Raw genomic sequence first — 57,671 nt, forward strand, 5'->3', positions numbered from 1 at the left:
CCGCCGAACGCCGCGAGCAGGCCGCGCGGTCCGCGGCCGCCGACGCCGAGGGCACCGCCCGGCAGGCCACCGACCGCGCCAGCGGTGCCGGCGAGCGGGCCCGGCTGGCCGAGCGGGCCGCCGACGCCGACCGGCTGGCCCGCCAGAAGGCCGAGGCCGAGACCGAGCTGGCCGTGCAGAGCCTGCACCAGGCACGTGCCGACCACGCCGCGGCCGCCGCGCAGCTGCACACCGCCCGGCAGGAGGCCGACCAGCTGGACGCCCGCCTCGCCGAGCACGCCGAGCGGCTGCGGCAGACCACCGACCAGCTGGCGGCCGAGCGCCAGACGCACACCGAGACCCGGGCCCAGCTGCGCGAGGTCACCCAGCAGGCCGAGCAGTACGACCGCGAGCGCGAGGAGCGGGACCGCCGCGCCGCCGAGGAGGTCCGCGCCGCCCGGCGCAGCGCCGAGCAGCAGGTCCGCCAGGCTGGCGCGCAGCGGCAGAGCGCCGTCGAGGCCGCCGAGCAGATGCGCGCCGAACGCGACACCGCCCGCACCGACCTGATCGCCGCGCAGGCCGCGCACCGCGCCGAACTGCAGGTACTGCAGCGTGACCTGGACGCTGCCCGCATCGCCGAGGCCCAGCAGCGCGAACGCGCGGTGCGTGCCGAACAAGCCCCCCACAGCGTCACCGCCCGGCCCCCCAAGACCCGCGTGGAGACCGGATCGGACGCCCCGTCGGACGACCGTTCAACCGGCTTGCAGCAGCGGCCGGCACCGAGCAAGGGTGACCGTGCGGACCGGAGTGGTGGTTGAACTCGGCGGCCGGACTCGGATCGTGCCGCCCAGTCCTGATCACCGAGACCCTCCTCGGCTACTGCAGGTCTTGCCAGGACCAGGGGCCGGCGGCGCTTCCCTCGCGGTCGCGCCCGAAGTGAAATCTCCTCCCCCGGTCGCCGATCTCAACGAACTGAGAGAACAAACCGGCAGCCGGCAACCGCTCGGCCAGCACCGCAACCGCGTCGTCCGCCCTCACCTCCCGCAGCCCGTCCAGCAGGGCCGCCAGGCCCCTCGGGTGGTCGAGGGCGGCGTGCGCGGCGGCGCGTTCGGCCAGCACCGCGACCGCGTCGTCCGCCCCCACCCCGCACAGCCCGTCCAGCAGGTCCGCCAGGCCCCCCGGTTGGTCGAGGGCGACGTGCGCGGCGCGTTCGGCCAGCACCGCGACCGCGTCGTCCGCCCTCACCTCCCGCAGCCCGACCAGCAGGGCCGCCAGACCCCCCGGGTCGTCGAGGGCGACGTGCGCGGCGGCGCGTTCGGCCAGCACCGCGACCGCCTCGTCCGCCCCCACCCGGCACAGCCCGTCCAGCAGGGCCGCCAGGCCCCACGGGTGGTCGAGGGCGGCGTGCGCGGCGGCGCGTTCGGCCAGCACCGCGACCGCGTCGTCCGCCCTCACCTCCCGCAGCCCGTCCAGCAGGGCCGCCAGGCCCCTCGGGTGGTCGAGGGCGGCGTGCGCGGCGGCGCGTTCGGCCAGCACCGCGACCGCGTCGTCCGCCCTCACCTCCCGCAGCCCGTCCAGCAGGGCCGCCAGGCCCCCCGGTTGGTCGAGGGCGACGTGCGCGGCGCGTTCGGCCAGCACCGCGACCGCGTCGTCCGCCCTCACCTCCCGCAGCCCGACCAGCAGGGCCGCCAGACCCCCCGGGTCGTCGAGGGCGACGTGCGCGGCGGCGCGTTCGGCCAGCACCGCGACCGCCTCGTCCGCCCCCACCCGGCACAGCCCGTCCAGCAGGGCCGCCAGGCCCCTCGGGTGGTCGAGGGCGGCGTGCGCGGCGGCGCGTTCGGCCAGCACCGCGACCGCGTCGTCCGCCCTCACCTCCCGCAGCCCGTCCAGCAGGGCCGCCAGGTCCCTCGGGTGGTCGAGGGCGGCGTGCGCGGCGGCGCGTTCGGCCAGCACCGCGACCGCCTCGTCCGTCCCCACCCGGCACAGCCCGCGCAGCAGGGCCGCCAGGCCCCTCGGGTGGTCGAGGGCGACGTGCGCGGCGGCGCGTTCGGCCAGCACCGCGACCGCCTCGTCCGTCCCCACCCGGCACAGCCCGCGCAGCAGGGCGGCCAGGCCCCCGGGGTTGTCGAGGGCGGCGTGCGCGGCGCGTTCGGCCAGCACCGCGACCGCCTCGCCCGCCCCCACCTCCCGCAACAAGCGCAGCAGGTCCGCCACTCTCCCGGGGTTGTCGAGGGCGGCGTGCGCGGCGCGTTCGGCCAGCACCGCGACCGCCTCGTCCGCCGCCACCTCCCGCAGCCCGCGCAGCAGGTCCGCCACTCTCCCGGGGTTGTCGAGGGCGACGTGCGCGGCGGCGCGTTCGGCCAGCACCGCGACCGCCTCGTCCGCCCCCACCCCGTACAGCCCGTCCAGCAGGTCCGCCAGGTCCCACGGGTCGTCGAGGGCGGCGTGCGCGGCGCGTTCGGCCAGCACCGCGACCGCCTCGTCCGCCGCCACCTCCCGCAGCCCGCGCAGCAGGTCCGCCACTCTCACCGGGTGGTCGAGGGCGACGTGCGCGGCAGCGCGTTCGGCCAGCACCGCGACCGCATCGTCCGCCCCCACCCCGCACAGCCCGCGCAGCAGGTCCGCCAGGCCCCACGGGTCGTCGAGGGCGACGTGCGCGGCGCGTTCGGCCAGCACCGCGACCGCCTCGTCCGTCCCCACCCGGCACAGCCCGCGCAGCAGGGCGGCCAGGCCCCCGGGGTTGTCGAGGGCGACGTGCGCGGCGCGTTCGGCCAGCACCGCGACCGCCTCGTCCGCCCCCACCTCCCGCAACAAGCGCAGCAGGTCCGCCAGGCCCCCCGGGTCGTCGAGGACGACGTGCGCGGCGGTGTAGCGGGCGGGGCGGGGGTCGGTTGGGTGCAGGGTGTGCAGGCAGTTGACCAGGTTCGCGGCGGCGTAGGGGTGTCCGTGTGTGGTGGCGTTCTTCCACAGTTGAGCGGCGGTGCGGTACAGGCCGCGGTCCCAGGCCGCCTCGCCAAGGGCGTTGAGGTCGGCGGGTTGGGCGTGCGCGGCCGCGGCGGTCCAGAAGCTGTGCGGGGGAATCTGGTCGGCGCGGTCGGTGCGGGCGTGCTGGTCGAGGTAGTCGGCCAGGCGGTAGCCGGCCACGCCGATGCCGTGTTCGGGCGGGACCGGCTCCAGCGCCCGGACCGCGCCCTTGAGCTCGCGGGTGGCGTACGTCCATGCGCTGGACCACACCTGCTGCCATTGCGGCTCGGGCAGGGCCCGCGCCCGGTCGGGCAAATAGCCGACCGTCGCCTCCCGCAGCAGTTCGGGGTTGAGCAGGTGGCGGTGGCCGAGCCGGACCGCGTCCATCGCCGCGGTGATCACCGCCTGCCCGTAAGGGTCAGCGCCGGGCCCTTGGTAGTGGGCGAGCAGGGCGTGGACGCCGGCCAGGTACTGGGTCACCTGCCCGGGCGAGCCGCCGCGCTCGGCTGCGATGATCGCCTCGTCCAGCAGATGGTCTCCCTGGCGGCGGGCCCGGGCCAGGTCATCGCCGGTGAAGACCTCGGGCACATCGATGACCCCGCCCAGCGCGGCGTCGACCTTGCGGGGAGAAACTCCGTCCAGTACGGGCAGCGGGGTGAGCAGGGCCCGGGTCGCGTGCACCGGGTCCATCTCGCCGGGACCGGTGTGGTGGTCGGCGGTGTAGGCGGCCCAGTAGTCGGGCCACACGCTGGTGATGACCACCAGATGGTCCCGGCACTGCAGCAGTCCGGCCAATCGCGCCAGCACCGCCTGCCCGCCGGGAGCGTCGGCGTAGTGCCGCAGCTCGTTCAGCCACAGCACCGACCGGCGCGGCATACCTTGCTCCAGCAGCGCCTCCAGGGCGGCGGCGGACTGCGGGTACAGCACCGCCGCGCGCGGCAGCTGCACCCGGACCGCTTCGTAGGCGGCGCGGGACTTGCCGGTCGAGGACCCGCCGCGCAGCACCACCAGCCGGTTGCCGGCCACTCTCGGCTTCAGCAGCGCATACAGCAGATGATCATGCGTGCGGAGCACGTAGGGCGGCAGCGTGCCGCCGCCGATCGCCCGGTGCACGCCCAGCCGCGCCGGCCCCCACTCCTCGACGGACCACCCCTGGGGTACTCCCGGTTCGGCACTGGTATCGGCGGATTCGGGGGGTTCCGGTACAGGCCGGTCAGCGGGTCGGTCAGGACGATCCGGGGGGCGGTGCTGTTCTGCCTGGGTGTCGCGGGTCTGTTTGGCCTCGGCCAGCAACACAAGCCACCCGTCCACATCACCCGGCGCGCCCTGCAGGTCGGCACCGGGGCCGGCCCGCCCCAGGCACAACTCCACCACCTGCACCAGCGGGCCGGTGTCGCTGGGCAGATGCTGGCCGTTCTTCCAGTCGTACAACGTGCTGCGTCTCACTCCTCGCGGCAGTGCCCGTTCCACCCCGTCGGGGTTGGTTCCGGCCGCCGCCAGCAGCGTGGCGAACGCCGCCCCGAAGTCGGCCGGCCCTCTCGCCACCGCACCTCCCTCGCCCCGTCCGCGACTTGTCCGAACCCTTCGGATCCTGCCCTGTCCGGACACGCCCGGTGCTCACCTGGCCGGAAGCGGTATGAGTCCGACCTTGTCCAGACCCCCTCCCGGACCGGTCGCCGTGACCGGCAGCCTGCGGGTATGGCCAAGCACTCCAGCACCCGCCGACCGGCCCGCCCGAGCGTGGCCTGGACCACCGCCGGGCTCTTGCACACCGGCCTGTGGCTGACCGCCCCCGCCTTGGCCGTGGTGCTCATCGTGCTGGAGGCCGCGCTCACCATCACCATCATCGCGACCGCCCTGTACGCGCCCGATCCCATCAGCGCCCGCGCCTTCCGCATGCTGCCCTGGACCACCCCGCCCCCGGCCCAGCAGCCCCTCGCCCCGCAGCGCACCCCTCGGCCGGACAAGTGACCAGACCAAGCACCGATCACTCAATGCCCGCACGCTGCGCCGGAGTCCAGCAGGGCCGCCGTCGCAGCCATGGAATCTGGCAGAGGAGTTCGACGCGTCTATCCCTGGCCGCGCGCAGCGTGGCGGATCCGCTGGAACGCGGCCGGAGGCTCGGCGGGAAGCGCAGGAAGCTGCCGCCGACCGGCCAGCAGATCACCCAAGTACGGGTACAGATTGCGCAGCCGTCGCACATCGTCGCGTTCCTCGGCGAGGGCGTGCAGGACCTGCAGGCACGAATGGGCCAGAGCCAAGCTGCCGTACGGCAGGGCGTCGCCAAGCTCGCCTTGCAGCGCTGGCGCCAGCGCCCCGGTCCAGTCCGGGAACAGCATCCAGGAGATCAAGTACGGGCCCTTGGGTGCCGCCACCGCCGGCGTCGACAGCAGGTACTCGCGGCTGCGCAGCGGCAGGACCGTCGGCAAGGTGAATTTGACGTCGTCGCGGGCCGCCTTCACCAGCTGCGGCGCCTGCGCGATGGTCGGGTCCACCAGTCTGCTGAACGAGGCCGCCCACAGCACCGCGTGCCCGTCGGTGGTCCCGTCCGCCCGCACGATCGGGGGCCGCTCCCACACCCCCACGTCGGCGTACTTCACCTCCTGCCGGTCGCGGTCGTACACCGTGGCGCACGCCGCCATCACCTCGGCGTCGAATCCCAGGAGTTCCAGTGCGCCGGCCAACTGGTAGCAGATCGGCACGCATGCGTTAGCGGGCGCGCCGCTCATGTCGGCGTGCACCACCGCCAGCGCGGTGTACAACGGCACGACCTCCACCGCCACCTTCGCCAGCATCCCGTACATCACCGGCTCGAACTCCGGCATCCGCGATGGCCCGGGCTCGATGCCCCGCCGGGCCGCGGGGACCGGGCTGCTTGACCGCTCCGACGCGCGGACGACGATCGGACGCCGGACCGGCTCTCGCCGGTTCCGCCGAGAACTTCGCTTCCCCATCAGCGACCGCCCTCATCGGTGGAGCGGAGCCTGGAACGGCCCCGACCACGCCACCGTAATGCGCGGCACAGACAGTCCGGCGATCCAGGAGAGGTCCTCGCGACACGAATCACCGTGCTCCAAGATGTTGGGCACGGCCGCCGCGTGCCCCTATGCGCAGACAGCTCTTATCGATCCTGTTCGGGATTGGTGCCAAGTGCCGCTTCCCGTCACGGGCACCGGCTTTCGTCACGGCCGGTACCGTCCCTGTTCGGCGCGTTGGCCAGCTTGGGGTCCAGGCCCCCAGCAGCCGAGCTGTGGCGGCTCGGGTGCTGAACAGGCCGACTCGCTGCCACGCGCAAGGGGGGCGCCGTCGAGCACAACGAGCAGCCGAGAGGTTTGCAGCGAGCGACGCCCGGACGACGCTAGCCTCATGAGGAGATCGCAGGGTTCCGTCGTCGATTAGGAGAGGTTCCGTGAGTTGGCTGCCGCCCGAGCAGTACGTCCAAACGTTGCCGAACGCCACGATGTATGCAGCCCTCTACTTCACCGATGAAACCGGGAACCCTCTAGCCCTACGCTCTGCGGCGAAGGCGGAAGCGTGGCAACTGCCCGGCGGCAATGTTGAGCATGGTGACGGTACGCCGTTCGCCACGGCCGTCCGTGAGTGCCGCGAGGAGACAGGCCTGGAATTTCAGGGACCTCCTAGGCTGCTACTGACGCATTTTCTCGCGCCACAATCAGGGTGGCCTTGCGCGAAGATCGGGTTCGTCTTCGACGGGGGCGTGCTCACCCAAGCGGAGCTTGGGCAGATCGTCCTCGATCCCGGTGAGCATGTGAGTTGGCAAGTCCAGTCTCTGGAGTCTTGGCAACGGACGATGAGCACGCGCCTCTTCACCCGGGTCCGAGCGCTCTCGGAGGCGCGCCGGACCGGAACGGCAACCTTCCTTTGCGATGCACCAGCCGGCGCGGAGGGAGCAATCCCGTAGCCTCCGGCGATTTGGGACTGAACCGGGTACGGCCTGCCCTCATGCCAGCTAGCGCGTCCCCGAGAGCCAGAGGGGGGAACGGCAGGTGGTCGCTCATGGTCGGCTGCCTGTGTGGCGCTAACGCTTTCAGCCCGGTTCGGGGAGAGTGCCTCTTCATCGTCGACGTGCTCATGTTGGCGTTCGTCTGCTGGGCTTCCGACACCTCTCTTCAAGCTCTCAGCGAGGGGAGGGAGATGCTCCAGGAAGCATCGTCCGCGCCGGGCCGCTGCCTGACCTACTCCATACCCGGCGGATGCTTTCACTAGGGCGTTTCAGTAGTCGTTGCCGACGCTCGCTAGGGAGCTTGAACCTCATCGCATAGCCGTTTGTAGTTGATGCGGTGAGGGCGTGCCGGGCGCGCAGTAGAGCCCTCACCGAGTCGGTTCTGTTCTCGGTCGAACGCGGGATCGCTGTTGCCCATGGCGTTAATTTCATGTAGTATTTTAAATGTCGGAAGGGATGGCACCCGACCGACACCCACCACACGTTCCGTACGAAAGGGAGAGGACGCATGATCCTCACTCCGAACGAAGGATTCGAGGGAACCTTCGCCGATCAGCAGGAGGTTCGGGACCGGCTTGCCGCACTGCGAAGCGCGGCAGACCTCGGGGCCGAGCACCCGGGCGTCTCGTTCGTAACTCTGCCCGAGGCGGTCGGAAAGCTCGGGGGGCACGGTGTGATCGTCCGCGCGGGCCTGCGGCTCATCGCGGAGAAGTTCGCGGACTACGGCATCACGGACCTGCTCTCGCACACCCGCTTCTGGGTGGGCTGGAAGTCGGTCGTTCCGGGCGACTTCGGTGGCTTCCACCGGCCCTATCAGGGCTACCGGCACTGGCAGGCTGGAGCAGTGATCACCATGTACGGTGACCTGTCCGGTCGGCGGCCCGTCCCGGCCGAACTGAGGGCGCTGGACCTCATCCGGTCCTACGCTCACGACGGTGGAGGGCACTGGTCCTCTTACCGTCGCTACGTCCTGCACCCGAGTGCGCGAGTGGTCTACCGGACGCGGTACGGCTACAACTCGCGCGACCTGGACGGAACCTCCTACTCCAAGGCGGACGCGCCCACGCCGGAGGAGTCGCGCAACACCCGCCCGGCCCGCAATCTGGGCGTGATCATGGAGGGCGGAACGGACCTTACGGCTCGGCAGATCACCGCCCAGGTGGCCGAGATGTTCGGCATCACCGAGGCACAGTTCTCCGGCGTTGACCGCTTCGCCTTCCGGGACCTGGTCGGGTCCCTCGACCAGTCCGACCACGACGCGGAGTTGAGCGCTCTGCGCCGCAGGGACAAGGCCGAAGTGCTGTCCGGCACCGACCTCTACCTGGCGAGGATGGCGTTCTACGACAACCTCGTGTCCGCGCCCTACGCCGCCTTCCTGAATGAGGTCGGGCGGGACGAGGCGATGCACCTTCACGAGGTCCTCTACCGCGCGATGCTCACTGGGGAGCGCGGACCGGTGTCGCGATGGCTTCAGGATCACCACGGCCGAACCTTCGCTGAGATGTTCCAGCGGTAGAGCGCCGACGTTCAGCCGGTCCTGGCGGGAGCCATCGGCTTCCGCCAGGACCACCCCCCAGCAGTGACCCGGCCTGCGGTAGGCCGGGCGACCATGGCACAACCGAGGAGAGTTTCATGGCTCACGTCAGCGCGCGCCTGTGGCGCATGATGCGGGGTTCGCTTCAGTGGCGAGTCCTCTGGCTGGCACACGCGAAGTTCATGATCGGCGTTACCGGCGTGGTCCGAGACGGTGACCGCATCCTCCTTCTTCGCCACCGGCTCTGGCGCGAGGGACAGCAGTGGGGACTGCCCACCGGCTACGCCAACAAGTCGGAGACGTGGCAGGACACCATCGTCCGAGAGGTCAAAGAAGAGACCGGTCTCGACGTCACCGTTGGCCGACTGGTGAGCGTTACCTCGGGCTACAAACTTCGCGCCGAGGTGGCCTACGAGGCCCAGCTTCGGGGCGGCAGGCTGCGACTCGATGCGGCCGAGATCCTGGAGGCGGCATGGTTCTCAGTCGACGCCCTGCCGGACGGGCTGATGAAATCCCACAGAGCCCTCATTGAGGGACGGGTGTAGCCGCGCCAGCCCCCCTATTGGCGCCCCCTGAGCATGAAGGTGATGCTCAGGGGGCGCTGCGGCGTTCAGCGTCTCCGCATGAGGCGCCAGCGGCAAGGATGCCCTTCACGTAGAGCGCTCATAGCGCCCCGCCGACGAGCAAGCTGAGGGCACTGGTCTCATCACGTGAAGCTGGCCGGCCTTGGAGTCGCAGGAGGCCCAGCAGCGAGGTCCACAGCGGGCGGGGCAGAAGGCCCGCTGCCATCTACGGTCGGAGACGAAGCATCACCAGTACTCGAACGTGCTGCAGCGCCCCGGGCGCCTCTAGCCCTGCGCATGGGCTTCCCGGTGAGGTCCGGAGGAGTACGGAGCTTCAGCTTTCGAAGGTCCTGTTCTGACCAACCGAGCCGGAGTGCTTCCGCCCACTCGCCATGCCATTGCTGCCTGATCACAGCAAGTTGGTGGTCGAGCTGCTTCTCGGCTGCCTGGCTCTCGATCAGCCGATCGATGACCGCTAGACGGTCCTGCATCTGACGCTCCAGCAGTGCTCGCGCCGCATCCTGCACATCGCTGCTCTGTTCGGTGCTCATGCGGCCGAATCGTAGTGATCATCACCCCGTGAGTGAAAGGGAAACCGACAAGACGGCCGATCGTTTTCGCTCGATGAGTAACGGCCTCTGCAAAGTGAGCTGCGAACGTGAAGGATTCACTTGAAAGAGCAACTGGACACTAGTCCAGAGCGCCCCTGCCGCCCCACGCTCCAGGAGCAGGAGCAAGAGCAGGAGCAAGAGCAGGAGCAAGATAGGCGATCAGGTTACCTGATCGCGTTTTGGGGCTGGTGCCCAAAGGATCACCCTCCCTACCGTGTCGGGTGATGTCCCCATTGATCATGGGGTCGCTCCGCTGGGGAAGGGGGGACGATGGCCGCCGAATCGACGCCGAGCAGGCCACGCAAGGTCACTCGCCTCCAGCGCGCACCAGGCGGTCGGCAGAACGTAGTGAAAGTCTTGATGACCGACGAGGAGAAGGTGCAGATCGCCGCACGCGCCAAGGTCGCCGGCGTCTCGATGCAACGGCTCATGATCGAAGCTGCGCTGGCTGGCGACGAGCAGACAGCCAGCGAGCGACGCGGGCTGATCGCCGAGTTCGCGGGAGCCCGTCGTCTCGTTGCAGCGATCGGCCGCAACCTCAACCAGCTCACCCGCGCGGCGAATGCGTCCGGAGAAGTACCCCAAGAGGTGACGGCCACCATGCACGCGGCTGCGCGTGCACTGGGGCGGCTGAGCGAGGCGACCGACAAGCTGTCCGGGACGTCGCGATGATCGCCAAAGTGTCTCCGCAGCGCGGCGACAACACCGTCGGACTGCTCCTGTATCTGGCCGGGCCTGGCCGCCACAACGAGCACGTCAATCAGCGCGTGATAGCGGCCGCTGACACTCTCGGAGTGGATGACGGAACTCCGCTGGATCTCGCGACCAACCGCGCCGCCGTCGTGGAGTTGGGACAGGCGATGGACTCGCACCGGCGGGCGATGGGAGTCGAGATGCGCGGCGGGCACGTCTGGCATCTCTCGCTCTCCCTGTCCGCGAAGGAGTCCACCGACGAACGCAAGCTCAGCGACGAACAGTGGGCCCAGGCAGTGCGGTACGTGGTCGAGAAGATGGCTTTCGACGATGACTCCGGGCGGGCGCCGTGCCGATGGGTCGCCGTCCACCACGGCAAGTCCGTCAACGGCAACGAGCATGTGCACCTGGCGGTGAATCTGGTCCGCGAGGACGGTACGTTCGCCAGCATCTTCCGGGACCGGGTGCGGATGAGCACGATCGCCGCTGATCTCGAACGCCGCTTCGGCCTGCAGGCGGTCCCGGGCCGCAAGGGCGGAGGCATGCCGGGCCTGAGCCGGAGCGAGATCGAGCGCGTCAAACGCGACCCCACCAAGGCGGAGCCCGATCGGATCCGGCTGGCTCGTGCCGTCCGCGCAGCCGCCGGTGCGGCCTCCAGCGAGGCCGACTTCGTCCAGCGTCTCCGCGGTGTGGGCGTGATCCCACGGCCGCGCTACGAGAAGGGCGACCGGACCAAGGTCGTGGGGTACTCGGTCGCGCTGCATCCCGACAGCAAGCATCCCGTCAAGACGGCCCAGCAGGCAGGCCCCAAGGCTGGCAAGACCGAGCCGATGCTGTGGTTCGGTGGAGGACGATTGGCGCCCGATCTGTCGCTGACACGACTGCGGGAGCAGTGGCCGGACTGGGAGACCGAAAGCGAGCAGCGAGCCGCCCTCAACGAATGGGATCGAACCGCCGCGCGCGGCACGATGAGCCGGACGGAAGGAAAGCCGGCCGGGCGCGCTCGTCGCCCCTCTCGCACCTACGGACCACAGGTGTGGCAGGAGGCCGCCCAGGCGGTCGGGCGCGTCCGGCAGCAGCTCGCCGCCATCGCGCCCGAGGACACCGCGCTGTGGGCGGGTGCTGCTCGCGAGGTGGCGGGAGTTCTGGCGGCATGGTCGGCCCAGTTGGAGGCGGACCGTCCGGGCCCGTTGGCGGCTGCAGCGGACGCATTGGCGCGGTCAGCGCAGACCACCCGAGCTCAACCTCGTGCTCGTCGAGAGGGCTCGATCAGAGACCTGCGCGGGGTGGCGATGGTCTGCTTTGCCGCATCGAACGGAGACCGCGGTATCACCGGTCAGCTTGTACTGCTGCAGCAGATGATCCGGATGATCGAGGCACTGCAGGAAGCACATCGTGCTCGCGGCCAGGCACAGCACGCAATGGCCCTGGCGCGGGTGTCGAGGGGAGAACTCACCGACCTGCAATCCAGCCTTGCGGCACGGCTGGCGGCGGCACCGGGGACAGCGCGGCCCGGACCTTCTGCTGGATCGATCACGCCCATCCCTGCGCCAGGGCGGCCGCCCCACACGCCGCCCGCGCCGGGCCGAGGGGGACCAGAGTTCGGCCGGGGTTAGCGCCGGAGTCGAAGCGCAGCGAGCACCATCGGCGACACAAGGGAGCGCAGCACGATGACTGAATTCAGCAGCTTCGTCCAAGCGGCGTCCACGCCCGGTGAGGGGATCGCAGGAAACGTCGGACCACAGATACAGGCGATCACCTCTCTTGCCACCGAGGTGGTGACTGCCTGGGCGCAGCGGTCAGCCGAGAAGGCCCGCGCCCTGCAAGCCGCAGCCGAGGCCGCCGAGCGGGCTGACCGCGACCGGATCAAGGCGCTTCGCGACGGCGACATGCCGATCATGCGGCAGGTCTGGGATGAGCGGTGGTGGCAACGCGTCTCCGCTGACCAAGCCGGCGCGTCCGGCCTAGCCGAGATCGGCATGGCGTGGGAGGTGACGGGCGGGTGGGCGCGCAATGGCGACCCGATGGGGCGCCGCACCCAGCAGCGACTGCGTGAGCTGATCAAAGACCGGTTCAACGTGGACATGCCCGACGAGCCGGTAAACAGCACCCTGGCCGCTGAGATCCTCGCCGCCCCCCAGGGAGCCGAGCGGCAGGTCTCGTTCGTCATCTACGACACTGCTGACGGTTCCACAGTGGAGCGGGGAACGCTCTCCATGGACGTCGACGACCGGCTGCCGTTGAGGGTGGTCGCGGCGGACAAGCTGACCGAGTTCCGTGCCGCCCGCAACGATGGAACCGAGCCGAGTGGCCGCTTAGTCATCGACGTCTACGACGGAAGCCGCCCGGGCGGCGAACGGCGCCAGATGCTGCGTGACGACCAAGCCGTCGAGACACGGATCGAGTACGACGAATGGGCGCGAGACGTCCTGGCCGGCACGGCAGAGGCCCCGGTCGAAGCGGCCCGCGATGTCCACCTGGTGGAGCGTCAACGTCTGCGCCGCGAACTCAGGCGACTCCGCGAAGCCGACCCGCGGCTGGCAGCTGCCCGAGAGACGCTCGCCGACGAGGTCGCGCTCCGCCAGGGCGCCGATCCTCGAACCACTCCGCCCACCCGAGACGGCGCCCGCATGTCGGTCGAAGAACACGACGCGGCGATGGCCGAGGTGACCAGGAGGCTGGAGCAACTGCAGTTGCGGATCGACCAGATCAACGCGGACTTGCTCGGCGAGGACGTCGCCGTGGTGAATGAGGCCGCAATCCTCCGCCGCGACCTGGAACCCGAATGGTGGGATACCGCGACCGCAGAGGAGATCGCGGGCACGTGGACCCACGTTGGGGGCTGGCCGGACGGCGCGGCCAAGAACGGAATGCGCGCCGATCTGCAAGAGCAGATCCTGCAGCGGTACGGCGTCGACGTCGGCGCCGGCGCCTCGTTCGCCAAGGTGTCGGGTGAGGTCCAGCGAGCCCAGGCCGAACGACGCGGTGAACGCATCGTCGCCTTCCGGGTCGAAGGGCCCGGACAAGCAACCCAGACGGGCGACTCCTTCACGGTCTCGGCCGCCACGGTGGAGGCCAGCGGAGTCGAGAGCGTCCCCCGGGACGAGTCGCTGGCAGCTTTCGCCAAGCGCCAACTCGGCACCTTCGCCGGAGACCTGGATGCCGCCCGCGAGCGACGTCTGATCATCAAGTTGTCCGATCCCACCGGTGCACCGCTTGGCGCGTTCGACGCGGCCGGCATCGTGGATCGCCGCAAGGGTCCCGATGAGCGAGAGGCCGAGTACCGCGAGGGACGCGCGGCGAACCTTGGGGATGAGGCTCAGCGCGACGATGCGGCCGCTGTCGAACGGGAGGGCGCACCGGGTTCACCCACCTCGGGCGAGTTGCACAGGGAGGCCGCCACCGAGCGGGGAAGCGCGGCCGAGGACCTGATGGACGCCACGGCGCTGCGAGACATCGCCGACAGCGACCCGGGCGCTGAGGAGGCAGTGCGGGCCGCTAGGACGTCCCGCCAGGCCTGGCCGCAACACGAGCGGCCCGCCAGCGGCGGAATCCGCCGCAGCAGAGCCAAGAGGCAGGGGCTCGGTTCGCGAGGCGACCGCGCGCCACGATCGTGGCCACGCATGCACCCGAGAGGCACTGGCCGCGGAGACTGACGCTCCGAACAGCCACATCACTGGGCGTGTGGGGAACCTGTTGCGAGATTTCGCGGCAAAAGGGTGGCCTCACCCTACCCATTGGTGATCAGAATGGTCGTCGATCATCCAGGTGCATCAAATTCGGGAGGTTGGTGCGGGGTGGCAACGCTGCGCGGCAGGGTCCAGAAGGCCATTCGGGGAGCACTGCGGGCCGGGGAACGGCGGGCCGCGCGGCGCACCACCGAGGCTCAGATCGCGCAGGCCACCGGTGCGGCCACCGCGTTGGCCTACGCCCGGCATCTCGACGCGGAACTCACGCTCGCCGCGCCGATCATGCGGCAGGCCTACCTCGATGAGTGGTGGGCTCGCGCTACTCCTGAGGAGATCGGCGCCGTCTGGGAAGCGACCACCAGCTGGGCCGCGGTCGGTGAGGGGTTCGCGCAAGCGACCATGGCGCACCTGCGCGAGCAGATCAGCCAGCGATATGGCATCGACGTCCGAGACGTGCGGCTGCAGGGCCGCGAGGTGGTCGCGCTGCTGGCGCGCGCCCGCGGCGTTGCTCCCGCTCCAGAGCCCGATGCCCGCACAGCTTCCTTCGTCATTCGCGATACCGCAACCGGCACGGTGGCCGCCCAGCAAATCCAGGTAGCGCCGCCGCCCGGGATGAGTCACGGCGAGTTCGCCGCACGATGGCTCATCGAGTACGCCGATCGGCTCGGCCAACAAGCCGGTGCACCAGCCGATGGGCTCACCGACCGCTTCGTTGTCGAGACGTACGCGGGCGGCGACGTCACCGTCGAACCCACCACCACCATCAGCGGAGAGCACGCTTCCGAGGCCGCACAGGCGGTCGGGGACTTCCGGCAACAGATACTGAACGGCAGCACGCCGGCACCCGCCGAGGAACTGCTGGACGCGCTCTTGGTCGAAGAGCACCGCCTCGCTCAGGAGCTCTCCGACCACATCACCGCTCTCGACTTCGCCACGGCCGAGGGCATCGTGATGCACGCCAACCGGGCTGCGGTCATCCGGGAACGACTCGACTACACGCGACTGCGCATCCAAGCCGCCCAGGCCGACGTGCGCGGCGAAGACGGCATCCACGTGTTCCAGCAGGCGTCACTACGCGCCCGCTATGACGACGCCTGGTGGGCCGACGCCACCGCGACCGAAGCCGCCACCCTATGGCGGTACGTCGCCGGCTGGAGTGAGGGCTCGGCCAAGCTGTGGACCGTCACTCACCTCCAAGAGCAGATCCAGGCGCGATTCGGAGTGTCCGTCGCCACCGACGCCGACGCCCGGCAGGTTGCAGAAACGCTCCGTTCCGCGCAACCGCGCCAGGACCTCACGTCGACATCGACCGCCCCCCGGCCCGACACCGCAGGGCAAGACCGATCCGTTCCGTCCGCCCCCGCTCCGCCCGCTGAGGCCGTCGCCGATCCGGTTGCTCAGCCCGCCGAGGCAGCCCGCCCGTCCGAGCAAGCCGAGCCCAGTGACCGCACTGCGGCCCCCACCGATGTCGCGGACCCAGCGTCCGACGCTTCATCCCCCGTGGCACCTCCACCCGAACCGCCCTCCGCGCGGGCAGGCGACGAGGCTGCCATCCCGCCCGCCACCACCGCACCGGAAACAGCAGCCCGTGCTGCCGACACGCCGGCGTCGCTCCCGCCCGAACCAGAACCCCAACTCGGCACCGACCCGACGGACCGCCCAGCGCGCGACGAAGCAGCGGATCAGCCAGAGGCCACCACCCAAGCCGCACCCGCGAAAGCTCCCGAAGCCGCTGCACGGGACACGCCGCCTTCCAGCCCGCAACCCGACACGGAAGCCGCGGAGCGAACAACAGAGGCCCCGGACGGGACAGCCGAGGACGCACCCGCCCCAGCAACCACAGCGCAGCCCCCGGCCCTCTCCCCGAGCGCATCGGCCCTGCCGACACCGGCGCCCGAACCTGCGCCGATCCGCGAGCCTGGCGCGGCCGATCTCGATCCACAGGCCAGCGAGTTCGACCAAGCCGAACTGCCGCCCCTTGCCGCAGACAGTCTGACGCTGGAACGCCTCACAGAGGCGCTTCATGGGCTCGGCGCCGACGACGTCGCGGACACCCTCCCAGCCGTCTTCGCCATTCTCGACAACCCGCCTCGCGAAGACCGCTGGTTCGCCGACGTCGACCAGGGCGTCGAGGCGTTCGCCCGCATGCACCAGGCCGTACGGGACGCGCTCCCCAGATTGCCGGACATGCAGGGGGAGCGCTGGTGGCTGCTGCAGCTGGCGGACGAACTCGAGTATCAGGCCCGGCGCGCCGGATACCCGTCCATGGACCGCGACGACGTGGCAGAGCGGACCCGCTACGCCGCGATGAGCGACGCGGAACTGCGCGCCGAACTCGACCACACCGACCCCGAGCACGACACCTTCGACACCCTCGTCGAAATGCTGGAACGCCGCGGCTTTGATGAGTTCGGCACGCCGGCGCGAGGAACCCCGCACGGCCTGGAGTCAGCAATCCCCTTCGACCCAGCGATGGAAGGAGCGCTGGTACGGGTCAACCGCGGCGCCGGCACCATCGTCGTCGGCACCGTCCAGCACCATCCCAACAGCGGATGGTGGGTCGACGGCGTGGCCGAGCACGACGGAGATGGCACCGACAGGCAGCCCCGCCCTGAGCAGGTCTGGCTCCAAGAGCGCCAATACGGTGCCCCGCACGTCCAGGTGCTGCAGACAGCAGCCGAGCGTCAGCAAACCGCGCCCGAGCCGGAGGCCGCGCCGGAGCCGGAGCGGGCGGCCGATCCCGCGCCGGAGCCGGAGCGGGTAGCCGAGCCGGAGCGGGCGGCCGATGCCGCGCCCGAGCCCGCGCCCGCGCCGGAGCCGGAGCCGGAGCGGGCGGCCGATCCCGCGCCGGAGGCCGCGCCCGAGCACTCTCTTCCAGATCGCGAACCATCCGCTGCCCCCAGCGCGACGGACCAAGGCAGCGGCGATCCTGAGAACGCCGACCTTGCGCGACTCGCCGCCGAGCCGCTGCTGTTGAATCTGATCCTGACGGCCGCAGAAGGCAACGAGCGGGCCATGGCGCGGCTCGCTGGGAACCTCGACACCATCGACGACAACGACGTGCGATGGATCGACGTCACGGCGGCAGATGATCTGCGCGTTCCTTTCACTGGCGCGGTGACCGACCGAAGGTCACGCCTTGCTGCGGTGGCCAACGATGAGGAGTCGTTCGGGATCGTCTTCGACGATGTCTTCGCCGACTACTTGATCGGGCAGATCGACACGGTCGGCGACCGGATCGACGACATCTCCTCGCTGGCGCAGCGCTACTTCAGCCGCGGCTCGGAGTATCGCGACCTGTTGAACCAGAGCGCCCGGCGTGCTGCATGGAATCTCATCCGCGCCCACCAAGAACTCACCGAAGGTACGCGTCCTGAGCGCACCCGGCCGGGACCTCAAGCGAGCCAAGCCGACCAGGAAGAATCAGCCGAGCGCAACGTCGCCGACTCGCAAGAGCCTTCCCCGCCCGTCGATCCGCAGCCACCCACTCCGGGGGAGGACCCAGGACCGGAAGCTCTTTTCGAGGCCGACGCGCCGGCATCCGAGAGCAGTGCAGAGGCCGTGCCCGTCCGGATGTTCCCGGGCGGCATCACAGGGCTGGACGGCTATGAGCCAATCACCGGCTTGGACCTGCGGTTTCGGTCCTACGATCCACCGCCCCCCGGTGGCCCGACGCATGCGGTGCACCTGCTTCGCCCGATCAGGCCTGGGGAAGGGGTACTGGAGGATCTGCGGCAAGGCAGCCTTCCCCAGCTGATCGCCCAGATGCTGGACGAGGGCTTCATGCGCCCCGTTCCCGGCTCCCCTGGCGAGCAGCATCAACTCGCTGTCGACCCCCAGGCTTCTGAGCCGACTCCGGCCCTGTTCACCGCCGACCCGGAGTCGGCTCCCGCTGGCCGCAGTCTCGACGAACAGCTCGACGACATCACCTCGGCCGCAGACCAGATGACCGTCGATGGAGTCGGCTGGGGTAGAAGCTCTCTCTACACACGCGCGGAGCAAGCTGAGCGCGGTCACGATCTTGTTGCTCGGCTCGCCTTGCTCATGCAGGAGGCAGTGCAGGTCCACGGTGGTCACCTCGCGGCCGCCGAGGCCGATGTCCTCGCTGGCAGTCTCGCTCGGCTGCAGCAGCCTGCGACAGGAGATTGGGAGCGAGACGCCGCCGCGCTGCACGCCCCGCTGGAGGCGGTGCTCGACCTCGCCCACGGCGATGCACATCGCGGAACACCGCTGGCCCGGTACGCCCGAGAGCTGGCGATCAGCCTCCGAGCCCACGAATCCAGCCTGTCCGGCAGGCCCTCGGCTGAGGTGTCCGACATCGTCTCCTCAGCGGCGAGCTACAGCAGCGCCCAGGAGGTCTGGGCCGCCCAAGGCGCCGTCCGTGCCGCGCACGAGCAGATCGGTGCGCTAGAGCCTGGGCTGTCCGACCGCGAAGGGCTTGCCCGACTGGCCGCAGCAGTCGACCTCGCTACCACCGATACCAGCGGAGGCCCGGCCGGTCACGTCCACCGCTACCGGCGGCTCGCCGACCAGGCTCAGGCCATCGCCGACGCGAACCGCGGCCCGGTCGCAGTTGCCGCCAACGGGCTGTGGGCCCACGCCGTCCAGCATCAAGCCCGCCTCGTCGCAGGGATGCGGCACGAGGAGGGCGTGCAGCTGCGCACCCTCCTGGCCGAGGTCGCCGCCACGACCGCTCCCGATGAGCCGGCGGCGGAGACCGCGGAGGTCCCGGAGCAGCGTGCGCCCGAGCCCATCTGGATCGAGCACAACAACAAACAGACCATCGTTCACGGTCGCGTCACCAAGGGCGGCGAAGTCCATGCGCTGCTGAAAGCGGGCGGTTTCCTGTGGGCGCCATCGCTGGGGTGCTGGAAGACCAACTCGCGTTGGCGCTTTGAGACCCGCGACGCGCGGGTCCGCGCCTTGGCGCGCGGACTGGCGCTGGCCGGGCGCCCCTTCCGGCTTGAGCAATATCCGCCTGGGCAAGAGCCCACGGCGCAGAGCGATGCCCAGCCTGCGCCGCAGGCTGAAGCCTCGGCGGACCGTGAGCTTCAACTCCCGTCCGGGGAGCCCTACAACACCTGGCCCGAGGCTCAGAATGAGCTGCGGCCAGTGGCGGAGGCATTCAGTCGTCTGCACCGGAGTACCGCCTGGCGGCACATGATCTCCGATGCGGAGGACTCCCGCTCGGACGCCAAGGCACTGGCGGCTCTGGTGATCCCGGGAAAGGTTCTCGGCGCCGACGGGACCGAGGTCCTGAGTCGCTTCACCGCCCTGGCCCAGCGCACACACGTCCTTCTGGAGAATTTGCAGGCAGAGGGCTACACCCACGCCCCTCTGCTGCTGCCTCAGCTACGTGAGCTCCGCCGTCATGGAGTCCATTTCGCGGCCCGGCTGCAGGCCACCGCCGAAGCCGCCGACCGATGGCCGATGGTCTTCAAGGCCCCCGGTCCCGTGCTGACGGCATCGGCTGACGCGCCCGAGCCCGTCGCCGTCCCGGAGCGCCACCGCGGTGCGGATAGCAGGGACAGCAGTCGGTCCAGAGGAGACGACTCAGCGGCAGCCCTGCAGGGGAGCCTGTTCGACTTCGGTGAGGACCCAGCGTCCCCGGACGCACCTGCGGACGCAGCTCCAGAGGCCATTCCGGACGCCGTGGATGTCCCCGGCGAGCACTCGGCGGACGACGCCTTGCAACGACCGGCGGCCAGAGTTCGGCAAGATGGTGACCAGGCGCGCGACCAGCAGGAGAGAACCGGTGAACAAGTACGGGATCAAGGCGCAAAAGCACTGGCAGGAATGGCTGCCGGACCGATACCAGCAGCTGAGCGATCCGGAGGAGTTCTTCCAGCTCCTGGGGGAGACCGCAGCCGAGGAAGTCGACAGCCTGGCGGACTCACTGGCGGGGGAGGACCCGGCGGGGGAGACGTATCAGGAGAAGCTGGCGCGCCTGGCGACGGCGCGGCAACTGGCCGAGAACCAGATCGCGCGGGACCTGCTGCTGGTGGATCCGGAGGACGAGGAGAGGATCGCTCAGCTGATGAGCTGAGCACCGGCCACTCCGAAAAAGAGCAGCCTGGCCCGGATACCGACACAGCGCCGGGCGAGGTCGATGAACACGCCGGCGACGGCGCCGAGCCTGCCCCAGAGCAGGATGGCCATGGCTCCGAGCCGGGGACCGGGCAGGGTGGGGAAGCCAGCCCCCCGGAGGCCGCTGACGGCGCCGAGCCCGCACCGTCCCGGTTCGTGCCGTCCGGACAGGACGATCTGGCGCCCTCCGGGCCGGTGGCGCGCATCCGTGCCAACCTGGAGGCCGTCAAGCTGGTGCGCGAGCTGCAGACGCAGCAGCGGCCCGCGACCGCCGAGGAACAGCAGATCTTGGCTCGCTGGTCGGGATGGGGCGCCGTCCCGGCCGTGTTCGACACGCGCGAGACCGTTGACGGCAAGCCCGGCCCCGGCGTCAAGTACGCCTGGGCAAGAGAGCAACTGCAAGACCTGCTGACCGAAGACGAGTACGCCGCCGCACGCCGTAACACGATCAACGCGCACTTCACCGATGCCGGGATGGTCCAAGCGATCTGGTCCAGCCTGGAGCAGATGGGCTTCTCCGGCGGGCTGGTGTTGGAGCCCGGGTGCGGGAGCGGCAACTTCATCGGCCTGGCCCCCGCCGACGCCACCATGGTCGGCGTCGAGTGGGATCCCACTACCGCCGCGATCGCCGCGGCGCTGTACCCCGACGCCACCGTCCGCTCAGAGAGCTTCGCCACCACCCGCCTGCCCGAGGCCTCGTTCAACGCCGTGGTCGGCAACGTCCCCTTCGGGAAGCTCCGGCTGCGCGACGCCCGCTACAACCCGGGCCGCCAGTACTCCATCCACAACCACTTCATCGCCAAGTCCCTGCGGCTCGTCGCTCCCGGGGGCATGGTCGCCCTGATCACCTCCCGGTACACCCTGGACGGCACCGACGAGCGGGCCCTGGAGGCCCGCCGGAAGATGGGAGAGCTCGCCGATCTGGTCGGGGCCGTGCGGCTGCCCAGCGGCGCTCATCAGAGGGCAGCCGGCACCGACGTGGTGACCGACTTGGTGATCCTGCGGCGACGCGAGCCCGGCCGCACTCCCAGCCAGGTCGCCTGGATGCAAGCGCCCACCCAGCAGATCGAGGGCGACAACGTCGCCATCAACGAGTACTTCGCCACCCACCCTGACATGGTCTTGGGTGAGTTCGGCGTCTCCGGGCGCCGCGAGGCTGAGCTGATGGTCCGTAGCGACCGCGACCCGGCTCCGGCGCTGGCCCAAGCACTGCAGCAGATCACCGAGCACGCACGTGAGCACGAACTGCTTTCGGCCCCGGTCCCGTCCGTGGGACCCGACCAGGTCCTGATGGGGAACCCGATCTCGCTGGAGGAACTCGAAGGCCCGAACGGACGCCTCGCCTGGACCGAAGGCTTCATCTCCCCACGCGACGACGGCACCTTCACCCAGATCGTCGACGGGGCCGTCGAGCCGTACGAGCCGCGTATGTCGGCGGCCGAGGCCGACGAGCTGCGCGCCCTGTGTGGTCTGCGCGACGCCACTCTGGAACTGCTCGCCGCCGAGGAACGCGCCGATCAGCCGGAGATGGACCGGCTGCGTGCCCGGCTCAACGAACGCTACGACGCCTACGCCACACGCTACGGCCCGATCAATCGCGTCAACCTGATACCGAGCATCAAGAAGACCCCGGAAGGGGAGGCGCTGCGGGCCCGGCTGCTGGCCGAGGGGAACGCTCGGATCGCCGGCGGGACCTTCGTCCTCGTCGGCGATGAGGAGCAGACCAGGGAACTGCAAGGGCGCCTGCTCGCCGACGGACTCGCCACCGTCGGCGAGGACGGCCGGCTGAGGATGCGGCAGAGCAACGCCGCGCGCGCCGAACGGGACCGGCTGGTGGCCACCGGCCTCGCACGCGTCGAGGGCGGCAGGCTGGAGCTGATCGGCGAGGGACGCGCGATCGCCATCGACGCCGCGCCCGAGGCGATCAGGCTCATCCGCCGGCGGCCGTCGCAGGGCGGCTTCCGCACCGACCCCTTCGCAGTCCGCGTCCAGGCTCTGGAGCGGTACTCGCCCAAGACGGGGCAGGCCGCCAAGACCGACATCTTCCGGGAACCGGTCATGCCGGCCCGGGCCCCCATCGAGATCGCCGACAGCCCCGCTGACGCGCTGGCGATCTGCATGGATCAGCACGCCCAGGTCCGTTTGGACGTCATCGCCGATCTTCTGGGCCTGGACGATGAGTCGCAGGCTCGCGCGGAGCTGGGCGACCTCGTCTTCCACGATCCGGCCCAGGACCGGCTGGTGCCAGCCGCCGAGTACCTGTCCGGCGACGTACGGCTCAAGCTCAAGCAGGCCACCACTGCGGCCACCGACGACCCGGCGTTGCGCGTCAACGTCGAAGCGCTCACCGGTGTCATTCCCGAAGACCTGGGGCCCGCTGAGATCGAGGTGCGGCTCGGCTCGGTGATCGTCGACCCCGAGCACGTCCAGCAATTCCTGCGCGAGACCTTGGACGCTCCCAAAATCAAGGTGTCGCTCTCGTCCGCCGGCGAGTGGAAGGTCACCGGCGCGGCCAAGGGCGTGCTGTCCACCTCCATCTGGGGCACCGAGGACGCCAACGCCACCTACCTGGCCGGCCGCCTTCTCAACCAGAAGGCCATCAAGATCACCAAGAAGATCGACGAGGAAACCACCGTCGTCGACGCCGAGGCAACCGAAGCGGCACAGGAGAAGGCCCAGGAGCTCAACGAACGGTTCGGCGAATGGATCTGGGAAGACCTTGACCGCGGCGCGCTGATCGTCCGCCGCTACAACGACCGCTTCAACTCGCTCGTGCTCCGCAGCTACGACGACGTGCAACTGTCGCTGCCGGGCCTCAACCGCAACATCAGCCTGCGCTGGTGGCAGAAGGCCGCCGTCGCGCGCATGATCCACGAGCCGGCGACCGGCCTGTTCCACGACATGGGCGCCGGGAAGACGCTGGAACAGATCATCGGGATGATGGAGCTCCGCCGCCTCGGCCTGATCAACAAGCCGGTGATGTGCGTGAAGAACCACATGCTCGACCAGGTCCGCGACGAATTCCTATGGGCCTATCCCTCGGCTCGGGTGCTGTGCGCTGACAGCAGCGAACTCACCGGTGAAGGCAAGCGGCGATTCATCGCCCGGTGCATGCAGGAAAACCCCGACGCCGTGATCCTCACCCGCGGTGCGTTCGAGAGCATCAACCTTACCCCCGAAGGTGTCCGCGACTACCTCGACTTCGCGGAGGATTTCTTCAGGGCCCACCAGGACGAAGAGGACAGCGTTAAAGACGAAGAAACCATCCTGATCAACTTCAAAGAGAAGATCGAAGCGTTCATCGAAGGGGACGAGGAGGAAGACGACGAGGAGGAAGAGGGGGAGGGGCGTCAGAAGAAGAAGCGGAAGGGGATCGACAAGGATCCGGCGCTGACGTGGGAGCACGCTGGGTTCGACTACATTGTGATCGACGAGTCCCAGGACTACAACAATCTATGGACTCCGTCCAACGTCGAAGGCATGGAGATCGATTTCGTCCGCCGATGCGTCGACCTGGAGATGAAACTCCACTCCACTCGCAAACGCTTCGGTGAACGTGTCGCAACCTTCGCCACCGGAACCCCGATCACCAACCGGATCGTGCAATACCACGTTCTGCAGCGCTACTTGAGGCCCGACCGTCTCAAGGAAGCAGGGTTCTACTCGGCCGACTCGTGGCTGGCGACCTACGCCACCCAGAAGACCCGCCTGGAACTCAAGGGCGACAACACCTGGGGGCCGGTCAGCCGCACAAGCGAATTGGTCAACGTCCCCGAGATGCTGCTGGAAATTCACCACTTCAGCGACTTCAAAACCGCCGACGACATCAATCTTCCTCGTCCTGCAATCGATGGCGGTAAACCCGAGGTCCGTGTTGTCCCCGCGACCTTGGAACTTACCGACTATCAGGGGGCCCTGGCGAACCGGTACGCGGCCGCGCGGAAGAATCGCGGTCGGAAGGGTGAAGACACGTGCGTCGCCGTCATCGGTGACGGTTTTCGTGCCGGGCAAGACTTGCGGCTGGTTGATCCAAATCACGGCCCTATCCCTGATATCCCCGACGATCCGCAAAAGGTTGAGGCCGTCGCTGAAGATATTCTGAAGGAATGGAAGGCTCACCGCGACGACGTCTACCTGGACGCCAACGGTGACCCTGACCCGGTCCGCGGCAGTCTCCTGGCCGTGTTCTGTAACGAGGGTGTGCCGTCGGATAGCTGGAACATCTACGATCATCTGCGTCAACTGCTCGTTGATGGCGGGATGTCTCGCGATAGGATCCGGTTCATCCATGAGACCGGCAGCGACAGCCGCAAGAAGAGGGACCTCACTGCCGATTGCAACGACGGCCATGTCGACGTCCTCATTGGATCGACTGAGAAAATGGGTGTGGGGACCAATTTTCAGCGCCGTCTGGTCGGCATCTACCAGATGCACCCACACTGGCGGCCTGACTATGACGACCAGGAAATTGCTCGCGGCCGCCGACCCGGCAACGAGAACTCTGTGATCTTCGTCCGTAAGTTCATCACTGAAGGCTCTTACGACATCATCCGTGCCCAGCGGTGCGAGATGAAGGCGGCCTTCCTCGCCCATCTGAAGCGCCGCGACCCCACGGTTCGCACGATCGAGGTCCCGGACGAGGACACGGTCGGTTATGCCGAGATTGCGGCCCTGGCGGCCGGCGACATGCGGTTGGTCGAAAAGAATAAACTCGAACAGGAGTTGAAGTCGCTGGTACGCGGTCAGCGTGCACATGCCCGCAAGCAAAACGGCCTGAAGATGAGTATCCGGCAGGCCGAACACGGCATCGGCCACTCCCAGAAGGCCATCGTCGACATCGACCGCGCCATCGCCCAGCGGCAGCCGACCGCTGGCGACGCCTTCACCATGACCCTCGCAGGGGTCCGCCACACCAAACGCACCGACGCCGGCGCCCACCTGCGCACCGTGCTGTCCAAGGCCATGGACGCCACCCCGCGCGGCCGTCAGAGCAGGGTCGAGATCGGGACGCTGGGAGGCTTCCCCATCGAAGCCAACCTGGACCGCGACCGCCGCCCCACCACCATCCTGCTGACCCTCAAGGGCGTGCACGGCGGCGAGATCGGGCTCAACCACAAGACCGTGCCGGGTGGTACCGGCCTGATCCGGCAGCTGGAAAACCGGCTGAGCAACCTGGAAACCGAACGGCAATGGCACGAAAGGAACATCCCTGCCTGCCGCCTGGAGATCGAACGAGCCCAGCCCCTCCTCGGTGAGTCCTTCCCCCACCAGGACCGGCTCAACGAGGTCCGCACCCGCCTCAGCGACCTCCAGCGCCAGCTCACGACGCCAGACCCGGACCCGGCGGGCAATCACGCTGCCGACCCACAGGCCCCGGCCGCGCCCGCCCCAACCGCCGAGGGCCCCGGCGACGGAACACCCGCACTCGCCCAACCCGCGGCGGCCGAGCACGGTGACCCACAGTCCGCCGAGGCCCCCGCTGTCGAGGCTCCCGCTGTCGAGAGCCCGGCGTTCGCAGCCGCGAAGGTCGCCAGCGCCGGCCAGCCCCGCAGCATCACAGCGCAGCTCAGAACCGCCGCCAAGAACAGCCGCAACGGCGGCGGCGATAAGCCCAGTACCGCGCCCGACCGGCAGGCGCCCGCCATCCCCGCTTCGGAGAATCAGCGATGAACCTTGAAGCGCAATGGGCTCTGTGGAGCAAGCCGGACGGAAGCTACGACGAGTACCGGATCTTGGACCGCGCTGAGGGCGTTTTCGACCGCGGCGAGTTCCTGCACATCCTCAGGCAGTGGTCTGTCGGTGAACCACCTGCCCAACGGGCCGGCCCCGGGCAGCTGCCGTGGACCACGTTCAGCCACGTCTGGAAGGACGGCGCCCCCTACATCGGCATCGCCGTGGAGAAATGGACGGGCCGGACCGATGGCGCCGGACGCCCGGTGGCGAGCACCTCCTACTTCGCGGTGCCCTACGACCCGGCGGCCATACCCTTCTCCTACAGCGCCCTGCACCGCGCCGTCCAAGACATCGACCTGCCGCTCGACCCCGACGAGCCGTTCACCGGCCGCGAGCGGCTCGAACTGGACGTGCCACCGCACGACCCGCACGAACTGGCACGCCTGGTCATCCGACATGGCTTCGACCGAGTCACGGCTGCCGCCGCCTCCACGCTGGCGGGCACCGTCGACATCACCAACACCGGCCGCGACCACGACCACGCCACCCGATTGGAGTTCCTAGACGCCGTCACCGCGCTGCTACCGCGCGGCTTGGCGACCGACTTCAGCGCCTCCACCTGGGCGACGGGGCCGCAGCACCGGGTCCGCATGGCGTTCACTCGCCACGCCCGCCCGGGCGCGCGCGAACTCAACTGGGCCGACCCTCAGCCCGCTCCAGCCCACGCAACCCGCGAGTACCTGCGGCTGCTGGCTGCAGCGACCGACGGCGGCACCAACGTCGACCGCCTCGCAGCCGTGATCGACCGCCTCGCCGCCGATCGAGCACCACGTGACTTCGGCAACGGGGCCCGCCAAGCGCTGAGCAGCCTCCAAACCGCCATCCGCACGGCGGGCCGAGTCCAGCCCGCCCGACCCGCGCCCGCCCCGTCCCGCGCCGCGCCGGCGGCCGCCGTCTCCCAGGAAGGCCAAGACCCGATGACCGTCGAGCCCGCCAGCGACACTGCCGGTGCATCGGGCTACTGGAGCAGCCGCATCCACATCGAGGAGACCCCCGGCGCGGTCCGCGTCACCGGTACCCGCTTCAAGGGGGACCCGCCCGAGATCAGGACCGCTCTCAAGACACGCGGACGTGCCTTCAGCTGGGACAAGGCGCAGCAGGCCTGGATCTACGACCGGGACCCGGCCCGCGTCCCAGAAGCCGCCGACGCCCTCCGCCAGGTCCTGGCCGACCTCGACCAGCAGGCAGCGGCGCAAGGCCTGACCACCGAGCCCAGCAAACCGCGGTTCCCACCCACCGAGCAGCAGGCCGCCATCATCGAGGCGGTACGCCAGGGGCAGGACGTCGCCGTGCTCGCCCTCGCCGGCACCGGCAAGACGACCACGATGCGGCTCATCGCCGAAGCCCTCCCGGACAAGCGGATCACCTACCTCGCCTTCAACCGGTCGATCATGGAAGAGGCCGAAGCGGCGATGCCCCGCAACGTCACGGCCGTCACCTCGCATGCCATCGCGCGGAGGGCGCTGAACGCTGGGCCGATGGCCGACAAGATCCGCCGTGCCCGAAAGACCCAGCGTGGCCGGGGCAGCAACACCCAGCGGTTCGCGCGCTGGCCCGAGGAAATCGCCCCGATCATCGGGCCGCGCGTGGGCATCACCGGCCCAAGCTTCATCAACGGGCAGGAATACCAGCCAGAAGACATCGCCCAAATGGCGCTCGCGACGGTCAAGCACTACCGGATCAGCGCAGAAGACCAGGTCAGCACCGAGAACCTGCCGATCGCGGTACAGCAGAATAAGGAACTAGCTCCGCTGGTCCTGCGGTACGCGCAAGTCATCTGGGAAGACATCGCCTCACCCGATGGGGAGCTGTATTTCGAGGACGACGACTACCGGAAAATATGGATCGAATCCCGGCCGGTCATCGACGCCGACATCATCATTTTCGACGAGGCGCAAGACATCAACCCGGTCTTGAGCAAGCTCGTGCAGCGCCAACCCACGCAGACCATCGTGGTCGGCGACTCCTACCAGTCCATCTACGGATTCACCGGCGCCGTCGACGCCTTGGCCACCTGGCCCGCAGACGTCGTCCTGCCGCTGACCCAATCGTGGCGCTTCGGCCCCCAGATCGCTCAGCTCGGCAACGACGTCCTGCGCACCCTCGGCGCCGACCTCGAACTTCGGGGCAACCCGGCACTGGACACCCGCGTGGGTCAGGTCGACAACCCCGACGCCGTGCTGACCCGAACCAACGCCGGCGCCGTCGCCGAGGTCATCGACGCGATGAACGACGGCAAACGGGTCGCACTGGTCGGGGGCGGAAAAGCCATCGAGGACATCGCCCAGGCCGCGATCGATCTGCGTAGCGGCCGGGGCACCAGCCACCCCGAATTGAGTCGATTCCGCACCTGGAACGAGGTGATCGACGCCGCTGAAAACGACCCGGACGGCGGCCGGGCCCTGCAGATGTTCGTTCGGCTGGTCGAGCGATACACCCCCGAGGGGCTGATCGACACTGTCGCCGACCTTGTCGACGAGGACAGCCTCGACCCCACCGACCCCGACGCCCTGGTCGTGTCCACGGCGCACAAGGCCAAGGGGAGAGAGTGGGGCAGCGTCCGCATCAGCGGCGACTTCCACGGCCCCACCACCGACGAGGAGACCGGCGACCTGGTCCTCCCGCCAGCGGAAGAGCGGCGACTCGCCTACGTCACGGTCACCCGACCCAAGGTTGAGATAGAGCTCGGCTCGCTGGATTGGATCACCAACCCGGCCGCAGCCGCGCAGGCCGCCGTCGCTCGCCCAGCCCCGGCGCAGGAGGCTGCCGCGCAGGCACAGCCAGCCGGCCAGGTCCTGGTCGCCGAGCGCCCCGCCGACGAGCGCCCCGAGCCGACCAGGCCGGAGCCGACCCCCGCGCCGACCCCGGTGCTCGCGATGGACGAGCGGGATGCCGCCACTGTCGAAGGCGACCCGGGACCCGATTTCCCTCCCGAGCCCGAGCTGCCGCTCGACCCGCTTTTCGACATGCCCGTCCCCGCAGCCGGAACCCAGGGCGGGATCGAAGCGCCACGGGAGACGATGCAGCCGCCCATCGAGGCAGGTCCTCAACCGGTCCCGTCGCCAGCCGCCAGCGAGACAGCCGAACCGGTGAGCGAGCCGCTGGTGACGCAAGGCGTCCCCGACGTCCGATCCGAAGCTGTCGATGCTGCCCTCGTCGGCGCGGCGCCCGAGCCGCAGCCGCAGGCCTCCCACGTCGAAAGGAGCGGAGAGGAGCGGCCGCTCGACGGCGACCTGGCGAGCACCGTCGCCACTCCGGACGGGTCCACCATCGAGCCGCCACGGGACACCGTGCGTTCCACGGAGCCGGAGCCTGTCGCTGCGGCGGGGGAGCCGGAACAGCTCGCCGGCGGGCGCCGGCCTCATCCCATAACGTTCACCGACCCGGCCGATCTCGCCCCCGACGCAATCGTGGAAGGGATTTCACAATTGGGTGCGTGGGGCGTCGCCGCCCACGCTCAGCAGGTCCTTCTCCTGATCGACGATCGCAACGGAGGCCAACCGGTTGCTGACATCGACCGTGCGGCCACCAGGTTCCGCGCTCTGCAGACCGCGATCGACCAGGTCTATTCCGAGCTGGGGTCACCCGAGGCTCGGCGCTGGATGGACGAGGTCCACCGGGAACTGCTCTGGAGGGCTTCTGCCCCAGAGGTCGGCTTTCCCTATTTCGACCGCGAGACGTTGGCCGATCTGGCGGCCCCGTCCCGGGCTTCCGCCGAGCCGCCGCAACCTCGCCAGCCCGTCGCGGCCCTGGACTATCACGCTGAGGAGGAGCCCTCCGACGCCGACCTGCAGCGCGGGTATGAGGACCTGCTCGCGTCCATGGCCGAACGCGTCGACCGTGATCTCAGCAGCGACGACCCGACTCCGGGCGGCCCCTACACCTCGCCTGAGACCACCCGCGTCGCCCGAGCCTTTGAACAGCTCAAACGGGCACTGGCGGACGAGCGGCCCGACAACCCCGTCATCGCGGCGATCAACTCAGCCGCGGCCCGCGAGCGCGTCCCCGCCGCGCACGCGGCGGGGACGCCGCTTCCGCTTCCGACCGGTCTTGAGCCGCTGCACCAGCCCCTTCGCGACGCCGACGCGCACTCCAGTTGGTACTACGACACCCCGCAATGGCAGCAGGTCAAGGCGGTCACCACCGCGTTCCGCAACCTTGCGGACGCGATCGCCGCCGCCCCCCGCGGCTACCTCAGCGAGGTCGCCAACGACGTACGAACGCACGGCTTCCTGCGCATGGTGGGGGCCCGAGTGTCCCGGGTGATCTCCCGAGCCGCCCGCGCGATCGCCGCCGGGCTGGAGAAGGCCGGATTGATCGACACCCCGGCCTGGCTGAGCGTGCAGACCCTGCACACCAGGTCGGCCGACTTCTCCGACCAGCTGATGGGGAACCTGCCGCCCGGCTGGACCGTGGAAACCCTCGACAACCTGAACCAGACCTGGAAGGGGCTGCGCGCCCGAAGCGGGCAGGCTCTCGCAGCCCGCGACGCCGCCGAGGGTCTCCCGGCCGCCGGCTCGACGGCCGCCGCCCGCAGCGCACGGGCACGGGCACGCGCCGGGATCTCCGAACTGCGCACCGCGCTGACAGCAGGTCCCCGCGCCGGCGGCGAGGTGACCGGGACTCGGGCCTGGCAGCGGCTATCGGAGGTCTGGGACAACGCTCTGCCCGCGCTCGCCCGCGCTCACCAGGGGATATTGCGGTTCGAGGACGAGGCCGCCGAAATCGGTGCGCTGAGGGCCGCCTGGATGCGGACCTGTGAGCTCGCCTCGGCCACCGCCCGTCACGGCATGGACCGCCTGGAAGCCTCCTCAGGCGACAGCCACGGCGCCGGCTGGCACGCCCTGCGGCTCGTGCGCCACGTGGCCGAACTGAACATCGCCCACCAGCGCGGCGACCTCCCACCCGAGCAGACCGCGCCACTGGGCACCTACGACCTGCAGACCGCCAGCCGCGGCCCTGCCAACGCAGAACCCCAGCAGCAGAACCACCCCCCACGCCAGGAAGAAGGCGCTGAGCGCGACACGCTACGAGCCCTTTCCGATCCGGCGGAGAACACGTCGACACCTCAGCAGCCGATCGCCCACCCCACTGAGCGCGAGCAGGCGCGACCGCCCGAGCCCGGGCCGGTCCCAGAACCTACCGTTCCCCGGCCTGCCCCGGATGCAGCCCCAGCAGCCTCCCCGGCGAGCTTCGACCCCGCCTCTCGACCGTTCGACCCCGCGTGGGCCCAAGCGGAATTCCTGGTCGGCCGACCGCCTCGCAACGAGCAAGCCGCCCAGCTCTACCCGCAATGGGAACGTGAACTGGCGCGCACCACCGACCCGGCAGTCCTCCAACCGATCACCGCCAAGCTGGAGGCCTATGACGCCTACACCGGCCCGATGACGTGGTCGCAATGGGTCGCTGACCAGCGCGAAGGAAACGCCGCCGGAACGACACCACCACCGCCCGCCCGCACGCCCGCCACACGCACCTCCGCCCTCCCCACAGGCAACGCCGCGGCGATCGCCGCGGCCGCCTTCCCGCGCTCGGTCGGCAAGCAACTGAACACCACACGCAAAAGCCCCCAGGCCTCGCTCTCCACGCCGCCGGCAGCAGCACCCAAACCGGCCCTCGGCGACCGGTCGCCCGGCGGGCGGGGGGACTGATGGGCACCGCTCCGGACCGGACGCCCTCCGCTGCAGCCGACGACGAACTCCTCCAGGTCGTCGTCGAGCAGCAGGCCACCATCAACGACCTGGTCTCCGGAATGGCGGCCCTGCAGCGCGTGGTCACGAGACTCACTCTGCGGATCGAGGCCCTCGAACGCTCCTCGCCCCCCATCGGCTCGAACCGTGCCGCATCGACCGGGCCGCTGAAAGACGATCAGGACGCACAGGAGACCTGATGCAGGTCCCCGACGAACCGACATGGCGGCGCGTGGGTGATACGCCGCAACCGGAGGACCTGCGGCGTCAGGCCGGCTCGGCACGGCGCCGCGCCGCCGCCCTACGCGCGGGCGCCGAGGCCATCCAAGCCAGCCTCACCGAGCCCGACCGCCCGGACACGGTCGATTCCGGCCTGATGAAGCAACTGATCGAGATGACCACCGAGGCCGAGGAGTTCTTCCAGACCCAGCTTCCCCGCACCAACGCGCAGCGCTACCTGGCCAGCCGCGGCGTTGACGCTGTCGCTCAACGACTCTGGGGGATCGGGTACGCCCCCGACAACTGGCGCACCCTCACCGACCACCTCCGCGGCCGCGGCTATGACGACGAGACCATCGTGGCGGGCGGCTTGGCCAAGTGGCGCAGCGACCGGTCGAACATCGTCGACCTGTTTCGCCACCGCGTGGTGTTCCCCGTCCGCGACGAACACGGTGTCACCAGGGGCTTTGTCGGACGCGCCGGCCGCGGATCCAGGACCGACAACTCCAACGTCAAGTACCTCAACACCCCTGACGGGCCGATCTTCCACAAGAGCCAGATCCTGTTCGGCTTAGCCGAAGCCCGCGCGGCACTGGCCACCGGAGCCCGCCCCGTGATCGTCGAGGGCCCGATGGACGCCATCGCGGTCAGCCGCGCCGCACCACTGCGCTACGCCGGCCTGGCGCTGTGCGGCATCGGCCTGTCGCCTCATCACGTCGCCGCGCTCGCCCGGACCGCACCGCTGGACACCGGCGTCCTCACCGCCCTGGACGCCGACCCCGCCGGACGAGCCGGGATGATCGCCGCCTATCCGCTCCTCGCCGCCATCAGCCGCAGGACCGGCTACGGAAACGTCGACGCCGCGACGCTGCCACCCAGAGTCGACCCCGCGGAGATCCTGCAGACCAAAGGGCCACCCGCGCTGGTCGACGTACTCGATCAAACACGCCCGCTCACCGACCTGGTGATCGACGACCACGTCGACCGATGGAACACCAACACCCTCGAAGGCAAGACCCTCGCGCTGCGGACGACCGCCGAAACGCTGATCGACATGCCCCGCCACGAGGTCGCCCGGCAGACCGCCCGCCTGGCCGAACGACTCGAACTCCCTCACTGGCTGGTCGTCGAGACCCTCGCCGACACCCTCATCCATGCCGACGACGCCCCAAAACGCATCGCCCGCCGAGATCGTGACCTGGGTGGCGGGCCAGGCTCATCCTTCACCGCTCCTCCAGCGCATCCCGCCACCGCGGCCGCCCGCACCGCTTCGCCGGCCTTCCCCCAGACGATCGCCGCCACGACCAAACAGCGCGTCAGCCCCCACTCGCCATCGGCCCCCGGTCGGCCCGCTCCGGCCCGCAACCCCTCTCTGGAACGCTGAACCTTGATATTCGACCTGTCCATAGAGGCCCACGCCGCCGCCCTCGCTGTACGCGAACTGCATCTCGACCCGGATCAGCGGATGCTCGGCAACGACATGAGCGAGGTCGAACTCGCCGCGGCCGCAGCCGAACTGGTAGCCAACATCCCGGACCCCGTGGAGCGCAGCCGAGGCCTGGACTACTGGGAACGACTGACCGCATAGACCGACACCTGACCTATCCCCGGCCGGGACCACTGGGCGACCGCTCCATCACCGGCCGCCCCGCGCCTCGCCGATCACGACGAAGCCGTGCGCGGCTTACCACGGGGGCCGCCGGAATACGGCACAAACGGCTACTTCGCCCTCCGGCCCGCTATTCGAGCACAGTCAGTCGGCACCGGTATCTTCCTCGTCGAGAAGCCTCGCTATGACCTGCGCTGAATCGACACGGTCACGCACATAGTCCAGGAGCTCGGCGTCGGCGTCGGCAAGGAAGGCGTCCAGCGCCGCTTCGTCGGCATCGTTAGGGCCTGCCTCGCTCGAAACGTCCGGTGCGGGCGACGGCCGTGCACCAGGATCGCGCCAAGGGGGCGACACCCAATCTGCGACACCATGGACATCTTGCGCGGTATCAGGAGCGTCGTCAGCTGGCTCCGAGACTTGCTCGACCAGCCGGGACAGCTCCCGAAACGAGGCGAGACCAGCCTCCGGGATAAGCCCCTCGCTGACCATCTTCTCGAACGCCTGGCGTCGGGTTTCCTCGTTTTCCACCTCGCCGGGACGGAGGACCTCGAAGAGGGACAGCCTGTCGTCGTCGCCGGCGGTCCGGGGAGGTGCGTCAAGGCGCTGTACTTCCACCACTCGGAGGATCGTGATGCCCTCGTCCAGCACCACCGGGTGTGCGAACTCGGTCTGCAACAGGTCCTCGACGGTGCTGGATTTGTCGATGTCGTGCTGCTGGGTGATCTTCTTGATCTTGCTGTTCACATGTGAACGGACCACGGTCTGGCCGTCGGTGATGTTGCCCATGACGATCCGCGCGGGATCGGTGACGCGCCACCGGACTTCGACCTCGATGGCGTTCGTGGTGATGACATCGAGGTGGTCGGCAACGTCGACCTCGAACCAGGTCGTGTAGCGGAGGAGTTCCAACATGCCCGGACGCTTGTCCCGGACTTTCGGCGTTCCGTTCCTGTCGACGTAGACGAGCGCGCATCTAGGCTGCGGGTAAGGGACACCTTCACCGAAGGTGATGACGCCTCTGGCGCGGATCAGCCCAGGCGATTCGGAAGACGTCACCACTGTCCTTCTCCTCCCTGTGCATCGGGCAGGAACTTCGAGAGCTGTCTACGCCCCTTCTTGCGCAAGTCTCGAACCTGCTCTTGAGTCTTACCCAACACGACGGCGATCTCAGGCCCTGGGATGTCGTCCAAGTCGAACGCGATGACTGCGCGGCAGTCCTCGTCCAGACGCTGCAGGAGAGCGATCATGTCGCGCGCCTGGCCGATCAACTCGGCGTGCCCCGGGCCTGCCTCGGCGACATCCATGATCGACGAGAACGGGATCTCATTCCGTCGCTGCGCGCGGTAGTCGTTAAGGGCGACCTTCCGGGCCCACGCCCGAGGGTGGGAAATCTGTTGCCACCCGCCACGCTTCACCTTGCGACAGGCCTTCTCGGCCATTTGCTGCGCGGCGTCCTCGGCGTCCTCCAAGCTCGCGCCCATCCGCATCACGAACCGCACTACCAAGACGTAGTCGTCCTCGATGAACTTCCGGAAGGCCTGCTGCACCGTCGATATCCTGGCATCGCGACCTTCCGCCCTCTCCTGGTTGGCCGGGTTCGGTCCCCAGATTGGAGCTTCATCGCTACTCATCAGCGGCGGGATGACGATCGCGCCGTGCCCGCAGCCGGGCATCCACGACCGAGACCACCGCAGAGGCCATCGAGACCACCGCGGTCAGCAATTCCACCCAGGTCATCGTGAGGTCCTCCACCCACGGCCCCCGCCCGGTACCCATTGAGACGCACCGCAAGGAACGACAGGAGCCAATCACTCGTAAGAGCCCCCAGGCGAAGATCAACGGGAAGCCGCGGGCGAACTTCTTTCTCAAGGCGCGTTAGAAGCTAGTGGCGCCGCGATCGGACGGCCGTTTCTACCGTATTCCGGTGACACCTCTTCACCAGCTGATGGTGAAGCTCGTTGTTGGCCGGTCGATGCGGTAGCCGACCGGGGTCGCCTTTGGCGGGGTGGCGGTGGGCCATGCGGTGATGTGGGGCTGGGTCGGCCGGTCGCGGTGCCAGGAGGCCAGCAGGTCAGCGACTCGGGTGGCGAGTTTGTTGGCGCGGGGGCCGTGCGCGACGATCCCGAGTTCCTCGCGGTCGGGGCTGACCGGCCGGACGGTGAGGTAGGCAAGGGTGCCGTCGTCGACGACGGCGGCGCCCGCCCACCGAAGCGCCGGGGCGGCGCGACCGCTGTCGCGTGCGGCGGTGTCGGCGGACAGCCGCGCGAACCGGGACCCGAGGGTGGTGGCGAGCCACAGGTCGAGGTGCTCCACGGGGTCGTCGTCGGCGACGGTGATCGCGGTCCAGTGCTCGTGTCGCGGGCTGGTCAGTGCCTGCCCCAGCTCGCCGATGAGGTCGGCGGCGTCGGCGTCGATGGTGACGGCGACACCCTCACCGAGGGGGATCTTGTGCTCGATGCGGGCGGCGTCAGCGCCGCGCATCGGCACGAACCCGCACACCTGGACCGAGCGGGAGGTGGCCAGCGGCCCGGTCGTGTCGAGGTCGAGGGCGATCGAGCGGGTGAGTCCGCTGGGGTGGAGCCGCACGGGCACGACCAGGCGGCCGCCGGGGGCGAGTTGGCGCCACCAGGCGGCGGAGATGTCGAAGGCGCCTGCGGTGACGATGATCCGGTCGTAGGAGGCGCGCGCGGGGTGGCCGACCGCGCCGTCTCCAGCGATCACCTCGACCTGCCGGTATCCGGCGGTGTGCAAGGCGGCGCGGGCTCCGCTCGCCAGGTCCGGGTCGATCTCGATCGAGGTCACCGCGCCAGCGGGGCCGGTGAGTTCGGCGAGGAGCGCAGCGTTGATTCCGGTGGCGGTCCCGATCTCCAAGACGCGGTGGCCCGGCTGGACGTCGAGCTGTTCCAGCATCCGGGCGACGACGTTCGGGCTGGACGCCGACGACAGCGCGGTCCCGTCGTCGGCGCGGCGCGTCACCACGACTTTGGGCGCGTAGGCCGTCTCCATATCCACGCCCGGCAGGAACAGGTGCCGCGGAACCGTGCGGAACGCCTGCTCGACCTGGGGGGTGCGGAAGGCGCCGAGGCCGCGGATGCGATCGACCAGGGCCTCCCGCAACTGCTCTGGGGTGGGCTGGGTGTCGATGGTCACGGCGTCAGGGTAGTCGCCGACCCGGCGTGGATTCCGCAGTTCACCACGTCTACGGGCGGGTCGTGGAAGACCAGGTCAGCGGCGGTCGCCGCGAGCTGGTGCTGATCGGCGGCCGGGACACCGGCGCGGTTCCACGCGAACAGGATGTGGTGGCTCAACACGGCGCGCAGGCCCCGGGTGAGGGCACCGCGCTGGACCAGGTCGGCGAGCGCGGCTCCGGCCGTCTCGAACGCGGCGACCCATCCGGCGGTCGCAAGCGGCCCGCCGGGCGCCGGCTCGGCGCTGATGAGCCGCCGTACCGCCTGCTTGGCGGCCGGGCCGGCCGGGCGGGGGTGTGAGGGCGTTGGCCGGTGCGCGGCCACGGCCGCCCAGATGTCGCCCTGCTCGTACCAGTCCTGCCGTGCGGCGCGCATGAGGGCGCCGCTCAGCAGCAGCGCGGCCTCCCTCCGGTGATCGGGAGTGCCGTCGAGGGCGTCGGTGAGGTGGGCGAGCAGGTGGTCGGTGTCGGCGACGAACAGGGTGTGCGCGAGGTCCATCCCGGCCGGGCCGCCGAACGCGATGGTCTCCGGCTCGTAGATGCCCCAGGCCCATCGGCGGACCGGGTCGGCGTCGGTCAACATGGCCGCGAGCGCGGCGGCGGCAGCGTCGCGGCGGCCGGGCGCGGGCTGGATCCGCAGCCTCCAGCAGGGGCCTTTCCGGATGAACCACCAGCCGGTGATGTCGGCGGCCTCGGCGAGTCGGGGACGCACGTGGGTGACTGCGGCCAGTTCGGCGGCCTGGAAGTCGTCGCACCACAGGGCGGCCTGGACCCACTCGCCAGAAACATTGCCGGCGGCGCTTTCGGGGGGATGCATCATGATCTCTTTCTGTTGTCCGTGTCGTTGGTTCGCGCGGTGCGCTGCTGGTCAGGACAGGAGTAGGCAGGTCGGCCACCCGGCGGGGGCGGTCGACGGGTGGGTGAGGATGTGCAGGGTCACCGCGACGCCGGCGGTCCCTTCGATGAGCCACGGCGGGCAGGCGCCAGCGGTTTCAGTGCGGGTGATCAGCGTGTCGACCAGGCCCGGCAGTCGGGACGCGAGAGCTGGTGAGGAGGCGTCGGCGGCGGCGTGCCAGACCGTCGCGACCAGGCCCGCCCATCCGTGACAGAGCGCCGGGTCGGTGAGCTGGCCGAGCTGCGCCGGGTCGCTCACGCAGGCGAGGAGGACGCGTTCGGCGCGGTGCTGCCGGTCGGTGTCGCCGAGCGCGAGGCCCGCGAGCTGCTGCGCGCGGGTGATCCCCGGTGTCCCGTAGCACCAGGACGGCCGTGCCGGGCCGTCCTCGGTCGTCTGCTCGGCGCGGACATCGGGCCAGGGAACCCGCATCGGCCACCACGACCCGGCGGGACCGTCCTGCTGCCAGTGGTCCAGCCATCGGCAGATCCGGTCGATCGCGTCTGCCTGCCCCGGCACGGTGATGCCGCGCCGCATCGCCAGGGACAGCAGCGCGAGCGGGCCGGTGATGCCGTGAGCGACGCCGAGGTCGCCGTGCCCTCCGGCGAACCGTTCTTCGGGCCGCCCCAGCGGTATGTCGCTGGTCCACCATCCCGGCACGCCGGCTCCGGCGTCGTCGCCCGCCGACACGGGGTCGGCCAGCCGGGTCAGGTAGGTCAGCACATCCCGCAGCAGTCCGCCGGCGGGGGCGCGATGCAGCAGGTAGGCGCCGAGCCCGGTCAACCCCGACACCAGGTCGTACTCGGCGCGCGGTGGCCGCACGGCGGCGGCGATGCGGTCGGCGGCGGCCTGCAGGCGGGCGCGGGTCAGGTCGGCGACGGCGGTGTCCAGAGCCCGCCGCGCGGACTGGTAGTGCCCGCCCGGCGGCCCACTCTCCGGGTTGTCCGGCGCGGTGACGGCGATCGCGAACGCGACCGCTGGCGCGCCCCACCACAGGCCTGCGCTGGGGCCGGTGTTCAGGGCGTTGCGGGCAGCGCGGGACAGCCACGCGTGCGCCAGGTCCCGTCCGCCGATCCCGGCGCGGGCTTGGACGGCGTGGAGCACGGCGATTCCGGCGGCGCCCTTGGACAGCGACTGGTCCCGCCACTCCGGTACTAGCTCAGCGGCGTCGGGTAGGTGCGCCACGGACTCCGCGATCTGGTCGGCCAGGGCTAGCGCGGCCTGGCGTCGGGGTACTGAGATGTCCGGCGTGGGCATCACCGCTGGTTGTCCTCTCTGTTCCGTCGCGCTGTCGCGGCCAGCGCGACGGCGCGGGCCGTGCGGGTGAGGAGCCGTTCGTGGTCGCGGTCGATGCCGTGAGCGCGGATGTGATGCATGTGCAGCAGCGACGGCGTCACCGCCGCGGCGGTGAGCCGCCGGGCGGGCTCGGCCGCCAGACGGTCGGTGTAGGCCGTTGCTGCTCGGCGCCGCGCCGACCACGCGGCGGCGAACGGTGTCTCGCCGGGGGCGCCGGCGAGGGTGACGGCCTCCGCGACGACGGCACGGTCCAGCGGTCCGGCGCCGCCGCGGTGCGGGCGGCCGATCAGCCAGTCCATGCCGGCGGCGCACCCGCCCGCCATCGCGCACACCAGATCGACCATGCTCGCCGCGAGGGCGGCGTCCGCGTCCACGGCCCGGGACGCCGCCGCGTGGATCTGTGCGAGGGCGGCGGCGGAGTCGGCGGCGAACAGGTCCTCAGCGGCGGTCACGGCCGCGCCGGCGCCGTACCGGGCGATCTCGGGCCGGTAGGTGTCCAACGACAGTTCGCCGATCAGACCGAGCCGCCGCAGCCCGGCGACCCACCGTCCGACCCGGGCGGCGGCGGCCCCGTACTCGTCCGGGTCGGTCACCCGCAGCCGCAGCCGCAGATGCGGGGCGGGGTCGCGGTACCGCACGAACCACCACACCGGCGGCTCGTCCCACTCGGCGAGCAGGTCAGGTAGGTGAGCGAGCAGGATCGTGTCGACGGTCTGCGGCGCCCCGTACAGCGAGGCGAACAGCACCGTGCCGCCCGGCAGGACGTCGTCGCGGGGGTCGATCAGCCTGATCGGTCCGGGAGCGGTGACGGCGGCGGGCGCCGGAGCCGGCGGCGTATCGACGGCGAGAGGGATGACGATCTCGTGCGCGTGTCCGTCCAGCCATCCATCGTCGGCGAGGGCCTCGGCCACGGTGGCGTCGTCGGTGCTGTCCAGGTGCGCGCGCAGCACCGCCAGATCGCGGGGATCGTCCAGGCTCAGCCGAAGCTGCTGGTCGCCCGCGCCGACCGCGACGGCGCCGGGCAGCCCGAGCCGGTCCCGCAGCCGGTGGAGCGCGTCGTTCCACGCCTGCGTTGAGGTGGTCGGGCCGGGCAGCGCACCCGCGGGGAGCCGCCACCGCGCCGGGGCCAGGACGCTGCGGCCGTAACGGATCCGCGGGAGGAACGGCAGGCAGCGGCCCGCCAGCCCCCACGCCATCGGCGACAGCGCCGCCATACGCGCGTGAGGCAGCTCGTACAGCAGCCGGACCAACGGCGGCATCACCTGCCGGGCGGCGGCGTTGGGCAGCATCGGCTCCACGACCCGGCGGCGGGACAGCGACAGCAGATACAGGCCGGTGGCGTCGGCGGTGACCGCGAGGTCCTCCACTCGCAGACCATCACGGCCGGAACGATCCCCGGCATGGTCCCCAGCGTGGTCGGCGTCGTGCTCGGCCACGGTGAGCACGTCGCGAGTCAGCGCGGGCACGCGGGTGACGTTCTCGGCCCGGGGGAACCGGGCCGGGAAGGAGAGGTGCGCCAGTACGGCGCCGTCCACGGCGACCGGTAGCGCAGCCGCCGCGGCGAGCATCCCGGCCCGTTCCCTGCCGGGCAGGACGTCGAAGAACCGGCCGGTGAGCGCGGTCCCGCTGCGGCCGATCCCGGTGACCAGCAGCGTGAACGCGCCGCCGTCGATCGCGGCGAGCGTGGGCGCGAGCACCTGCGCGCAGACCTGCGCGTGCGGCCAGGCCCCCGCAGGCGAGCCCGCGGATAGGCCCTCACCGAACACCTGGTTGAGGAAGTCGTCATCCACCGCGACCTCTCGGGCCCGGTCGAGGGCCGCCTGCTGGGCCAGTGCCAGCAGCCGCTCGACGCGCGGCGACACCACCGCAGGCCGTGCCTGCTGCGCGTCGCCCTCGGCGAAGTGCGCCGGATATCCCAGCCCGGTCACCGGGTCCACCAGCTGCAGCAGCGGCACGACGGCGTCGACGCCGTAGCGGTCCGCGAAACGGGCGTGGTAATCCCGCCAGGCGGGGTGCCCGGCCGGGTGAGGAGTCAGCCGCAGCAGCGCCCCGGCGGCGGCCGCGGCCTCGTCGGCGACCTGCTGAGGCAGCGTCACCGTGTAGCCGAGCCGCAGATCCACCGCGATCGGCGGCCGGTCCCCGTCGGCCACCTTCCGCATCCGCGTCACCGTGTCGGCCCCGGCGCTCGCGGTCGCGGTCGCGGTCGCGCCGAGCTTGGCGCGGTCGGACGCGCGCAGCCGCTCATGGATCACACGCAACTCGCCGACGAGGGCCGTAGCCGTCTCCGGCACCGGCCCGTGCAGGCCGTCGACGCGGTTCAGGAGGTGCCCGAGCCCGTCCGTCACGGTGGAGGGCGCGCGCAGGCCGCTGATCAGCGCCCCGCACCGGACCAAGCCGGTCACCAGGTTCTCCACCGTCGCGCTCCCTGAGCCGGGGAACTCGGCGGCGATCTTCTCGGCCAGCTCACCGGCCGGGAGCGCAGAACGCGCCAGACGCAGGGCCAGGGCGACCGGCGGCGTGTACCGCACCGACATCTCCGCCGCCGTCCCGTTGCCGGGGCCGCCATGCGGCTGCCAGGGCACCACGAGCCGCTCACCGCGTACGAACACCAGGTCGTTCGTCAGCACCGGCACATCGCGCAGCACCGCCGGGTCGGCTTCCAGCCGCGCGGTCACCTCGGCGAGCCACACCGCGTCAGCGCGCGCCACCACCCCGCCTGCGGCGTCCCAGATCGACGCAGGCGCGCCGAGCCGCAGCGGCGCCACCCCCGCGAACAACCCGAACGGTGTCGCCCGCCCCTGCATCCGCACCAGATACCGCGCCAGCGACAGCACCATCCGCCGGACCTGCTTGGGGCGCGGCGCCCGCCCGCCCGCGCACACCGCGCCGATCGCCGCTCCAAGGACCGGGCTGGCTGCCGTGACCGCCTCGGCCACCGGCCGGTTCGCCCACACCTGCGCCAGCCACGCCCGCCACTGCTTGACCTGGGCGTCATCGTCCAGGCCCGGCCACCAGCCGGGCAGCGGCGACGGAGCCTGCACAGCCGCCCGCACCAGGCCCGCACCCACCGCCCGGTACAGCGGCATCCTCGGCTGAGTCCCCATCCCGGCCCCCTCTCCCGCGCGTCCCCGGACAAGTTCTGGACGGGCCGCTCCCGCCGGGAGACGCTCAGCGGCGCGTCCCCGGCGGGAGCGGAGGGTTCAGCAGTCGCCCTGCTTCTGGGTGTCGCAGCCGTTGTCGGTGCTGCACACCAGCGCGGCGGCCGGCGCGGCCGCGGCCACGGACACGTCGAGGTCGAACACGTCGCCGGCGGCGCCGGCGGGGGTCGTTCCGGTGGAGGTGGCGGAGGTGTCGAGGCGCATCTTCTGCGTCCTTCCTGGTTCGGCGGGGACCCGGTCGGCCCTCGCCTTGGTGTCTCCACCGTCCGCCGATGCTTGGGAGAGCATCAATGTCGCTGATGTGCGCGAACTATTGCCGCGGCCATTGCCGGTCGCGGCAATGATTGCTGTCGGTGCTCCGCGTTACGCTCGAACCACCTGCCCATGCCGGAGGTGGCGTTGGCGCAAACGATCAGCCGGGCCCGCCGTAAGGAACTCGCCGGGCAGGCCCGCGCCATCCGCTCCCAAGGCCAGCGTTCCCGCTGGCCAGTCGAAAAGATCGCCGCGCAGATCCTCGCTCAGCTTCCCCAGGTGCTGCCGCTGGAGGCGTGGCGATGGGCCTACGGCTGGTCCCGCGCCGACGTGGTCCGCGGAGTCGGTGAGCTGTACCGCGCGGACGGGCTGGGAGTTCCCCCGCTGAACCCGGCGATGCTGTGCAGGTGGGAGCACGGCGAGCACCCGCCCAGCCCCGACTACGCGATGGCGCTGTGCCGCCTCTACAACGCCACACCGGCCCAGCTCGGCCTTCCAGCTTGGGCGAGCCCTCCCGCGGGCTACCAGCGGCGGGGGTACGGTGCCTGGCAGAGGCGACCGCTGCGACCACGGAATGGGGCGCTCATGACGGCTGGCGGCAACGGACTCGCGGCACTGCGCGAATCGGTGGAGCTCGCGCGAGAGGTCGAAGGCCCCGCGGGCGGCCCGCAGACCCGCGAGAACCTCGCCGCCGCGCTGGCCCACTACGACCTGCGGTATTCGCAGTACCCGCCGGCCGTGCTGTCCCAGGAAGTGCACCGCTGCCGCACGCTGGTCAACGAGCTGCTCCACCACCCGCAGACCGAACCTGATCGGCGTGAGCTGCGCCGGATCGCGGGCTGGCTATCGGCCGCGGTCGGGAACCTGGCGTTCCATCTCGGCGACCAGGCCGCCGCCGATGTGCATCTGGCCACGGCCGCGCGGCTCGGTGACGACGTCGGAGACCGGTGGCTGGAGTGCTGGACCACCGGCGCCCGCGCGATGATCGCCTACTACGAGCACCGGTACGCCGAAGCGGTGCAGCACGCTGAACGCGCCTACGAGCAGGCCGAGGAGCCGCTGCGGCAGGCGCAGATCCTCGCGTGGGGACTGCTGCGGCCCACCGCGGCGCTCGGCACGCACTCGCGCGCGGAGGTCGCGCGGCTATCTGGGCGGGCGCTGGATGCGATGGACGCGGCGCCGCAGGACGACGTGCCCGGCCGGTTCGGATTCGACCGCGCCGAGCTGGAGATGCACCAGGCGGAGGCGGCGCTGGTGGCCGGAGACCCGGCCGAGGCCGCCCGGTATGCGGGCGACTCTCTCCAGCACATCCCGCATGGCCGTCCCGGGTGGGCGGCCGCCACGACCGTCCTTGCCCGCGCCGAAGCCGTCCACAGGCGGGCCGACGACGCGGCTGCGCTGGGGATGACAGTGCTGGACACGGTGACGCCTGATGCGTTGCGGGCCACCAGCCGGGACCGGCTGACCGCGCTGGGCACCGATCTTCGTCGTAGGCCCGGCACGCCGAGCCGCGCCGCGGTGGATTTCCTGGCGCAGTTGGAGGCCCTGCCGCCGCTGGTGTCCACGGGTGCGGCCAGCAGCGAACCCAACGGCGGCTAAGGAGACGCTTCGCCGGATTCTAGCGACGGTGGCGTGCCCTGGAGAATTCTGCGGGCGAAGTCAGGTTGAGTTTCCGGTACACGCGGGTGAGGTGCTGCTCAACGGTGCTCATGGTCTCCGGCCAGGGCGGTGGCGGCGACCAGCTCACGTTGGTTCGGTAGCGCCTGCTGCTCCAGTTCCAGTAGTCGATGAGGGACGTCACGCAAGATGCCAGCGACGTCTTCGCGATCGGTGATACGCAGTCGTTGCCGTTGTGCAAGACAGATCAACCGTTCGGCGCACAGTGCTGTGCCAGGGTTTGTATTTACCTGCTGGTTAAGTAGCGTGAGTAGATCATCCAGCAGTTGCACAGCGTGCTCGAATCGGACAATATCATCCTCGCTCCAGGCGAGATAGCTCTCGCTAGTGGGCATTATCTTCCATTCAAGCCGAAGTCGGTACTCTCGGAGGGTTCGGCGTAGCCGGCCGCCTCCCAAAGTCCGGCCGGGGCAGGATGGTGCGGCAGCGAGGGCAGTCCGTTGGGGTTGTGGGCGTCCTTCTTGCAGGCGGAGAAGGGGCCGCCGTCCTTGCTCATCAGCACTGAAAGGTGAGGGTCGGCATGGTGCAGCCACCATGTGGACATGCCTAGCGCTCCCTCCCACCGGAGATGTTCAAAGGCGGTCCACATGGCGACGATGCGGCTGATCCCTTCGGGGTGACTCCACCACTCAGGGCACCAGGTGTAACTGCCGCCCAGGCGCCGCTGGATGTGCGGAGCGAGGAATTCGGTGAAGAACTCCTCGGGAGTTTGGAAGGCCGGAGCGCGTTCCTCCTCCTCTTCCTGCTGGACGCTTTCTCCTGAATCAGGACCGTCGTCCAGTTCGGGAGGTGTCCATGGGCCGCCGAGGTCAGCGCTCATCGTCGGGGACCGCCGTCAGTTCGTGCTGGGCTATCTCGGTGGGCGGGGCGTAGGCCCGGAGCGAGGCCCTGACCGCGTCTGCATGCTCGCCGCTTTGCCAGGGCAGCGTCCGGACGAGCACGGGGGGAGCCCCGGAGGGCAGTACCAGGGCGCGGCCGCGGGGCATCGCGAACAGGTCGGCGACCTCCAGGATCTTCTCCTGGCGGGTGGAGGCGCTGGTGCTGCGGGAGTGCTGGCCACGGCCGCTTTGCACCGTGGTGCTGTAGGTGGTGGGTTCGTACTCGCCCACGAGCTGGACCAGGTCGCCCAGGAACCGCGGATCACTGACGCCGCCGCCGTAGACGCGGACGTTGGCCGCGCTCCAGAGCTTCGGCATGCCGTGCTCGCCCCACACTTCCACGCCCTGGGCCCAGCTCTGCAGGATCGTCATGAGGACGATGCCCCTCGATCCGTAGTGGGAGTACAGGTCCGGTAGGTCTTTCCAGCGGCAGACGTTGGCGGCTTCGTCCAGCACCCCGATCATGGGAACCGGCAGCCGTCCGGATGGCGACGTGGTCGCGTATTCCTCGGCGGCCTCGATGGTGGCGACCGTCAGCCCGGTAACCAATGGCCCGGCGGTCCCGCGTCCTTCGCGCGACAGGGAATACAACGTTCCGCCTTGGCGTGCGAAGGCGGAAGGGGCGAATTGCGGGCGATTCGGTCGCTGTGGGTCTGGCGTGACCCAGCGGGTTACCGCCGGGTTGACCAGGCACCCTACGGATTTTCTCGCCGTACCATAAATGCCCCCTCTTTGCTTGTCGGGCATGTTGATGACGCCCTGAACATGCTCGGCTGGTAGGGCGTGTCCGGCACGGTCCAGAATATCGACGGGGGTTGCCTCGGTGACATCACTGAGCCATCGGTAGATCGTGGTGATCGGCTCGTTGGCTTCCGCAGCCGCCAGGAGCATCCAACTGAGGAGTGCCTCGCCCTCCGGGTCAAAATATGAGTCCGTTTTGGCGCCGGGGTCACGGGAGTAGGCGGAGAAGACCGCGGCCATGCGAGTGGCGCGGTCGACGTCGGTGACGTAGGAAAGGGGGTTCCACCACCAGGTGGGTTCCTCACCGACCACGTTCTGCGGATCGAACACCCAGACGTCGCCGGCATTCTGCCGGGGGAGACGAGTCGCGTCGACCACGTCTCTCTTGTTGCTGGTCACCAGCACGGCGCCGGGCGCTTCCAGGATCGCCGGGATGGCGCGCGAGGTGGTCTTGCCCGTCCTCGGTCCCCAGATGTCGACTTGCATGTCCTCCCAGGAGCCGAAGAACTCCCGGCCGGTGCCGACCACGCGGCCGACCCGGACGCCGGGCGACGAAGTCCGGGCGCCGAGCCGCTCGGCGGTTGCGGCGGCGCCTTCGCGGGAGAAAGGCTCCAGGTCACGGCGGTGCGCCAGGTGCTTGGCGGCGACGTCGACGCGGGTGCGACGGCTGTCGCGTCTCCACCACCAGCGCCCCAGCAGCGCGCCGGCGCAGGCGAGCACGACCAGCTCCACGGCCAGGAGCGCTGCGGCGGTGGTCCCCGGCCAGGGCACCTGGCCGGTGATGACTCGAACGAAGTAGGCAACCGGGTTGTCCGACGGTGCTCGGGACCCGCGATCCAGGCTGTGCGCCAGCAGGGCCGCGCCCCAGATCGAGCATGCCACCACGACCAGCGCGGACAAGCCGGCCAGCACCAGGTAGGGAGTGACATCGGGAGGGCCGCCGCGGCGGCGCGGCGCGCTCATCTGTTCACCCTGGTAGTGCTGTGCATCCAGCGCTTGTTGGTGTCGTTCACCTCGCGCTCGGCGGGAGTGAAGTCGACGTGGAAGGGAATGCCCGGGCGGCCGCCCACCTTGACGAGGAACTTACCCCGTCCGGGCGGGTCGCCGTCCTTGTTGAGGCTGGGGTCCCATGAGGGCGGGCTGGACCAGTCGACGATCATGTCGCGTTCCGCGGAGGACATGCGGACGACCTCGGTGAGGGCGGGCATCTCCGCCATGGGGAGGCCGCCGCAGATCACCATCCCGGCTCGTTCGGCGAAGCCCTTGGCCTTCATCCTGTCGGCCTCGTCGGGCAGGGCGAGCAGGTCGGCCATGGTGTGGGTGATCATCGCCTGGCCGAGGCCGTACTGCCGGTTGAGTCGGGTGAGGGCGTCGACGCGGTCGACCAGGCCGCGGCCGGCGCGCAGGACGCGCCAGAGCTCGTCCAGGACCACGAAGAAGTGGCGCTGCGGTCCCAGGCCTTCGTCGGCGAGGGCGTGCGCGGCCTCTACCGCGCCGAATCCATCTGACCAGCAGGCCAGGAGCACCGCGGCCTGCAGTTCGGCATCGGCGTCGTCGATTCCACTGATGTCGATGCACACGCCGCCGGGAGCGTCGAGCTGGATCGGTGTGGTGGTGTGCGCGGCGAAGGTCTCGCCCATCGGGCCGTCCAACAGGCCGAGTAGCGAGGCATGCAGAGGGTCAACGGCCGCGCGGTAGCGGTCTTCGCTGCCGCGGGCCAGCGTCACAGCGCGGACCGCGTCGGGGCCTTCATCGATGCAGCGGATCAGGTCGGGCAGGATCGGCACGCCGTGGTGGCGGTCGTCCAGCACTCGCAGTGCCGCGTTGAGGATGGTGCGTTCGGTGTCGGGGATTGGCGCGCCACGCAGCACCGTCATCAGCGCGGAGACCATGTTCAGGCGTCGGCCGTGGGCGTCGGCGGCGAGCTTCTGACGAGCTCGGCCGGTCAGCTTCGCGACCGCGCCGCCGCTCTCGCCGGGGTCGAGGACGTTGAGGCTCCCCAGCCCGCGCCCCAGCTTGATCACCTGGCCTCCCAGCGCGGTGATCAAGTCGGTGTAGTCGGGCTTCAAATCGCCGAGCACCATGGGGAAGACTCCGACGCCGGTGAGGCCGAGGACCATGCGGCGAATCAGGCTGCTTTTGCCGAGCCCCGGCTTGCCCAGCACCAGGCAGCTGGGGTTGTGGATCAATCCTGCGCGCTGGAACCAGGAGATCGGATCGCAGCAGAGGGCGGCGCCGCTTCCGAGCTCTCGGCCGACCGGTACCCCGATCATCGGGGTGCCGCTCCCGGCCCCGAAAGGCCACAGGCCGCAGACCTGCACCGTCGTGCCGCGCCATTCCGGTGGGGCTTCGACGTAGGAGACGCGGCCGCCGCCCTTGCCGGTGAAGCCGCGTGGTCCAGGACGGCGCCCGCCGGCGCGGTTCTCCTGCCGCTTGGCGGCCAGTTCCGCCCTCTTCTCCTCGCGCTCCCGTCGTGCTGTCTGTTTGGCGGCCTTACGGCGGGCCTTGCCGGAAAGGGCGGCGTCTCGCTTGAGGGACGGCGGAGGATGCTCACTCAGCAGCGGCTGTTGAACTGCAGCCGACGGCGTCCCAGGGGCGACGGGGCCGGCGGGCGGGACGGGAGGCGCGCCGGGCGAAGCGCCGGAACCACCAGAGTAGGGGCCGGTCATCAGAGAGCCTCCCGGATCAGTGCGGGAACCTGCAGGTGGTCGGGCAGGACGACGCCGAGCGGCAAGCAGGCGGCAAAGGCCGCAGCCTGCGCCCCGTACGCTCGGCGCAGTTGGACGCGCGCCGGTGGGGCGAGCGTGTCGATCGCCGCGGCGGCAGCCGGAAGCTCGTCCGGTGAGAAGACGGTCGCGGTCACCAGCATCGCGAACCTGATCAATCCAGCGCCCTTGGCTTCCTCCCGGGCCGTCTGGTCGGCGGCCGCCACGGCGATCGCGTCGCGGGCCGCGGTGGAGTCGCCGCTGACACGGAACCTGGCGTCCTTGCGGTCACGCTCCACCAAGGTCGCAGCTGTGCCCGGGTCGTAAGGCCGGTAGAGCAAGGTCACGCGCTTGCGAGGGACGTCCGAATGAGGGGCGACCAATCCGGTCAGGACGTTCGACAGAACCTCACCGCGCGGCGCTTCCGACATCGCCCAGGTGATGGAGACGCCGGAGTCGTGGACGTAGCGGTCCCAGTACTCCTGGCTGGAGGCCGGGCCGGCGTCACTCCAATCGAGCACCTCGCCGTGGGCTTCATCCAGCAGAGCCTGAGCAGCTGGGTCATAGGCAACCCGTACCGCCTCGGCGAGCTGCTGGGCGTTCATTGCCCGGGCGGTGCCGGCTCCGGTCATCGCCAAATTCCGCGATAGTCCGGGGAGACGAGCGCCGATCTCGCGCGCCATCTCTTGCAGCGACCGCCGCTTGGCGCCTGGGCGCGGAGCGCCCGCGTAGGTGAGCGCGACCCGGGTGGACACCTGCGCACTACCAGCCGGATAGTGCTGCACGATCTCCTGCAGCACCTGCCTGGCGAGCGGAGGGGCGTTCGGATCGAGGGTGGACGACACCTCGCGATGCAGGCGGTGCCCGAGGTCGGGCGCTGTCTCGATCGTCACACTCGCGGCGACTAGGCCGGGCTCGAAGGAGAGCGCGGCCAGCCACTGCCCCCAATGCGCTACCCAGGTGTCGACCTGGTCGGCGTCCACCAGCGCAGCGCCGTCCGCTCCGCATTCCAGGACTACTGTGTAGTGTCCGACCTGCGGCAACACCACCATCGCGAATGGTTGCCCGTAGGAATCCTGGGCGTCGACCACCTTGGAGGCTGCCAGCAGCCCGGGCAGCCGGTAGCTGCCACGTGCGGCGATACCAAGTGGCCCCGATCTGTACAGGTGCTGCCCTCCGGAGCGACCGCGCCACCACGCGATCCGCGCTGTGGCGGCTTGGAGCGCGGTGCGGCCATGCCGGTCCTGGACGACCAAGGGGGTCAACACGACCACCACCGCCACGGCCACCACCAGCGCCGGGATGATCCCGAAAAACATCATCGAGATCACGGTGGCGGCCATACCGCCCATGAGGATCAGCGTGCCGAGGAGCCCAAGCTTGCCGATCCCGGGGGTACGGGGCTTCCGCCAGTTTCCGTAGGTCCGTTCTGCCTGGTCACGTGCCGCCACGCGGTCCCCCTCCGTCGTCCCCGGTCGCGTCCTTGCCGATCTTCTGGGCGCCGCGATAGCCCGCCTGGATGCCGTCGACTACCGCACCGGCTGCAGCGCCGTATGCCCCGCCGGCCTGGGCGCCCTGCGCGGTGTGCTGGCCTACTGGTTGCTTGCCGCCGCCCGAGCCGCTCGGGTTCTGCCCGTCGCCGCCTGGCTCTCCATCGCCGCCGGGGGATCCGTCCCCGCCCGGGCGCCCCTCCGGTCCCGCACCGCCGGGGGTGCCCTGCTGACTTGCGTTTCTACTGCCTGGTGGCCCCGACGGTCCTTGTGAGTTGCGACCGCCGCCGCCTCCGCCGTTGCCGCCGCTGCTCATGGCGGGCACCATCCGGGCGCCCATAGCCACGGCGCCGGACACGGCCGCCAAGCCGCCGCCTCCGCCGCCGCCTCCGCCGACACCCGACACCAGTGGGACGATGAACCGCATCAGTGCGGGGAGCACGATCACGGCCATGATCGACAGGATGATGCCCTGCACCTGCGCGATCGAGTCGCCCATCAAGGCCTTGAACGCGACGGCGTAGACGGTGGCGGCCACCGGTTTGTACAGCACGAATGCCAGTAGCCAGCCGAGCATCTTGCGGTACCACGCCCGCCCTTCGGGAGCGATGCTCGCCGCGGCCCCCAGGGGAAGCATCCCGGCCAGGAGCACCAGCATCGCGCCGCGCACGAACATCATCCCCAGCTGGATGACTCCGGACAGGATCGCGAGCAGGGAGACGATGAGGACGAGGCCATTCCCCATGCCCAGCCCGCCGCCCCAGAGGAAGACGCCGACCTTGCCGACATTCCCTTTGACGTCGCCGTCGGTGGATGCCGAGATAATCCATTTGGAATAGCCGTCCCCGGCGATCATCGCGAGGTTGGTCGCCTGAGTGATCGCGAACACGACGATCACCAGCGTGAGCATCCCCGACATTGCCTCGCGCAGTGGTTCCCCGCGGCGCTGCCAGGCCATGCGGCCAGCGGCCAGTAGCACGCCGAGCACCGCTACCCAGGTGACCAGCCAGCCGGTGTGGTACGCCAGGAAGTAAGTGGGGTCGTCGGCGTTGTCGCTGATGCGGGGGGAGAACAGTCGCCCGAAGTCCATCCCGTGGTTGCCGACTTTGGGATCCACCCAGAAGGTTACGATGAACTGGTAGAGCTTCACCGCTGACTTAGCGAACGACTGTGCAGCTTGATCGAGTGCGGATCCGGCGAGTTCTCCCCCTGCGTTGGTCACTCCCTTTTTGAGGTTGCAGGGCACGTCGAATGGGCTGCATGGTTTTGCCGCTGGAAGCGCAGCGGCCAACATCATCATGCGCCACCCCAGCGGATATAACCGTCGAGGGACGCGAGTTGCTGTCCCTCAGTACTAGGTGACCCGTCGGACTGCAATTCGAGTTTCCAGTCATCGCCTTGCCACTTGACGGTGGCCGTACTTGCTATCCACGCGGTGGAGTCGATGCGGTTCGCGAGCGAGATCACCGCCGTATCCGGCCCGTAGGTGATGAACTTGAACCCGGCGTACTGCGCGACATCGCCTGCTTGGAGAGGAGGGTTGGCGCCGTGAGTAGCGCGATCTTTGAGGAAGACGGCTTTTCCAGCGCTGTTAGTCAACTGCTGTTCGCTTATAGCCCTCCAGTTGGAGGAGTAGGTGATTCGTGCGCTGATTTGCGCAGCAGCGATAAGGGCGCCGGTGGGGGTGTGCGCATAGCAGCTGCGAATGTCGCCTTTGCGGATCAGTGGACCCGCATTGGGGGAGACCGGAAGCGCGATCGCCTGGAACAGTTCCCAAGTCACCCCGGGGGGCGCAGTCGTGGGAACCTGCTGGTTGGTGTCGGCCGGCTGGCAGGCAGCAGAATTGGTGCCTCCGGCAGCTCCTGATTGCCTTCCAGTAGGCGGCGGATTTGTTGAGCCAGGGGAGCCCCCTGAACCGCCGCGGGTCATTGCCACGAGCACGCCGAGCAGGATGATGACCGTGAGGAAGCCGGCAGCGAGGATGAACCCGGGGCGCCGGAACGGACTGGGTGCCTCGTCGGGACCGGGGGTCAACTTCCGCCTCCGACCAGCGCGCCGACCAGCGCCGAGGCCGACCCGGCAAGGATGCAGGCCGCGAAGACCCAGGCCAGACCAGAGGCGTGCTCACCGCCCTCGCCCCGGCGGTGGGAGATCGCCATACGACCCGCGACGATCAACACCCCGGCCACGCACATGCCGAAGACGATCCACGCCACCCACTTGAGGATCTTCTCCAGTTGGTCCGCCCCTGGAGGCTTGGCGCCCTGGCCGGGGTTGGGGATCGCCGCCACAACAGCGTGGGCGTGGTCCACGACGTTCAGCGCCGCGGAAACGACATCAAGCATGACGTCCTCCGGTCATGATGGTGTGAAGGTCCGCGGCCATCGCCGCGTACTGGGCGGGTAGCTGAACCTGCCCAGGAGGGTCGCCCAGCCGCAGCGCTTCGACCCAGGGGAGGTCCCACACCTTGGGAACCCCGCCAGAGATCAGCGTCAGTAGGTCTTTGAGCGGTTTGGGACGCCGGCCGGGAGCGTCAGCGATTACCGCCAGGCCCAACAACTGCACCGGGCGCAACTCGGCGGACGTCGACCACTGCCACGCCGCCGCCTGCGCGGCACGCAGGCCGTGAGCGTGGGAACGTGCCACCAGCACCACCCGTACGGCGGTGGGTGCATCACACAGTGGCCACCAACGCCCCGCGTCCATCCCTCCCCGGATCGCGGCCTGCAACGTGCTCGTCCCCGCACCTCCGTGACAGGCCAGAAACCACCAGGGCGGGGCGCCATGCTGCAGCGTCGGCCCGAAGTCGCGGATGGGGAGACCGCCATGGGGCGGAACTGGACGGGCTCGTGGATACCCAGGCGGCATAGCTCCAGGTGACGGAGCTCTCGCCACGGCCGCCGGATGCGGGTGCGCTGGGCCTCCTCCCGGCGGCGGTTGGCTCGGATCTCTGGTGCCTGGATTCACGGTAAGACCAGCCCCCTGAGCACCGATACATGTCAAGATCAACCGTCATGGTAGGGCATCACTCCGCACTCTTACTGAAACGGGATCCCCATCCGCCACATCTGTTGCGAATCAGTGATCCGTGAGTAAATTGGCGCGGTCAAGCATCATGATCGCCGGGGCCGGGGGCGTGTGGCATTGAGTGTGCGGGGCAGCGCGATGGGCGTACACGGCGAGGGCTCTTGCCGCAAAACCCCAGGTAGACCGTCTACTGCGTCGCCAAAAGGTCGCCTGTTCAGTCGACTCTCCGACGACCGAGGATCAGCTCAGGCCAGCGTGATGATCGCCGTGTCGGGCGGGCTCGGCATCGTACTGCTGGTGGTCGTCCTGATCGTGATCATCATCGGCGGGCAGGCGGACGCCTGCGGCACGTCACAAGGTGGCGGCCAGCAACCTGGCGCCTCCGATGAAGCCAACAGCATTCCCGGCAACTACCTTGCGATCTACAAGAAGGCCGGCCCGGCGTACGGAATCCCCTGGAACGTGCTCGCGGGCATCGGGAAGGTCGAGACCGGCCACGGCACCTCCAACCTCCCCGGAGTACACAGCGGGGAGAACTACGCAGGGGCCGGAGGCCCCATGCAGTTCCTCGCGCCCACCTGGAAGAGCTTCGGTGTCGACGGCGACGGAGACGGCAAGGCGGACCGCTACAACCCCGCCGACGCCATCCCGGGCGCCGCCAACTACCTACGTCACAACCACGGCAACGAGGGCGGCGAGGCACTCCGCAAGGCGATCTTCCAGTACAACCACTCCTGGGACTATGTGAACCTCGTCCTGAGTTGGGCCAAGAAGTACGCGGACGGGAATTTCTCCATCGGCGGCGACAACAACACAGGAGCCACCTGCATCCCCGGCGGCAACGTCGCCGCCGGACCAACCGGTCAACGGATCGTCGCCTATGCGATGCGCTGGTTGAAGACGCCCTACCAGTGGGGGGCTGGGACGTGGGATGGCCCCACGGGATACGCCTGCTCATACGGCCGCTGCGGAAAGGCCTTCGATTGCTCAGGCCTGACCATGTACGCAGTCGCTCAAGCTACCGGCGGAAAAATAAAGCTGGACCACTTCACCGGATCGCAGCAGAACGACTCACGCGGTGCCCGTGTCAGCTTCGCTCAACTCCAGCCAGGTGACCTCGTCTTCTTCACCCATCCCGGTGAAACTGTTTCTCATCATGTCGGCATCTATATTGGCGGCGGGCAAATGGTCAACGCCCCTCACACGGGCGATTGGGTAAAAGTGAGCAGTATCGCGAGCGGAACATACCGTGCTGAATTCAGCGGCGGCATGCGCTTTTCCGTTCCGGCGGATGGGCAACAATGACATCGCTACGTATCTCCATGGCGCGCACTACGATATTCCTTGCTGCCATCGGAATCATCACCGGATGCTCATCGGAGTCCCCGGCGAAGCCCCCGCCGACGAGGTCGCACCTACCGGGCCCGACAGCGACCACCCCAGCCGCCCCGCAGCCTCAAGCTCAGCGCCAGATCCCGCATGGGGGTGTGCCAGACCCGAAGAAGATCAACCAGGAGGACGCCACGGCGATCTCGCGAGCAGCGGTTCAGGTGATGTGGACTGTCGACGCCGCGATCGACACCGGGCAACTCGACGCCTTCAAACGCGCCGAGCCGTACCTGACCCCGGTCTACACCGCCCAACTACGCACTGAAGCGCCCGGAGACCTGCCCGCCTCCTGGCGCGCACATCGTGCCTACGCCAAGGTGCGGCTCACCCGCCAGCCGCCTGAGAGCGGCGTCGGTCCTGATTCCCCGATCCTTGCCCATCGGCAATGGCTGATCGTCGTCACCCCCACAGGCCGTGACGGCTGGACCGGCCCGCAGGTTCATGCGATCGCCTTCGTCACCCTGACCCGTGCTGCTGCCCGCGGAGCGTGGCGAGTATCGACGGTCACCACCGCGTAACGAGCCCACTGTTCAGGAACGCGAGACCCCGGACAGCCGTCGAAGATCACTACCATCCCCCACAGCAGACGAAAGGGGGCACCAGCGGTGCCATCGAATAGAGATCGCCCCGATGGACCGCTGTGGTCGCCGACGGACCCCAGCATCCCGCCGCCCCCTCCCCTCGGTGATGACGACGTCTCGCAGCGGGAGCCCGTCAGCGGCCCACCGGCCCGGCCGGAGCCTCCGGCCGTCGTCGCGCCGGCACTGTCCGCAAGCGCGCCGCCTCTTTGGCACGACCCGAGCATTCCGCCACCTCCACCGGCACCTCCAGCCTCACCGGCGAACACGGCTGCAAATGCTTCCGCTGGTCTAACGAGGACGAACGACGACGCCAGGAGTCCGAGGACTGAATCCACCGGCGCGTCCAGGAGACGTCCCGCAGCCGGGGCGCAACCGATCCCATCTGGTGAGAAGGCCGTCGCCCCTCCGAGCGGTCGTAGTTCCCGGCCGCCGCAAGCCGTCACGAATCTCGCCGATGACGAGCGCGCGGCAGCCGCCCAACGAACACCAGGCGCCGGATTCGGCCCCCAGAGGCATTCAGCCGACGAAGACGACGTATGGGTCGCGGGGGCGTCCGCCGCTGGACCACCCGCGGACGCCTCGATAAAGGTCCCGTCGCGCAATGAGAACGCGGAACCATCCGCCGACGAGATCCCAGCCGTCCCAAAGGCCCCCACAACCGCCACCGGCCAGAGGCTCGCCCCGGCGAGCGCTCCCCAGTCCTTCGCCGAAGAGGAGTTCCAGAAGACGATTCGCGAAGGCCAGGCCCTGCTCGATCAAGGCGACACCAGGGGGCTCATCGTCGTTGAACGTGCGTTGGCGATGGTTCCTCCTCGCAGGCTGAGCCCCAACGATCACGGAAACCGGACAACGAGCTCGGAGGCCTTGCCCCCCAACGCTGAAAGCGGTGCCGTCGCCTTCGCGCGCGCGGCCGCCGCCAGCGCGGTCAAGCTGAGCGAACTCAGCGCTGCGGAACGGATCCTCCGGCAGGGGATCGCGATTGCGCCCGATCACCAGCCTCTCCTGCGTGACTTGTTGGACTGCGTTCACCGCGCCGGCGCGCCGAATCACGTGGCCGCTGCCGTCAGCTTCGTCGAGCACACCCTCACCGCGACCGGCTCGCACCCAGAGCAGGAGACGACCACACTCCTGGAGCACCTCCGCCCTCGCGCTCCCAAGCCAGCCCCCACGCCGCGCCCTGCGGCGCCCAAGAACCCCGCACCCATTCCGAGCCCCGTCGCGGAGACCAGCGGCGCGTCGCTATCAACGCCACCCACGCCGGCGGTGCCACCGTCTCCGAACCGGGCTGCCGCGCCGCCGCAGCCGATACCAATAGCAGCTCGTCCCTTCCCACAAGCCCCCGCCATGACCAGCGCAGCGGCCCGACCTGCGCCTCCCACTCCGGCTGGCCAGCCTGAACAGGCCCCCACCCCTGCCACGCACCATCCCGATCTGGCGTCGGAGAAGCTCCTCACCCGTAAACCCTCCAGTCCCGCCGGCGCCGCCGGGCGCTCCACACGAAGCCTGTTCCGGCGGGTGGGGAAGCCTGCGGTGCTTGGAGTCATCTGCGGCGGCGCCGTGGTCGCCATCGGCGCTGCCTTCCTGACCAGCACCGGCAACGACGACTCCTCTGCAGCTTCATCTGCCCGACCACACTCGACGTCCGCCTCATCGACGGCGTCTGCGGCACCAGCTGCTCCGCAGCCGTTCGTTGCACCCACCATCACCGCCACGGGCAAGGCCGAGCCCATCGACAACGAGAAGACTGACCGGCGGACTCTCACCGAGAAAGAGGTCTTCCCGACTGCGCGGCTAGGTCTCGGCGGCCGCGGCTTCGTCCGCGACAAGACGCAGACGCTCACCACGTGCTCGTGGGCCGCACGACGGGACCTAGCCGCAGCTCTCCAGACCTGTCAGCGGGTCGTTCGGGCTACCCTCATCGATGATCAACATCAGGTCGCCATGACAGTCGGGGTCGCCGTCATGCCCACCGAGCAAGCAGCACTAATGGTCAGTCAGGCTGGCGACCCGACTGACCGGGAGCGCTGGTGGCGCGGCATGCGAGGCCGGACCGCCGAGAACATTGACGAGGCCGCTGGCATCCCCGCCGCCACTACACGCGGGCGTTACGTTCTCTACTGCTTCGCGACCTACTTCGACGGCCAAACCCCGGCGACCAACGACCCTCTGCTCACCAAAGTGGCCCAAGCCGCGTTGGAGTATGCGCAACGTCCGATTGATCGCCGAGCGGGCGGTTGAGACGACCAGTGAGTGACTGGTCTCTATCACCAGGTCTGACGGCGCCTCAACCATAGCTAGTGCAGGCACTCCGACGTCTGCCCATGGCTGGTCCCATCCTTTCGTCCGGAGATGACCTACTAGTCGTCGCCGACCTCGAATTCGAGGTCGGCGGCAACCAGGTCATGGTCGGACAGGCGGTCGCCGCTGGTCGGATGGACTCCGGGAATCACCTGATAGTTGATGATCTTGGCGCCGGGGAGGTTGGCCCACAGGATCCGATCGCACCGGTAGGCGAGGTGGTCCTTGTCGTGGCCGACGGTGGGGGTGGGGTCATCGACGGGCACCGCCGCGTCTTTGAAACCCGTCCGTTCCATTACGACGGCCGGGCGTTCGTCGAGCTTGCTCTCGATATGGATCGCCGCAAGTCCGTCGGTGTCGGGGTCGTCGCAGGCGGCCGCCACCGCGTTGAAGTCGCCGCATGCGATGGCCGGGGTGGATTTCCAGAGGGCGAACGACTCGGCCTCTTGCAGCCGTCGGCTGCGCGAGGACGGCGCGAGGTGGGCGTTGAGGAGGTCGACCTCGCTGAGGCCGTCGATGCCGAGCCGGAGGACGCCGAGGGCGTGCCAGTAGGAGCCTGATTCGTCGTGGCGCTCTTCCAGGACGCGCAGGCCGGGCCGTTCGCGGACCAGTTGTACGAGGTGGCAGCCGTGGTGGTTCGACAGCGCCATCGTGCGGCCGGTCATGCCCAGCGCGTGGGCGATCTGGTTCAGGGTGCGGTTGCTGCGGGCTCCCCATTTCGCTTCCTGCAGGCCGACGAGATCGGCGCCCAGATCGGCGAGGATG

At 69.7% G+C, this 57,671-nt stretch carries 37 protein-coding genes (1 of these 37 running past the window's edge); 17 read left to right on the forward strand and 20 right to left on the reverse strand.

From position 1 onward, the window contains the following. Positions 1 to 797 (forward strand): hypothetical protein (locus tag ABD296_RS25830; protein ID WP_455363865.1); only part of this gene is annotated, 797 nt, incomplete at its 5' end. A 58-nt stretch (positions 798 to 855) separates the two neighbouring features. Here the strand turns inward: ABD296_RS25830 and ABD296_RS25835 are convergent. Further along, the gene (locus ABD296_RS25835) at positions 856 to 4,488 is read right to left on the reverse strand and encodes a hypothetical protein (RefSeq protein WP_344272147.1); all 3,633 of its coding nucleotides are present in this window, start codon (positions 4,486 to 4,488) and stop codon (positions 856 to 858) included. Positions 4,489 to 4,641: 153 nt separating this feature from the next. Here ABD296_RS25835 and ABD296_RS25840 point away from each other — a divergent pair, with 153 nt between their 5' ends. After that, positions 4,642 to 4,914: a hypothetical protein gene (locus ABD296_RS25840; RefSeq protein ID WP_344272150.1), complete on the forward strand. Its 273-nt coding sequence runs from the start codon at positions 4,642 to 4,644 to the stop codon at positions 4,912 to 4,914. Between the two features lie 98 nt (positions 4,915 to 5,012). On the opposite strand, the gene ABD296_RS25845 is transcribed toward ABD296_RS25840, so the two are convergent. Next, complete coding sequence (locus tag ABD296_RS25845; RefSeq protein ID WP_344272153.1) at positions 5,013 to 5,768, reverse strand: hypothetical protein; 756 nt, start codon at positions 5,766 to 5,768, stop codon at positions 5,013 to 5,015. 584 nt (positions 5,769 to 6,352) lie between these two features. On the opposite strand from ABD296_RS25845, the gene ABD296_RS25850 reads away from it, so the two are divergent. From ABD296_RS25850 to ABD296_RS25900, 11 genes are all read left to right on the forward strand, one after another. After that, positions 6,353 to 6,865, forward strand: coding sequence for an NUDIX hydrolase (locus ABD296_RS25850; protein ID WP_344272156.1), 513 nt, complete (start codon positions 6,353 to 6,355; stop codon positions 6,863 to 6,865). A gap of 550 nt (positions 6,866 to 7,415) precedes the next feature. After that, positions 7,416 to 8,423 carry a hypothetical protein gene (locus tag ABD296_RS25855; RefSeq protein ID WP_344272159.1) on the forward strand — a complete coding sequence of 336 codons (1,008 nt, stop codon included), beginning with the start codon at positions 7,416 to 7,418 and terminating at the stop codon, positions 8,421 to 8,423. Positions 8,424 to 8,539: 116 nt separating this feature from the next. Then, positions 8,540 to 8,986, forward strand: coding sequence for an NUDIX domain-containing protein (locus tag ABD296_RS25860; protein WP_344272162.1), 447 nt, complete (start codon positions 8,540 to 8,542; stop codon positions 8,984 to 8,986). 899 nt (positions 8,987 to 9,885) lie between these two features. Beyond that, entirely contained in the window at positions 9,886 to 10,287 is a 402-nt protein-coding gene (locus tag ABD296_RS25865; RefSeq protein ID WP_407061515.1) for a plasmid mobilization protein, read from the forward strand. Continuing rightward, the gene (locus tag ABD296_RS25870; protein WP_344272168.1) at positions 10,284 to 11,924 is read left to right on the forward strand and encodes a relaxase/mobilization nuclease domain-containing protein; all 1,641 of its coding nucleotides are present in this window, start codon (positions 10,284 to 10,286) and stop codon (positions 11,922 to 11,924) included. The genes ABD296_RS25865 and ABD296_RS25870 overlap by 4 nt, the downstream gene beginning before the upstream one ends. 54 nt (positions 11,925 to 11,978) lie before the next feature. Continuing rightward, on the forward strand, positions 11,979 to 13,964 hold the full coding sequence (locus ABD296_RS25875; RefSeq protein WP_344272171.1) for a hypothetical protein: 1,986 nt from the start codon (positions 11,979 to 11,981) through the stop codon (positions 13,962 to 13,964). Between the two features lie 141 nt (positions 13,965 to 14,105). Continuing rightward, positions 14,106 to 25,754, forward strand: a complete 11,649-nt coding sequence (locus tag ABD296_RS25880) for a hypothetical protein (RefSeq protein ID WP_344272289.1) — start codon at positions 14,106 to 14,108, stop codon at positions 25,752 to 25,754. Continuing rightward, a complete protein-coding gene (locus ABD296_RS25885; RefSeq protein ID WP_344272174.1) occupies positions 25,751 to 31,468 on the forward strand; it encodes an AAA family ATPase in 5,718 nt (1,905 codons plus the stop codon). Before ABD296_RS25880 ends, ABD296_RS25885 begins: the two co-directional genes overlap by 4 nt. Next, the gene (locus ABD296_RS25890) at positions 31,468 to 31,707 is read left to right on the forward strand and encodes a hypothetical protein (RefSeq protein WP_344272177.1); all 240 of its coding nucleotides are present in this window, start codon (positions 31,468 to 31,470) and stop codon (positions 31,705 to 31,707) included. Before ABD296_RS25885 ends, ABD296_RS25890 begins: the two co-directional genes overlap by 1 nt. Next, positions 31,707 to 33,110, forward strand: coding sequence for a toprim domain-containing protein (locus tag ABD296_RS25895; RefSeq protein ID WP_344272180.1), 1,404 nt, complete (start codon positions 31,707 to 31,709; stop codon positions 33,108 to 33,110). The genes ABD296_RS25890 and ABD296_RS25895 overlap by 1 nt, the downstream gene beginning before the upstream one ends. Positions 33,111 to 33,113: 3 nt before the next feature. Further along, a complete protein-coding gene (locus tag ABD296_RS25900) occupies positions 33,114 to 33,314 on the forward strand; it encodes a hypothetical protein (RefSeq protein ID WP_344272183.1) in 201 nt (66 codons plus the stop codon). Positions 33,315 to 33,479: 165 nt separating this feature from the next. On the opposite strand, the gene ABD296_RS25905 is transcribed toward ABD296_RS25900, so the two are convergent. From ABD296_RS25905 to fxlA, 7 genes are all read right to left on the reverse strand, one after another. Continuing rightward, positions 33,480 to 34,391, reverse strand: a complete 912-nt coding sequence (locus ABD296_RS25905) for a hypothetical protein (protein ID WP_344272186.1) — start codon at positions 34,389 to 34,391, stop codon at positions 33,480 to 33,482. Further along, positions 34,388 to 34,882 (reverse strand): sigma-70 family RNA polymerase sigma factor, encoded by a 495-nt coding sequence (locus tag ABD296_RS25910; protein WP_344272189.1) that lies wholly within the window; start codon positions 34,880 to 34,882, stop codon positions 34,388 to 34,390. Before ABD296_RS25910 ends, ABD296_RS25905 begins: the two co-directional genes overlap by 4 nt. 388 nt (positions 34,883 to 35,270) lie before the next feature. Beyond that, positions 35,271 to 36,485 carry a methyltransferase, FxLD system gene (gene fxlM, locus ABD296_RS25915; RefSeq protein ID WP_344272192.1) on the reverse strand — a complete coding sequence of 405 codons (1,215 nt, stop codon included), beginning with the start codon at positions 36,483 to 36,485 and terminating at the stop codon, positions 35,271 to 35,273. After that, positions 36,482 to 37,342, reverse strand: a complete 861-nt coding sequence (locus tag ABD296_RS25920) for a thiopeptide-type bacteriocin biosynthesis protein (RefSeq protein WP_344272195.1) — start codon at positions 37,340 to 37,342, stop codon at positions 36,482 to 36,484. The genes fxlM and ABD296_RS25920 overlap by 4 nt, the downstream gene beginning before the upstream one ends. A gap of 48 nt (positions 37,343 to 37,390) precedes the next feature. After that, on the reverse strand, positions 37,391 to 38,671 hold the full coding sequence (locus ABD296_RS25925) for a lanthionine synthetase C family protein (RefSeq protein WP_344272199.1): 1,281 nt from the start codon (positions 38,669 to 38,671) through the stop codon (positions 37,391 to 37,393). Continuing rightward, the gene (locus tag ABD296_RS25930; RefSeq protein ID WP_344272202.1) at positions 38,671 to 41,814 is read right to left on the reverse strand and encodes a lantibiotic dehydratase; all 3,144 of its coding nucleotides are present in this window, start codon (positions 41,812 to 41,814) and stop codon (positions 38,671 to 38,673) included. Before ABD296_RS25930 ends, ABD296_RS25925 begins: the two co-directional genes overlap by 1 nt. Before the next feature lie 96 nt (positions 41,815 to 41,910). Then, complete coding sequence (fxlA, locus tag ABD296_RS25935; RefSeq protein WP_344272205.1) at positions 41,911 to 42,072, reverse strand: FxLD family lanthipeptide; 162 nt, start codon at positions 42,070 to 42,072, stop codon at positions 41,911 to 41,913. A gap of 195 nt (positions 42,073 to 42,267) precedes the next feature. Here fxlA and ABD296_RS25940 point away from each other — a divergent pair, with 195 nt between their 5' ends. Continuing rightward, positions 42,268 to 43,719, forward strand: coding sequence for a helix-turn-helix transcriptional regulator (locus ABD296_RS25940; protein WP_344272207.1), 1,452 nt, complete (start codon positions 42,268 to 42,270; stop codon positions 43,717 to 43,719). A gap of 98 nt (positions 43,720 to 43,817) precedes the next feature. On the opposite strand, the gene ABD296_RS25945 is transcribed toward ABD296_RS25940, so the two are convergent. From ABD296_RS25945 to ABD296_RS25985, 9 genes are read right to left on the reverse strand one after another with little or no spacing between them, the layout of a single operon-like run. Continuing rightward, a complete protein-coding gene (locus ABD296_RS25945) occupies positions 43,818 to 44,132 on the reverse strand; it encodes a hypothetical protein (RefSeq protein ID WP_344272210.1) in 315 nt (104 codons plus the stop codon). Continuing rightward, positions 44,132 to 44,617 carry a DUF4913 domain-containing protein gene (locus ABD296_RS25950; RefSeq protein ID WP_344272213.1) on the reverse strand — a complete coding sequence of 162 codons (486 nt, stop codon included), beginning with the start codon at positions 44,615 to 44,617 and terminating at the stop codon, positions 44,132 to 44,134. Before ABD296_RS25950 ends, ABD296_RS25945 begins: the two co-directional genes overlap by 1 nt. Next, positions 44,607 to 46,379 carry a type IV secretory system conjugative DNA transfer family protein gene (locus tag ABD296_RS25955; protein WP_344272216.1) on the reverse strand — a complete coding sequence of 591 codons (1,773 nt, stop codon included), beginning with the start codon at positions 46,377 to 46,379 and terminating at the stop codon, positions 44,607 to 44,609. Before ABD296_RS25955 ends, ABD296_RS25950 begins: the two co-directional genes overlap by 11 nt. Continuing rightward, positions 46,376 to 48,085, reverse strand: a complete 1,710-nt coding sequence (locus tag ABD296_RS25960) for an ATP/GTP-binding protein (RefSeq protein WP_344272219.1) — start codon at positions 48,083 to 48,085, stop codon at positions 46,376 to 46,378. The genes ABD296_RS25955 and ABD296_RS25960 overlap by 4 nt, the downstream gene beginning before the upstream one ends. After that, entirely contained in the window at positions 48,085 to 49,572 is a 1,488-nt protein-coding gene (locus tag ABD296_RS25965) for an SCO6880 family protein (protein WP_344272222.1), read from the reverse strand. The genes ABD296_RS25960 and ABD296_RS25965 overlap by 1 nt, the downstream gene beginning before the upstream one ends. Further along, the gene (locus ABD296_RS25970; RefSeq protein ID WP_344272225.1) at positions 49,559 to 50,911 is read right to left on the reverse strand and encodes a hypothetical protein; all 1,353 of its coding nucleotides are present in this window, start codon (positions 50,909 to 50,911) and stop codon (positions 49,559 to 49,561) included. Before ABD296_RS25970 ends, ABD296_RS25965 begins: the two co-directional genes overlap by 14 nt. Beyond that, the gene (locus ABD296_RS25975) at positions 50,908 to 51,645 is read right to left on the reverse strand and encodes a hypothetical protein (protein WP_344272228.1); all 738 of its coding nucleotides are present in this window, start codon (positions 51,643 to 51,645) and stop codon (positions 50,908 to 50,910) included. Before ABD296_RS25975 ends, ABD296_RS25970 begins: the two co-directional genes overlap by 4 nt. After that, positions 51,642 to 51,956, reverse strand: coding sequence for a hypothetical protein (locus tag ABD296_RS25980; protein ID WP_344272231.1), 315 nt, complete (start codon positions 51,954 to 51,956; stop codon positions 51,642 to 51,644). Before ABD296_RS25980 ends, ABD296_RS25975 begins: the two co-directional genes overlap by 4 nt. Continuing rightward, positions 51,949 to 52,266 (reverse strand): hypothetical protein, encoded by a 318-nt coding sequence (locus tag ABD296_RS25985; protein WP_344272234.1) that lies wholly within the window; start codon positions 52,264 to 52,266, stop codon positions 51,949 to 51,951. The genes ABD296_RS25980 and ABD296_RS25985 overlap by 8 nt, the downstream gene beginning before the upstream one ends. A gap of 630 nt (positions 52,267 to 52,896) precedes the next feature. On the opposite strand from ABD296_RS25985, the gene ABD296_RS25990 reads away from it, so the two are divergent. Further along, positions 52,897 to 53,943 carry a C40 family peptidase gene (locus ABD296_RS25990; RefSeq protein ID WP_344272286.1) on the forward strand — a complete coding sequence of 349 codons (1,047 nt, stop codon included), beginning with the start codon at positions 52,897 to 52,899 and terminating at the stop codon, positions 53,941 to 53,943. Between the two features lie 182 nt (positions 53,944 to 54,125). Then, positions 54,126 to 54,545 (forward strand): hypothetical protein, encoded by a 420-nt coding sequence (locus ABD296_RS25995; protein WP_344272236.1) that lies wholly within the window; start codon positions 54,126 to 54,128, stop codon positions 54,543 to 54,545. Between the two features lie 579 nt (positions 54,546 to 55,124). Here the strand turns inward: ABD296_RS25995 and ABD296_RS26000 are convergent. Then, entirely contained in the window at positions 55,125 to 55,688 is a 564-nt protein-coding gene (locus ABD296_RS26000; protein ID WP_344272238.1) for a hypothetical protein, read from the reverse strand. Positions 55,689 to 56,138: 450 nt separating this feature from the next. On the opposite strand from ABD296_RS26000, the gene ABD296_RS26005 reads away from it, so the two are divergent. Further along, the gene (locus tag ABD296_RS26005) at positions 56,139 to 56,846 is read left to right on the forward strand and encodes a hypothetical protein (protein ID WP_344272240.1); all 708 of its coding nucleotides are present in this window, start codon (positions 56,139 to 56,141) and stop codon (positions 56,844 to 56,846) included. 119 nt (positions 56,847 to 56,965) lie between these two features. Here ABD296_RS26005 and ABD296_RS26010 read toward each other — a convergent pair whose 3' ends face one another. Further along, on the reverse strand, positions 56,966 to 57,671 hold the 3' portion of the coding sequence (locus tag ABD296_RS26010; protein ID WP_344272243.1) for an endonuclease/exonuclease/phosphatase family protein. It continues 101 nt past the right edge of the window; 706 of the gene's 807 nt are visible here — the last part of the coding sequence; its start codon lies beyond the right edge, outside the window; the stop codon is at positions 56,966 to 56,968.

Origin of the sequence: Actinomadura napierensis (assembly GCF_039529375.1) — a bacterium.
Classification (GTDB): Bacteria; Actinomycetota; Actinomycetes; order Streptosporangiales; family Streptosporangiaceae; genus Spirillospora; species Spirillospora napierensis.

Coding starts and splice junctions, on each gene's coding strand:
- ABD296_RS25870 (WP_344272168.1), top strand. CDS start 10,284: ATGATCGCCAAAGTGTCTCCGCAGCGCGGCGACAACACCGTCGGACTG.
- ABD296_RS25920 (WP_344272195.1), bottom strand. CDS start 37,342: ATGATGCATCCCCCCGAAAGCGCCGCCGGCAATGTTTCTGGCGAGTGG.
- ABD296_RS25860 (WP_344272162.1), top strand. CDS start 8,540: ATGGCTCACGTCAGCGCGCGCCTGTGGCGCATGATGCGGGGTTCGCTT.
- ABD296_RS25970 (WP_344272225.1), bottom strand. CDS start 50,911: ATGATGATGTTGGCCGCTGCGCTTCCAGCGGCAAAACCATGCAGCCCA.
- ABD296_RS25855 (WP_344272159.1), top strand. CDS start 7,416: ATGATCCTCACTCCGAACGAAGGATTCGAGGGAACCTTCGCCGATCAG.
- ABD296_RS25980 (WP_344272231.1), bottom strand. CDS start 51,956: ATGCTTGATGTCGTTTCCGCGGCGCTGAACGTCGTGGACCACGCCCAC.
- ABD296_RS25925 (WP_344272199.1), bottom strand. CDS start 38,671: ATGCCCACGCCGGACATCTCAGTACCCCGACGCCAGGCCGCGCTAGCC.
- ABD296_RS25845 (WP_344272153.1), bottom strand. CDS start 5,768: ATGCCGGAGTTCGAGCCGGTGATGTACGGGATGCTGGCGAAGGTGGCG.
- ABD296_RS25960 (WP_344272219.1), bottom strand. CDS start 48,085: ATGACCGGCCCCTACTCTGGTGGTTCCGGCGCTTCGCCCGGCGCGCCT.
- fxlA (WP_344272205.1), bottom strand. CDS start 42,072: ATGCGCCTCGACACCTCCGCCACCTCCACCGGAACGACCCCCGCCGGC.
- ABD296_RS25890 (WP_344272177.1), top strand. CDS start 31,468: ATGGGCACCGCTCCGGACCGGACGCCCTCCGCTGCAGCCGACGACGAA.
- ABD296_RS25885 (WP_344272174.1), top strand. CDS start 25,751: ATGAACCTTGAAGCGCAATGGGCTCTGTGGAGCAAGCCGGACGGAAGC.
- ABD296_RS25895 (WP_344272180.1), top strand. CDS start 31,707: ATGCAGGTCCCCGACGAACCGACATGGCGGCGCGTGGGTGATACGCCG.
- ABD296_RS25950 (WP_344272213.1), bottom strand. CDS start 44,617: ATGAGCGCTGACCTCGGCGGCCCATGGACACCTCCCGAACTGGACGAC.
- ABD296_RS25990 (WP_344272286.1), top strand. CDS start 52,897: ATGATCGCCGTGTCGGGCGGGCTCGGCATCGTACTGCTGGTGGTCGTC.
- ABD296_RS25865 (WP_407061515.1), top strand. CDS start 9,886: ATGGCCGCCGAATCGACGCCGAGCAGGCCACGCAAGGTCACTCGCCTC.
- ABD296_RS25945 (WP_344272210.1), bottom strand. CDS start 44,132: ATGCCCACTAGCGAGAGCTATCTCGCCTGGAGCGAGGATGATATTGTC.
- ABD296_RS25930 (WP_344272202.1), bottom strand. CDS start 41,814: ATGGGGACTCAGCCGAGGATGCCGCTGTACCGGGCGGTGGGTGCGGGC.
- ABD296_RS25840 (WP_344272150.1), top strand. CDS start 4,642: ATGGCCAAGCACTCCAGCACCCGCCGACCGGCCCGCCCGAGCGTGGCC.
- ABD296_RS25955 (WP_344272216.1), bottom strand. CDS start 46,379: ATGAGCGCGCCGCGCCGCCGCGGCGGCCCTCCCGATGTCACTCCCTAC.
- ABD296_RS25875 (WP_344272171.1), top strand. CDS start 11,979: ATGACTGAATTCAGCAGCTTCGTCCAAGCGGCGTCCACGCCCGGTGAG.